The sequence below is a fragment of the Synechococcus sp. WH 8016 genome, assembly GCF_000230675.1.
Lineage (GTDB): Bacteria > Cyanobacteriota > Cyanobacteriia > PCC-6307 > Cyanobiaceae > Synechococcus_C.
In genome coordinates, this window is record NZ_AGIK01000003.1 from 222,348 (window position 1) to 277,287 (window position 54,940).

Annotated in this window: 63 protein-coding genes and 1 tRNA gene (1 of these 64 running past the window's edge); 40 read left to right on the top strand and 24 right to left on the bottom strand. The window is 54.4% G+C overall.

From position 1 onward, the window contains the following. Positions 1-599 precede the first annotated feature (599 nt). From SYN8016DRAFT_RS15380 to SYN8016DRAFT_RS15385, 4 genes are all read left to right on the top strand, one after another. Positions 600-764: a hypothetical protein gene (locus SYN8016DRAFT_RS15380; RefSeq protein WP_006854193.1), complete on the top strand. Its 165-nt coding sequence runs from the start codon at positions 600-602 to the stop codon at positions 762-764. Positions 765-877: 113 nt separating this feature from the next. Beyond that, entirely contained in the window at positions 878-1,048 is a 171-nt protein-coding gene (locus tag SYN8016DRAFT_RS15555) for a hypothetical protein (protein ID WP_006854194.1), read from the top strand. A gap of 483 nt (positions 1,049-1,531) precedes the next feature. Then, the gene (locus SYN8016DRAFT_RS09630; RefSeq protein ID WP_006854196.1) at positions 1,532-1,765 is read left to right on the top strand and encodes a chlorophyll a/b-binding protein; all 234 of its coding nucleotides are present in this window, start codon (positions 1,532-1,534) and stop codon (positions 1,763-1,765) included. Between the two features lie 172 nt (positions 1,766-1,937). After that, complete coding sequence (locus SYN8016DRAFT_RS15385) at positions 1,938-2,114, top strand: hypothetical protein (protein ID WP_006854198.1); 177 nt, start codon at positions 1,938-1,940, stop codon at positions 2,112-2,114. A 71-nt stretch (positions 2,115-2,185) separates the two neighbouring features. Here SYN8016DRAFT_RS15385 and SYN8016DRAFT_RS09635 read toward each other — a convergent pair whose 3' ends face one another. The 3 genes from SYN8016DRAFT_RS09635 to SYN8016DRAFT_RS09640 form a co-directional block, all read right to left on the bottom strand. Further along, a complete protein-coding gene (locus SYN8016DRAFT_RS09635) occupies positions 2,186-2,386 on the bottom strand; it encodes a hypothetical protein (RefSeq protein WP_006854199.1) in 201 nt (66 codons plus the stop codon). An 11-nt stretch (positions 2,387-2,397) separates the two neighbouring features. Beyond that, positions 2,398-2,556 (bottom strand): hypothetical protein, encoded by a 159-nt coding sequence (locus SYN8016DRAFT_RS15560; RefSeq protein ID WP_006854200.1) that lies wholly within the window; start codon positions 2,554-2,556, stop codon positions 2,398-2,400. A gap of 166 nt (positions 2,557-2,722) precedes the next feature. Next, positions 2,723-2,794, bottom strand: a tRNA-Val gene (locus SYN8016DRAFT_RS09640). 56 nt (positions 2,795-2,850) lie between these two features. On the opposite strand from SYN8016DRAFT_RS09640, the gene SYN8016DRAFT_RS09645 reads away from it, so the two are divergent. Further along, the gene (locus SYN8016DRAFT_RS09645) at positions 2,851-3,369 is read left to right on the top strand and encodes a metal-binding protein (protein WP_006854201.1); all 519 of its coding nucleotides are present in this window, start codon (positions 2,851-2,853) and stop codon (positions 3,367-3,369) included. Positions 3,370-3,466: 97 nt separating this feature from the next. Next, positions 3,467-4,309 carry a nucleoside triphosphate pyrophosphohydrolase gene (gene mazG, locus SYN8016DRAFT_RS09650; protein ID WP_006854202.1) on the top strand — a complete coding sequence of 281 codons (843 nt, stop codon included), beginning with the start codon at positions 3,467-3,469 and terminating at the stop codon, positions 4,307-4,309. 22 nt (positions 4,310-4,331) lie between these two features. On the opposite strand, the gene arfB is transcribed toward mazG, so the two are convergent. Further along, a complete protein-coding gene (arfB, locus tag SYN8016DRAFT_RS09655) occupies positions 4,332-4,766 on the bottom strand; it encodes an alternative ribosome rescue aminoacyl-tRNA hydrolase ArfB (protein WP_006854203.1) in 435 nt (144 codons plus the stop codon). Positions 4,767-4,888: 122 nt separating this feature from the next. On the opposite strand from arfB, the gene speE reads away from it, so the two are divergent. Together speE and speB are read left to right on the top strand one after the other, a co-directional pair. Then, entirely contained in the window at positions 4,889-5,752 is an 864-nt protein-coding gene (gene speE / locus SYN8016DRAFT_RS09660; protein ID WP_006854204.1) for a polyamine aminopropyltransferase, read from the top strand. Further along, positions 5,749-6,630: an agmatinase gene (speB, locus tag SYN8016DRAFT_RS09665; protein ID WP_006854205.1), complete on the top strand. Its 882-nt coding sequence runs from the start codon at positions 5,749-5,751 to the stop codon at positions 6,628-6,630. Before speE ends, speB begins: the two co-directional genes overlap by 4 nt. Before the next feature lie 143 nt (positions 6,631-6,773). On the opposite strand, the gene SYN8016DRAFT_RS09670 is transcribed toward speB, so the two are convergent. Further along, on the bottom strand, positions 6,774-7,007 hold the full coding sequence (locus SYN8016DRAFT_RS09670; protein ID WP_050802735.1) for a hypothetical protein: 234 nt from the start codon (positions 7,005-7,007) through the stop codon (positions 6,774-6,776). A gap of 180 nt (positions 7,008-7,187) precedes the next feature. On the opposite strand from SYN8016DRAFT_RS09670, the gene gcvT reads away from it, so the two are divergent. The 4 genes from gcvT to SYN8016DRAFT_RS09690 all read left to right on the top strand — a co-directional run bounded on the left by gcvT (position 7,188) and on the right by SYN8016DRAFT_RS09690 (position 11,944). Then, positions 7,188-8,297, top strand: a complete 1,110-nt coding sequence (gene gcvT, locus SYN8016DRAFT_RS09675) for a glycine cleavage system aminomethyltransferase GcvT (RefSeq protein ID WP_006854206.1) — start codon at positions 7,188-7,190, stop codon at positions 8,295-8,297. A 74-nt stretch (positions 8,298-8,371) separates the two neighbouring features. After that, on the top strand, positions 8,372-10,207 hold the full coding sequence (gene aspS / locus SYN8016DRAFT_RS09680) for an aspartate--tRNA ligase (protein WP_006854207.1): 1,836 nt from the start codon (positions 8,372-8,374) through the stop codon (positions 10,205-10,207). 93 nt (positions 10,208-10,300) lie between these two features. Continuing rightward, positions 10,301-11,431 (top strand): RNA polymerase sigma factor, RpoD/SigA family, encoded by a 1,131-nt coding sequence (locus SYN8016DRAFT_RS09685; RefSeq protein ID WP_038014277.1) that lies wholly within the window; start codon positions 10,301-10,303, stop codon positions 11,429-11,431. Between the two features lie 30 nt (positions 11,432-11,461). Further along, positions 11,462-11,944: a Dps family protein gene (locus tag SYN8016DRAFT_RS09690; protein ID WP_006854209.1), complete on the top strand. Its 483-nt coding sequence runs from the start codon at positions 11,462-11,464 to the stop codon at positions 11,942-11,944. A gap of 3 nt (positions 11,945-11,947) precedes the next feature. Here SYN8016DRAFT_RS09690 and SYN8016DRAFT_RS09695 read toward each other — a convergent pair whose 3' ends face one another. Continuing rightward, on the bottom strand, positions 11,948-12,682 hold the full coding sequence (locus SYN8016DRAFT_RS09695) for an SDR family NAD(P)-dependent oxidoreductase (RefSeq protein WP_006854210.1): 735 nt from the start codon (positions 12,680-12,682) through the stop codon (positions 11,948-11,950). Positions 12,683-12,735: 53 nt separating this feature from the next. Here SYN8016DRAFT_RS09695 and SYN8016DRAFT_RS09700 point away from each other — a divergent pair, with 53 nt between their 5' ends. Both SYN8016DRAFT_RS09700 and SYN8016DRAFT_RS09705 read left to right on the top strand, forming a co-directional pair. Continuing rightward, a complete protein-coding gene (locus SYN8016DRAFT_RS09700) occupies positions 12,736-14,409 on the top strand; it encodes a CTP synthase (RefSeq protein ID WP_006854211.1) in 1,674 nt (557 codons plus the stop codon). Then, complete coding sequence (locus SYN8016DRAFT_RS09705; protein ID WP_038014278.1) at positions 14,406-15,014, top strand: 7-carboxy-7-deazaguanine synthase QueE; 609 nt, start codon at positions 14,406-14,408, stop codon at positions 15,012-15,014. The genes SYN8016DRAFT_RS09700 and SYN8016DRAFT_RS09705 overlap by 4 nt, the downstream gene beginning before the upstream one ends. A 16-nt stretch (positions 15,015-15,030) precedes the next feature. On the opposite strand, the gene SYN8016DRAFT_RS09710 is transcribed toward SYN8016DRAFT_RS09705, so the two are convergent. Further along, positions 15,031-15,552, bottom strand: a complete 522-nt coding sequence (locus SYN8016DRAFT_RS09710; RefSeq protein WP_006854213.1) for an ecotin family protein — start codon at positions 15,550-15,552, stop codon at positions 15,031-15,033. 31 nt (positions 15,553-15,583) lie between these two features. Between SYN8016DRAFT_RS09710 and queC the strand changes: the two genes are divergently transcribed. Genes queC through SYN8016DRAFT_RS09730 form a run of 4 tightly spaced genes read left to right on the top strand, consistent with a single transcriptional unit; the run spans position 15,584 to position 20,087 of the window. Beyond that, positions 15,584-16,264, top strand: coding sequence for a 7-cyano-7-deazaguanine synthase QueC (queC, locus tag SYN8016DRAFT_RS09715; RefSeq protein ID WP_006854214.1), 681 nt, complete (start codon positions 15,584-15,586; stop codon positions 16,262-16,264). Beyond that, the gene (locus tag SYN8016DRAFT_RS09720) at positions 16,261-17,604 is read left to right on the top strand and encodes an anthranilate synthase component I family protein (protein ID WP_006854215.1); all 1,344 of its coding nucleotides are present in this window, start codon (positions 16,261-16,263) and stop codon (positions 17,602-17,604) included. The genes queC and SYN8016DRAFT_RS09720 overlap by 4 nt, the downstream gene beginning before the upstream one ends. Then, complete coding sequence (locus SYN8016DRAFT_RS09725) at positions 17,601-18,467, top strand: aminotransferase class IV (protein WP_006854216.1); 867 nt, start codon at positions 17,601-17,603, stop codon at positions 18,465-18,467. The genes SYN8016DRAFT_RS09720 and SYN8016DRAFT_RS09725 overlap by 4 nt, the downstream gene beginning before the upstream one ends. Positions 18,468-18,491: 24 nt before the next feature. Further along, the gene (locus SYN8016DRAFT_RS09730; protein ID WP_006854217.1) at positions 18,492-20,087 is read left to right on the top strand and encodes an APC family permease; all 1,596 of its coding nucleotides are present in this window, start codon (positions 18,492-18,494) and stop codon (positions 20,085-20,087) included. On the opposite strand, the gene urtE is transcribed toward SYN8016DRAFT_RS09730, so the two are convergent. From urtE to ureE, 8 genes are all read right to left on the bottom strand, one after another. Further along, on the bottom strand, positions 20,050-20,757 hold the full coding sequence (gene urtE / locus SYN8016DRAFT_RS09735) for an urea ABC transporter ATP-binding subunit UrtE (protein ID WP_006854218.1): 708 nt from the start codon (positions 20,755-20,757) through the stop codon (positions 20,050-20,052). The two genes, SYN8016DRAFT_RS09730 and urtE, sit on opposite strands and share 38 nt — an antisense overlap. Further along, positions 20,754-21,527 carry an urea ABC transporter ATP-binding protein UrtD gene (gene urtD, locus SYN8016DRAFT_RS09740; protein ID WP_006854219.1) on the bottom strand — a complete coding sequence of 258 codons (774 nt, stop codon included), beginning with the start codon at positions 21,525-21,527 and terminating at the stop codon, positions 20,754-20,756. The genes urtE and urtD overlap by 4 nt, the downstream gene beginning before the upstream one ends. After that, positions 21,524-22,654, bottom strand: coding sequence for an urea ABC transporter permease subunit UrtC (gene urtC, locus SYN8016DRAFT_RS09745; protein ID WP_006854220.1), 1,131 nt, complete (start codon positions 22,652-22,654; stop codon positions 21,524-21,526). Before urtC ends, urtD begins: the two co-directional genes overlap by 4 nt. A gap of 4 nt (positions 22,655-22,658) precedes the next feature. After that, positions 22,659-23,813 carry a branched-chain amino acid ABC transporter permease gene (locus SYN8016DRAFT_RS09750; RefSeq protein WP_006854221.1) on the bottom strand — a complete coding sequence of 385 codons (1,155 nt, stop codon included), beginning with the start codon at positions 23,811-23,813 and terminating at the stop codon, positions 22,659-22,661. Positions 23,814-23,904: 91 nt separating this feature from the next. Next, positions 23,905-25,200, bottom strand: coding sequence for an urea ABC transporter substrate-binding protein (gene urtA / locus SYN8016DRAFT_RS09755; RefSeq protein WP_006854222.1), 1,296 nt, complete (start codon positions 25,198-25,200; stop codon positions 23,905-23,907). A gap of 116 nt (positions 25,201-25,316) precedes the next feature. Next, entirely contained in the window at positions 25,317-25,919 is a 603-nt protein-coding gene (ureG, locus tag SYN8016DRAFT_RS09760) for an urease accessory protein UreG (protein WP_006854223.1), read from the bottom strand. After that, positions 25,919-26,587, bottom strand: coding sequence for an urease accessory protein UreF (locus tag SYN8016DRAFT_RS09765; protein ID WP_006854224.1), 669 nt, complete (start codon positions 26,585-26,587; stop codon positions 25,919-25,921). Before SYN8016DRAFT_RS09765 ends, ureG begins: the two co-directional genes overlap by 1 nt. After that, the gene (gene ureE, locus SYN8016DRAFT_RS09770; protein ID WP_038014279.1) at positions 26,584-27,051 is read right to left on the bottom strand and encodes an urease accessory protein UreE; all 468 of its coding nucleotides are present in this window, start codon (positions 27,049-27,051) and stop codon (positions 26,584-26,586) included. The genes SYN8016DRAFT_RS09765 and ureE overlap by 4 nt, the downstream gene beginning before the upstream one ends. 109 nt (positions 27,052-27,160) lie before the next feature. On the opposite strand from ureE, the gene SYN8016DRAFT_RS09775 reads away from it, so the two are divergent. The 7 genes from SYN8016DRAFT_RS09775 (at position 27,161) to SYN8016DRAFT_RS09805 (ending at position 34,060) form a co-directional block, all read left to right on the top strand. Further along, the gene (locus SYN8016DRAFT_RS09775) at positions 27,161-28,051 is read left to right on the top strand and encodes an urease accessory protein UreD (protein ID WP_006854226.1); all 891 of its coding nucleotides are present in this window, start codon (positions 27,161-27,163) and stop codon (positions 28,049-28,051) included. A gap of 63 nt (positions 28,052-28,114) precedes the next feature. Then, positions 28,115-28,417 (top strand): urease subunit gamma, encoded by a 303-nt coding sequence (locus SYN8016DRAFT_RS09780; RefSeq protein WP_006854227.1) that lies wholly within the window; start codon positions 28,115-28,117, stop codon positions 28,415-28,417. Positions 28,418-28,428: 11 nt separating this feature from the next. Further along, the gene (locus SYN8016DRAFT_RS09785) at positions 28,429-28,749 is read left to right on the top strand and encodes an urease subunit beta (protein ID WP_006854228.1); all 321 of its coding nucleotides are present in this window, start codon (positions 28,429-28,431) and stop codon (positions 28,747-28,749) included. A gap of 3 nt (positions 28,750-28,752) precedes the next feature. After that, entirely contained in the window at positions 28,753-30,462 is a 1,710-nt protein-coding gene (gene ureC, locus SYN8016DRAFT_RS09790) for an urease subunit alpha (RefSeq protein WP_006854229.1), read from the top strand. A gap of 243 nt (positions 30,463-30,705) precedes the next feature. Further along, complete coding sequence (locus SYN8016DRAFT_RS09795; RefSeq protein WP_006854230.1) at positions 30,706-32,196, top strand: circularly permuted type 2 ATP-grasp protein; 1,491 nt, start codon at positions 30,706-30,708, stop codon at positions 32,194-32,196. After that, positions 32,190-33,173, top strand: coding sequence for an alpha-E domain-containing protein (locus SYN8016DRAFT_RS09800; protein ID WP_006854231.1), 984 nt, complete (start codon positions 32,190-32,192; stop codon positions 33,171-33,173). The genes SYN8016DRAFT_RS09795 and SYN8016DRAFT_RS09800 overlap by 7 nt, the downstream gene beginning before the upstream one ends. After that, positions 33,158-34,060 (top strand): transglutaminase family protein, encoded by a 903-nt coding sequence (locus SYN8016DRAFT_RS09805; protein ID WP_006854232.1) that lies wholly within the window; start codon positions 33,158-33,160, stop codon positions 34,058-34,060. Before SYN8016DRAFT_RS09800 ends, SYN8016DRAFT_RS09805 begins: the two co-directional genes overlap by 16 nt. Here SYN8016DRAFT_RS09805 and SYN8016DRAFT_RS09810 read toward each other — a convergent pair. The 3 genes from SYN8016DRAFT_RS09810 to SYN8016DRAFT_RS09820 form a co-directional block, all read right to left on the bottom strand. Further along, on the bottom strand, positions 34,048-34,539 hold the full coding sequence (locus SYN8016DRAFT_RS09810; protein ID WP_006854233.1) for a hypothetical protein: 492 nt from the start codon (positions 34,537-34,539) through the stop codon (positions 34,048-34,050). The two genes, SYN8016DRAFT_RS09805 and SYN8016DRAFT_RS09810, sit on opposite strands and share 13 nt — an antisense overlap. Before the next feature lie 64 nt (positions 34,540-34,603). After that, entirely contained in the window at positions 34,604-35,656 is a 1,053-nt protein-coding gene (locus SYN8016DRAFT_RS09815) for a GTP 3',8-cyclase MoaA (protein WP_038014281.1), read from the bottom strand. Continuing rightward, positions 35,653-36,249, bottom strand: coding sequence for a molybdenum cofactor guanylyltransferase (locus SYN8016DRAFT_RS09820; protein ID WP_006854235.1), 597 nt, complete (start codon positions 36,247-36,249; stop codon positions 35,653-35,655). Before SYN8016DRAFT_RS09820 ends, SYN8016DRAFT_RS09815 begins: the two co-directional genes overlap by 4 nt. Positions 36,250-36,468: 219 nt before the next feature. Between SYN8016DRAFT_RS09820 and SYN8016DRAFT_RS09825 the strand changes: the two genes are divergently transcribed. Beyond that, positions 36,469-38,031, top strand: a complete 1,563-nt coding sequence (locus tag SYN8016DRAFT_RS09825; RefSeq protein ID WP_006854236.1) for an MFS transporter — start codon at positions 36,469-36,471, stop codon at positions 38,029-38,031. A 75-nt stretch (positions 38,032-38,106) separates the two neighbouring features. Then, positions 38,107-40,335 carry a molybdopterin oxidoreductase family protein gene (locus SYN8016DRAFT_RS09830; protein WP_006854237.1) on the top strand — a complete coding sequence of 743 codons (2,229 nt, stop codon included), beginning with the start codon at positions 38,107-38,109 and terminating at the stop codon, positions 40,333-40,335. Here SYN8016DRAFT_RS09830 and SYN8016DRAFT_RS09835 read toward each other — a convergent pair. Beyond that, complete coding sequence (locus SYN8016DRAFT_RS09835; RefSeq protein WP_006854238.1) at positions 40,316-40,771, bottom strand: nitrate reductase associated protein; 456 nt, start codon at positions 40,769-40,771, stop codon at positions 40,316-40,318. The genes SYN8016DRAFT_RS09830 and SYN8016DRAFT_RS09835 overlap by 20 nt on opposite strands. 112 nt (positions 40,772-40,883) lie before the next feature. On the opposite strand from SYN8016DRAFT_RS09835, the gene SYN8016DRAFT_RS15390 reads away from it, so the two are divergent. From SYN8016DRAFT_RS15390 to SYN8016DRAFT_RS09850, 4 genes are read left to right on the top strand one after another with little or no spacing between them, the layout of a single operon-like run. Next, positions 40,884-41,057, top strand: coding sequence for a hypothetical protein (locus SYN8016DRAFT_RS15390; RefSeq protein ID WP_006854239.1), 174 nt, complete (start codon positions 40,884-40,886; stop codon positions 41,055-41,057). 27 nt (positions 41,058-41,084) lie between these two features. Beyond that, positions 41,085-41,405 (top strand): hypothetical protein, encoded by a 321-nt coding sequence (locus SYN8016DRAFT_RS09840; protein ID WP_006854240.1) that lies wholly within the window; start codon positions 41,085-41,087, stop codon positions 41,403-41,405. Positions 41,406-41,407: 2 nt separating this feature from the next. Beyond that, entirely contained in the window at positions 41,408-41,884 is a 477-nt protein-coding gene (moaC, locus tag SYN8016DRAFT_RS09845) for a cyclic pyranopterin monophosphate synthase MoaC (RefSeq protein ID WP_006854241.1), read from the top strand. Next, complete coding sequence (locus SYN8016DRAFT_RS09850; RefSeq protein WP_006854242.1) at positions 41,868-43,127, top strand: molybdopterin molybdotransferase MoeA; 1,260 nt, start codon at positions 41,868-41,870, stop codon at positions 43,125-43,127. Before moaC ends, SYN8016DRAFT_RS09850 begins: the two co-directional genes overlap by 17 nt. Before the next feature lie 8 nt (positions 43,128-43,135). Here SYN8016DRAFT_RS09850 and SYN8016DRAFT_RS09855 read toward each other — a convergent pair whose 3' ends face one another. Continuing rightward, a complete protein-coding gene (locus tag SYN8016DRAFT_RS09855) occupies positions 43,136-43,573 on the bottom strand; it encodes a molybdenum cofactor biosynthesis protein MoaE (RefSeq protein WP_038014285.1) in 438 nt (145 codons plus the stop codon). Positions 43,574-43,577: 4 nt separating this feature from the next. Then, entirely contained in the window at positions 43,578-43,832 is a 255-nt protein-coding gene (locus tag SYN8016DRAFT_RS09860; protein ID WP_006854244.1) for a MoaD/ThiS family protein, read from the bottom strand. 59 nt (positions 43,833-43,891) lie between these two features. Between SYN8016DRAFT_RS09860 and moaB the strand changes: the two genes are divergently transcribed. Then, entirely contained in the window at positions 43,892-44,419 is a 528-nt protein-coding gene (gene moaB / locus SYN8016DRAFT_RS09865) for a molybdenum cofactor biosynthesis protein B (RefSeq protein ID WP_038014384.1), read from the top strand. A gap of 53 nt (positions 44,420-44,472) precedes the next feature. On the opposite strand, the gene cobA is transcribed toward moaB, so the two are convergent. Both cobA and SYN8016DRAFT_RS09875 read right to left on the bottom strand, forming a co-directional pair. After that, positions 44,473-45,261 carry a uroporphyrinogen-III C-methyltransferase gene (gene cobA, locus SYN8016DRAFT_RS09870; RefSeq protein ID WP_006854246.1) on the bottom strand — a complete coding sequence of 263 codons (789 nt, stop codon included), beginning with the start codon at positions 45,259-45,261 and terminating at the stop codon, positions 44,473-44,475. After that, a complete protein-coding gene (locus SYN8016DRAFT_RS09875; protein WP_038014287.1) occupies positions 45,258-45,917 on the bottom strand; it encodes a DNA mismatch repair protein MutS in 660 nt (219 codons plus the stop codon). The genes cobA and SYN8016DRAFT_RS09875 overlap by 4 nt, the downstream gene beginning before the upstream one ends. A gap of 18 nt (positions 45,918-45,935) precedes the next feature. On the opposite strand from SYN8016DRAFT_RS09875, the gene SYN8016DRAFT_RS14565 reads away from it, so the two are divergent. The 4 genes from SYN8016DRAFT_RS14565 (at position 45,936) to SYN8016DRAFT_RS09890 (ending at position 49,790) form a co-directional block, all read left to right on the top strand. Next, positions 45,936-46,136, top strand: coding sequence for a hypothetical protein (locus tag SYN8016DRAFT_RS14565; RefSeq protein ID WP_159098323.1), 201 nt, complete (start codon positions 45,936-45,938; stop codon positions 46,134-46,136). 221 nt (positions 46,137-46,357) lie between these two features. After that, entirely contained in the window at positions 46,358-47,899 is a 1,542-nt protein-coding gene (locus SYN8016DRAFT_RS09880; RefSeq protein WP_006854249.1) for a ferredoxin--nitrite reductase, read from the top strand. 278 nt (positions 47,900-48,177) lie between these two features. After that, positions 48,178-49,065, top strand: coding sequence for a formate/nitrite transporter family protein (locus SYN8016DRAFT_RS09885; RefSeq protein WP_038014387.1), 888 nt, complete (start codon positions 48,178-48,180; stop codon positions 49,063-49,065). Positions 49,066-49,076: 11 nt separating this feature from the next. Continuing rightward, positions 49,077-49,790 carry a hypothetical protein gene (locus SYN8016DRAFT_RS09890; RefSeq protein ID WP_006854251.1) on the top strand — a complete coding sequence of 238 codons (714 nt, stop codon included), beginning with the start codon at positions 49,077-49,079 and terminating at the stop codon, positions 49,788-49,790. A gap of 52 nt (positions 49,791-49,842) precedes the next feature. On the opposite strand, the gene cynS is transcribed toward SYN8016DRAFT_RS09890, so the two are convergent. Then, on the bottom strand, positions 49,843-50,295 hold the full coding sequence (gene cynS / locus SYN8016DRAFT_RS09895; protein ID WP_071778049.1) for a cyanase: 453 nt from the start codon (positions 50,293-50,295) through the stop codon (positions 49,843-49,845). Between the two features lie 251 nt (positions 50,296-50,546). Here cynS and SYN8016DRAFT_RS09900 point away from each other — a divergent pair, with 251 nt between their 5' ends. The 4 genes from SYN8016DRAFT_RS09900 to ppk1 all read left to right on the top strand — a co-directional run. After that, a complete protein-coding gene (locus SYN8016DRAFT_RS09900) occupies positions 50,547-50,747 on the top strand; it encodes a hypothetical protein (protein ID WP_006854253.1) in 201 nt (66 codons plus the stop codon). A 91-nt stretch (positions 50,748-50,838) separates the two neighbouring features. Continuing rightward, positions 50,839-51,912 carry an anthranilate phosphoribosyltransferase family protein gene (locus SYN8016DRAFT_RS09905; protein ID WP_038014290.1) on the top strand — a complete coding sequence of 358 codons (1,074 nt, stop codon included), beginning with the start codon at positions 50,839-50,841 and terminating at the stop codon, positions 51,910-51,912. 19 nt (positions 51,913-51,931) lie between these two features. Beyond that, entirely contained in the window at positions 51,932-53,155 is a 1,224-nt protein-coding gene (locus tag SYN8016DRAFT_RS09910) for a tetracycline resistance MFS efflux pump (RefSeq protein ID WP_006854255.1), read from the top strand. 48 nt (positions 53,156-53,203) lie between these two features. Continuing rightward, positions 53,204-54,940, top strand: partial view of a polyphosphate kinase 1 gene (ppk1, locus tag SYN8016DRAFT_RS09915; protein WP_006854256.1) — the 5' portion only. The gene runs 387 nt beyond the window's last position; only the first 1,737 of its 2,124 coding nucleotides appear in the window; the start codon lies at positions 53,204-53,206; its stop codon lies off the right edge, out of view.

Here is a 54,940-nt window from a genome sequence, read left to right on the forward strand (position 1 = left end):
GAAGAAACAATCCAACAAGAAATCGTTTCATCGCTTACGGAACAAAAACAAATGGCATCTGAGCGAATCCATGTCCGCGAATTGCATTTCACTAAATCACCTATCGCCACAAAATCACTGCCTAAACAAAAGAAATCAGCGTAAGCAAAACCAAGGCACAAACCATAAAAAACCCCGCATGACACGGGGGAAAGACAAATTACAGCAACCCATTTAAGACCAAAGAGATCTCACCATTTCACTTGAATCTTCCCACCATTAGGACCATTGAATGAGACGCCACCTTCTGGTTTCTGAGGTTCATAGCGAGGCCCCCAGTTAATTGGCCTACGTCCTTGCCACCAGTCTCCATTGCGCTTACAAACACCACGACCTTCGTAGTGATAGCCGATTGCACAAACTTGATGGTCCCTCCTGTTTTTGGGTTTGCAATATCCAGAGCCGTATCCCGCTCCCGTCTGAACCCAGTGCCGATTAGGGCCACAATTTTGCGCCGCACTCACAGGCAGGCCAGCAAAAGAAAAAGATTGCAATGCGGCAAAGCATGCAATTGCCACATGTTCAACTTTTAGCATCAATTTGCACCCTAAAGCTCAATCATGGCTCCTGACTGCCTGGATGTCAGCCAATCTTTGCAATTTTTACCTATCGAGCGAGCGAGCAAAGCGCAAGTCAAAAGAAATCAGAGTGAAGAAGAAATGCTGTACATGCAAGCGATGCACACAGAGCCACGTGGCAGTGGTCAACGACAAACCATTTTTTGAAAAGACTGTATCGACAGCTCAGCGCAAACGCGTGTTCGGGCGATGGGGGGATTTCACTGTCACGCCACACGCGATCAACTAGCGATTATTTGTGGGTTCTGAATTGAATTCAAATGTCCACTGAAATTCGTAATTGGGACGTTGTTGCCAAAGCCATGGAGGCATCAGGTGCAACATCGAGCCAAATGTATCAACGCGCCAAAGCATTAGCCCAAGGCAAACTTGACCCAATGCCAACCAGTTTTCCTGAGGCTCCTTACAGCATTTCAGCGATTGCTGGTTAATCACAACACACCACTGACGTCGTCCTTCAACGTGTCCTGCCGCCTTCACTGCAGGCAGGACACACTTCATTCACATCTGATCAAGCTCAGCGCAACTTTTATGTCCATTCAGCAACCCTATAAACGCTACGCCATTCGATATCGAGATTCATTCGGATCGACTCATGAAGACAATGTCTATGCCTCAGATGCAATGGAGGCACAACATTTAGCAATGGAGTTCAACGAAGAACTCATGCAAAGGCCCCACAGCATTACAGCTGTCCTTCAAACACCTGACTAACGCAACTCAATACATGAGTGAAGGAAGTCCATAAAGGAGGTCTAAGAGCATGGCGCACGCTCAAAGCAAAAACAGACCGTTCAATACTCACGCCAAGACGAAATAGTCAGGTCCTCAAACCGAACCTTCCGATACGGCTGCCCCCCTTCCAGGCGTAGGGGAGCAGATCTAGACCGACCTGGTCCCACTTGGAGACATCGATGACCACAACAATCCTCCGTACCCCAATGGGCCTCGTCACCAAAGATGGCGAAGGTCACGACAATGTGTATGCCAAAGAGCCACCAATGGACTATGCGGCCGCCGATGCTGGTTGGGGCTTCCATGAGCGTGCAGAAAAGCTCAATGGACGCTTGGCAATGCTTGGCTTCGTTGCTGCCGTCGTCACAGAAATGATCACGGGCGAGAACTTATTGCATGCGATCGGCCTTTAACAAGGTTCACAAAGATCAATTCATTGGATGAAAACTATGAAACTATTATCCGCCCTTGCCGCTATTACTCTGATGGCTACTCCAGCACAGGCAACGATGGGAGCAAAACCAAATCTCCTCATGGAAAAACTTTATTACGCCGAGGGGCGACAACACCCTGACCACCCACTGCATGGATCTTTTTCTGGACTATGTTGCGGCACAGACAACTAAAGTATTCAATAACCTAAAAGCCAAAACCAAAGGGGTGCTGAACATTCAGGCTAAGCAAATCAATAAGATAAATCCGAGCAGCTTGACAATCATCCAGGACACGCTGCTCGCCTTGATGGATGGAGCTCTTATCTAGTTTTACTGCACACATTTAGACAAATACTTCACGAGCAAACCCATATCCGAACAAGTCACTAGCGACAAAACTCATCCAGCCTCAAGTTCAAACGACTGTTCAAGCAAACAACGGAAAAGCTGATCTTTGCTTTCTGCTAAAAACTGTTGTTCGAGGGGATCACCGCCAGGCCAATTGCGCAGCGCATCGCAAGTGGTTTTGTACGCCAATCGCAACGCTTCTCGGCTTAAGTGGACAGTCGCGACGATTTCTTCGGAATGATCCTGGGACATGGGATAACTCGTTATTTTTCAGAAATGACGCGTGCTGTAGCAGCCTTTTGCATGAAGTAAAGGTCTAAAAGCTGTCCAGCTACTTCTTTAAGCTCATCCATATCGCTGGCCTGTTGGATAGCCCCCTGAAGCCGAAGCTTCTCGAATTGGAAGTGGAGAGGCAAACCCATGGCGAAGCAGTCGTTCCAATCGAATGTAAAGAACCATCAAGATTCAATTGGTAGTCATTTCTACTCAAAGCAAATCCCATGTCTCGGCCCATGGCCATGCGCCATGGAGTGCAGCGCTAGCCGGGTCGCGCCGCAGCAAACACGGACTTTTGAAGGTGAGCTGAGATGGGCGATCCAGGTTTCGAACCAGGGACATCCTGCTTGTAAGGCAGGCGCTCTACCGCTGAGCTAATCGCCCTTAGACAGGGATTCTGCCTGAAGGTGGCAGGCTACGTCCAACACTGTTTCTAAAACATGGCTTCCGGCCGGAAGCACGATCGCGCCACCTGTGTCCTCGCTCTGATCTACGGGGCCATCTGGTGGCCATGGCTAGGGATCAGTGGTGCCGCCGGCAGTGCCGCGGCCTTTTTATTCGGCGGCCTCTTTCTTTCCCCTGATCTCGATATCAATTCCAGGCCCTATCAACGCTGGGGTGTGCTGCGCTGGCTGTGGTGGCCCTACCAACGCCTGATCCATCACCGCTCGGTGCTATCGCACAGTCCATTTCTAGGAACGGCGATTCGGCTCGCCTATCTCAGCCTCCTCGTAGCGGCGATCAGCTGGCTAGGCAGCCGTTGGGGAACGCCTTCGCCAGAACAATGGCGAAGCTGGCTGCAACAGGCATGGAAGGAATCATCAAACGCCATTTTGATCGGGTTGATTGGTCTTGAGGCAAGCGCTTGGTTGCATCTGATTCAAGACGGGGACCCCATGCCAAAACTGCCGATCAAGCGTCCGCTGTCGCCCAAACGAAGACGCCGACGCCGAGGTTGACCTTGGCCTAGACCTTGACCTTGACCTTGACGCCCTCGTTGAGCACGGCTGGTGGCTGTCCTGCCAACGAGACTTAAAGACTCCTCCACCTACCCCCATGAGCGACGCCATGCACGATCTGGTCGAGGTGGTCGCGCAATTACGCGACCCCGACCACGGTTGCCCTTGGGACCTCAAGCAAACGCATCAGAGCTTGGTGCCCTATGTCCTAGAGGAAGCTCACGAAGTCGTGGACGCGATCCGCCATGGGGATGATCGGCACCTCAAGGAGGAGTTAGGCGATTTGCTTCTGCAAGTGGTGCTCCATGCCCAACTCGCTCAGGAGCAACAACGCTTCGATCTCGACGCGATTGCACGTGGAATCACGGACAAGTTGATTCGCCGCCATCCGCATGTCTTTGGCCATGCAGAAGCCCATGACAGCGAAACCGTCTCCGCGAATTGGGACAGCATCAAAGCCGCAGAACAAACGGAACGGGGAGAGATTTCCTCCGAATCAACCAGCCCATTGAGCGATCAACTCACCAAGAAAGTCCGTGGACAACCCGCTCTGGCTGGAGCGATGACCATCTCGCGCAAAGCCGCCAAGGCGGGGTTTGAGTGGGATGACATGAAGGGGGTTTGGGACAAAGTGCATGAGGAGCTTGATGAACTCAAGGAAGCGGTGTCTTCTGGTGATCAACAACATGCTCAGGAAGAGCTTGGTGACTTGTTGTTCACGCTTGTGAATGTGGCTCGCTGGTGTGAGATCCAGCCGGAAGAAGGTCTCGCCGGCACCAACCAGCGCTTTCTCGATCGCTTCTCTCGCGTGGAAACCGCCCTGGGAGGAGATCTCCAAGGACGCAGCATCAAGGAGCTTGAAATGGTGTGGCAACAAGCAAAGCTGGCAATCCGTGCTGAACAAGCCTCCAAGCCCACAGCACCCAACAACCACCGCTGACAGTGGGCAAGCGCCCCATCGATCAATCGTCCAATGACGGACGCTGTTGGCGATTTCTTTTGATCTGACCGCGACGCCCTTTGGCCTCAAGCCGTCGCTGCACCGCACCTCTGCCAGGCCGCGTAGCCCGGCGCTGGGGAGGCGGTGGCTTCAAGCCCTCACGCAACAGATCAGCAAGCCGAGCCATCGCTCGCTGGCGGTTTTGCCACTGAGATCGCTCCTCTGCTGCCACCACACGCACACAACCATCCACCAGTCGCGATCCCAGGGCCTCCATCAGCCGTTGTCGCCGAAAGGGGCCCAGCGCCGACGAATTCGCCAGATCGAACACCAGCTCAACCCGAGAATCCGTGGTGTTCACGCCCTGCCCTCCAGGACCTGAAGCGCGAGAAAACCGCCATTGAAGCTCCCTTGAAGGGATCACCAGGCGAGCATTCACGGTGAGGTCCTGGGGCATCGTTCCAGCACTCCGTCACGGCATCAATCGCTGAACGACCGACTGACACCCCTGACCTTGGCATTTCGCCTTCAAACCGGTGCTGGTTTTAGCTGGATGGAGCGAACGTCTAGCGACCCGCCATGACCACGGCACCTCAGACCAGTGGCAACTGGATCGATGAGCACCACAACGGCGTGCGCTACGGCCTGGAGGGACGCGTGCTGGTGGACGAGACCAGCCCGTTTCAGCGCATCACTGTGATCGATAGCCAGCGCTACGGGAAAGGACTCCTCTTAGACGGCTGCTGGATGACGGCAGAACACCAGGAACGCCACTATCACGAACCATTAGTCCATCCTGCGCTCTGTTCGGCCAAGGCCATCGAGCGCGTGCTGGTGATCGGCGGTGGTGATGGCGGGACCGCCCGCGAATGCCTGCGCCACCCAGGGGTGAAGCACCTCGACATGGTGGAGATCGACCGCCGGGTTGTGGAGCTCAGCCAAGAACACCTCCCTTCAATCGGAGCCGGGTGCTGGAACGACCCCCGCTTCCAGCTGAGAATTGGTGATGGAATCGCCTGGGCTGCTGAAGCTGAAGACGCGTCTTACGACGTAGTGCTGGTGGATGGATCCGACCCCACGGGGCCCGCGGAAGGCCTGTTCAACCGTGCCTTCTTTGGCCACTGCTGCCGCATCCTCAAGCCGGGGGGTGTCTTTGCCACTCAAAGCGAATCACCCGAAGCCTTCCGCCAAGTGCACATCGACATGGTGAAGCTCATTCGGGAGCTGTTTGGCCACGCTGATCCTCTCTACGGCTGGGTGCCGATGTATCCCAGTGGCTGGTGGAGCTGGACCTTTGCCGCAAAGGATGGGCCCCGTTACCTCACCGTTCAAAACGAACGCGCCACGGCCGTGGCCGAAGGGTGTGCCATCTGGAGTCCCCGCTGGCAGCAAGGAGCCTTCCACACCATTCCAGCCTTCATTGAACGGGAACTGAATCCATGACCAATCCCAAAGCCCAACCGATGGATCAGAGCCTGTTTGACGATGAAGGTGCCATTTTCATGGGAGCGCAGCGCAATCCTGAGGGGTGCCGCGTGGCCCTCTTTGGCGTGCCCTATGACGGCACCACCTCATTCCGCCCTGGCACCCGCTTTGGCCCAGCCGCGATTCGTGAGGTGAGCACAGGTCTTGAGACCTACTGCCCCCAGCTGGATCGGGACCTCGAAGACATCGCTTACGCCGACATAGGAGCTGTTGAGATTCCCTATGGCGATCCGGAGCCCGTTGTGAATGCCGTGCGCCACGCCACCAGCACAGTGCTAGGTGCAGGGCTGAAACCGCTGATGCTGGGCGGTGAGCATTCCATCAGTTCTGGTGCGGTTGCTGCTGTAGCGGAGCAACACCCCGACCTCGTGCTCGTGCAACTCGATGCCCATGCCGACCTCCGGCATGAGTGGCTTGGAGCCCGTCACAGCCATGCCTGCGCCATGCGCCGCTGTTTGGAGGTGCTTCCCAGCCAACAGCTCATGCAGATTGCAATCCGTAGCGGCACCTGTGATGAGTTCAAAGAACTGCGTCGCAGCGGACGCCTGATCTCCATTCAAGACATCCCGGAGCGAATGAACGCGCTCAGGGGACGGCCGATCTACCTCACAGTGGACCTCGACTGGTTCGACCCGGCTGTGATGCCAGGGACAGGGACCCCAGAACCAGGTGGATTTGTGTGGAACGATTTCGCAGCCGTCATCAACGAGCTAAACAATCACCGCCTCATCGGAGCAGACGTGGTGGAACTCGCTCCTCAACTCGATCCGAGTGGGATTAGTAGCGTTTTGGCGGCCAAAGTCACACGCAGCCTGCTGCTCTTGCTGGCCCAATAAGCAACGCAAACCATCGCTCAGGCATTCAATCAACGCCATGAAACATCAAACAACCAAGCATTAAGACTTGGCGTTGATAAGCCCCCTAGCCCTCCAGCCTCAACAAAGAATCCAACACGACCAAAATAAATTTTGAGCCGAATTCATAACCGAACGGTTCGTTCGGAATCCTGATCAGACGTTTGCATCGAATCACATAAATCCAACTGACGATCCATGGGGATCAACAGAGGTTCCTGAAGATTGAGCTCGGGAAGTGATGGTGGACGACACGTCCAGTGGTGACAAAACACCTGGCTCGCCAACTCCGCATGAACGGTCAGTCGTCGCAACCGACACCATCCAGATCCTGTTGCTGCAGGGGGAGTGCAGTGCACGCAGGATTGACAACTTGACTGAGTCACATCACGCCTGCAGAAACGCGAGCTCAGACTAAGGACGCTTGCCAAAGCGGACCACAAAACCGCCGCAATCTGCTGCTTTGCTTCCACTTCCGGGAATCATTCCGATGCAAGAGCAAAGTTGGTTCATAGGATTTGCGTGCTCGCACCTCGGTCATGGACTTGAACTTCACACCGCTCCATGACCTCTGCATCGCGGCCGGAGGTCGCATGGTGTCCTTCGCTGGATGGGAGATGCCCGTTCAGTTTTCAGGGCTCATGGCTGAGCACAAGGCCGTTCGCAACGGCAGTGGCATGTTTGATATTTCCCACATGGGAGTTCTGCGCATTGAAGGTGCCAATCCCAAAGATGCTTTACAAGAACTCTTCCCGAGTGATCTGCACCGAATCGGTCCGGGGCAAGCCTGCTATTCGGTGTTGCTGAATGAGCAGGGCGGAATCATTGATGACTTAATCATTTACGACCTAGGACCATCGTTGGTAAATGCGAACCACGAAACCTTGCTGGTTGTGATCAATGCAGCTTGCGCAGAAACCGACACAGCCTGGATTCGCCACCATCTTGAGAAAGCTGATCTGCAGGTCCTCGACGAAAAGAAGGACGGGGTGTTGGTTGCTCTCCAAGGGCCAACGGCCATCAGCCTGCTGGAGCGATTGAGTGGCAGCGATCTCAGCGAGCTACCGCGCTTTGGCCACTGCAGTCTCAACATTCACGGGCTGAAAGCTCCGGTTTTCACAGCCCGCACGGGCTACACCGGAGAGGATGGCGTGGAGCTGCTGCTCAACGCAGACGACGGACGGCAGCTCTGGCAGCAATTGCTTGAGGAGGGCGTGACACCCTGCGGCCTTGGCGCTCGCGACACCCTGCGACTGGAAGCAGCCATGCATCTTTACGGCCAAGACATGGACGCCGGCACCACCCCCTTTGAGGCGGGCTTGGGGTGGCTGGTGCATCTGGAGATGCCAGCCAGCTTCATCGGACGGGACGCGCTTGAGCAAGCTGCTGAACAGGGACCGTCCAAGCGTCTGGTGGGCTTGAAGCTGAAGGGGCGGTCGATTGCTCGCCACGATTACCCCGTCATCCACAACGGGACGACCGTGGGCGTGGTGACAAGCGGCAGCTGGTCTCCCACCCTCGAAGAGCCCATTGCTCTCGCCTCCGTTCCCCCAGCCCTCGCCAAACTCGGCACAGAGCTGAGCGTGGAGATCCGTGGACAGCTGCAGCCGGCCACTGTCGTGAAACGCCCGTTCTATCGCCGTTCCTAGTTGGGGCACGGGCTCCTGGGCACAGGTCGTGGGCACAGGCTGTGGGACACTCGCCTCTCTCCAGCGAAACTCCCATGCGCAGCAACGGATGCGGCGACCTGCGCGACACGCACATCGACGAAACCGTTCAGCTCTGCGGCTGGGTGGATCGTCGCCGCGACCATGGCGGGGTGATTTTTATCGACCTGCGCGACCGCAGCGGCACGGTTCAAATCACCGTGGATCCCGACCTAGGTGCTGATGCCTTTGCTGTTGCCGAACACTTGCGCAGTGAAACCGTCTTACAAGTCGAGGGCTTGGTTCGGGCCCGTCCTGGTGAGTCGCTGAATGACCGACTGGCCACCGGTGCGGTGGAGGTTTTAGCGAGCAGCATCCACGTGCTCAACAGGGTGAAGGGCACGTTGCCCTTTCCTGTGTCTGTGCATGACGAGGAAAACACGCGCGAAGAACTGCGCCTCCGCCACCGCTTCTTAGATCTGCGCCGCAAGCGCATGAACGACAACCTGCGCTTGCGTGCCCAAACGATCCAAACGGCACGCCGATTCCTTGAAGACGAAGGGTTTATCGAAGTGGAAACTCCGGTGCTGACCCGCTCAACCCCAGAGGGCGCCAGGGATTACATCCTTCCAAGTCGCGTCTGCGGTGGTGAATGGTTCGCACTCCCCCAGTCCCCGCAGTTGTTTAAGCAGTTGCTGATGGTGGGCGGCATTGAGCGGTACTACCAAGTGGCTCGCTGCTTCCGCGATGAGGACCTACGGGCAGATCGGCAACCTGAGTTCACGCAACTGGACATGGAGATGAGCTTCATGGGCCAGGAAGAGATCCTCGCGCTCAACGAGCGTCTGATTGCCGCCATTTGGAAAACGGTCAAAGGGATTGATCTGCCTCTGCCCTTTCCACGCCTGACTTGGCACGAGGCGATGGAGCGCTACGGCACGGATCGCCCCGACACCCGATACGGCATGGAGCTCACCAATGTGAGCGACATCGTGAAAGACATGGGCTTCAAGGTGTTCAGTGGAGCCGTGAAGTCCGGCGGCTCCGTGAAGTGCATTGCGGTTGCCGGAGGCAATGACGCTGTGTCCAATGTGCGGATCAAACCCGGTGGTGATGTGTTCAGCGAAGCCCAAGCGGCAGGAGCCGGTGGCTTGGCCTTCATCCGGGTGCGAGAGGGCGGCGAAATCGACACCATCGGCGCCATCAAAGACAACCTCTCAGACGAGCAAAAACAAACCCTGCTGCAGCGCACCGGGGCTGAGCCCGGAACCCTGCTGCTCTTTGGCGCTGGAGACACCGCGACGGTGAACAAAGCTCTCGACCGCGTGCGCCAGTATCTCGCCAAAGAGATGGGGCTCGTGAAGCCCGATAGGGAGAACGATCAGTGGAATTTTCTCTGGGTCGTCGATTTCCCGATGTTCGAATTCAACAAGGACGAAAATCGGCTTGAAGCCCTGCACCATCCCTTCTGCGCCCCAAACACCACCGACCTGGGCGATAACGCTGAAGATTGGGGAAAAAACCTCCCCACCGCACGAGCTCAGGCCTACGACCTGGTTCTCAACGGCCTGGAACTAGGAGGGGGCTCCCTGCGCATCCACGACTCCGCCCTGCAACGTGAAGTCCTGAACAGCATTGGGCTTGCTCCGGAGGAGGCCCAAGAGCAGTTCGGATTCTTGGTTGATGCCCTCGACATGGGCGCACCTCCCCACGGTGGACTGGCGTTTGGTGTGGACCGCATGGTGATGTTGCTCGCGGGAGAGGACTCCATCCGCGACACGATTGCGTTCCCGAAAACCCAGCAGGCCCGTTGCCTCATGACGGCAGCGCCGGCAGGGGTCTCCGGGCAGCAGCTCGAGGATCTGCATGTCGCGAGCACCTGGGTAGATCCCGTGACAGAGAACACTGACTAGTCGGAGCGCAAAACCCGAACAGAAACCGACGTTTCTGCAGACCAACTGGCTTAAACCGAGACCCTTGAGACATCTCATCGAATTCTCAGTCCTTTGTCCGCCAGCTCCTCATCGACGGGATCCACCCCGATCCGCTGGAGCGGCGGCAACGACCTGTTGCGTCTCTACTTGCAGGACATCGGTCGGGTGGACCTGCTCACCGCTGAAGACGAGGTGGTGTTGTCGCGCCTCGTGCAGCAATACGAGCGCCTAAAGCGCGAAGAACGTCAATTCGCCGAAGATCATCCGGCAATCGAACGGTTGCTATGCCTTGAGGAACTGCAGTTGAGAGAGGCGAACCATCTCTCTCACTGGCCCACAAGACAGGAATGGGCACGGGCTGCCGAGATGCCCTTGCAAGAGCTGAACCTGGCCCTCACCGAGGGCTATCAAACCTGGGCGGATCTGATCACCTCCGACAGCCGTGACCTGCAACGGCGTCTGCGTGAGGGGCGGAAGGCCCGTGACCGGATGATCCAGGCCAATTTGCGCTTGGTGGTGGCCGTAGCGAAGAAGTACCAGCACCGAGGCATGGAGCTGCTGGATCTCGTCCAGGAAGGCACGTTGGGGCTGGAACGGGCGGTCGAAAAGTTCGATTCCACCCGAGGCTTTCGCTTCAGTACCTACTCCTACTGGTGGATTCGCCAAGGCATCACCAGGGCGATCGCCACCCAAAGCCGCACCATCCGCCTCCCCGTCCACATCACCGAAAAGCTCAACCGCATCAAACGGGTGCAGCAAGAAATTGCCAGCACGGAGGGGCGCACCGCTTCGGTGACAGACCTAGCGAGGGAGCTCAGCGTCAGCGAAGACACCGTGCGTCAAACCCTGGCTCGCGTCCCCCGTTCCGTCTCCCTGGAAACCAAGGTGGGCCGGGATCAAGACACCCAGCTTGGAGAGCTCCTCGAAGACGAGCACGCCACACCAGAGCAGACCCTCACCCGTGATGCACTCCACGACGATCTCGAACACCTGCTGGATGAGCTCACCCCGAGGGAAGCCACCGTGATTCGCTGTCGCTTTGGACTTGAAGACGACACTCCCCGAACCCTCGCTCAAATCGGCGAAGACATGAACCTCTCCCGCGAGAGGGTGCGTCAGATCGAAACCCGAGCCCTTTTGAAGCTGCGCCAACCCCAGCGCCGCAGCAAGGTGCGCGATTACATCCAAGCCCTGGATTCCTAAACCAACCAGCCGTTTCCACTCTCACCAACCATGGCTCGTCACTCCGCCATCGACATCGGCATCACCAGCGCACAACGGGAAGAAATCGCGGCTGCACTCAGCCGCCTGCTGGCAGATACCTACGTGCTGTACGGCAAAACCCACGGCTTCCATTGGAACGTGACCGGGCCGATGTTCAACACATTGCACCTGATGTTCATGAACCAATACACCGAGCTGTGGAACGCCCTCGACGTCATCGCTGAACGCATTCGCGCCCTCGGCGTTTTGGCTCCCCATGGCGGATCCACCCTGGCCGGCTTGGCCTCGATCCCAGAAGCAGAGCAACAACCTGCAGCCCTCGACATGGTGCGTGAGCTGGTGGCTGGCCATGAGGCCGTGGCCCGCACAGCACGAAGCATCTTTCCGCTGGCAGAGGCTGCTAACGACGAACCGACTGCTGACCTGCTCACCCAACGGCTTCAGATCCACGAAAAAACAGCCTGGATGCTGCGCAGCCTGCTGGAAAACTAAGCATCACTCCAGGCTGGAGTTGACCGCAAGCTCAAAGGGAACCGCCCGATTGGGAAGTTTCAAGAGTTCAGCACTCATCGAAGCGATGTCCTCGGGCTGCGTCATCGCTTCGGCTTCCATCGCCTGCGTTGGCCAGCGATCGCTCGAACCGCTGCGCACAGCAGCCGCCATATCCGTATTCACCCAGCCAGGACAAATCGCCGTCACCCGAATTCCTGCAGCCCAGCCCTCATTGCGCATGGTTTGGCAGAGACCAAGCAGGGCAAATTTGCTGGCGCTGTAGGCCGCCAGGCGACCCTTGCTGCGCTTCCCACTCATGGAAACCAAAACCTGGATGCGACCTTCTCCATGGGATGCCAACTGCGGCCAGGCAGCGCGCGTCAACCACCACGGTCCCATCAAATTCACATTGATGGTGTGGGCGATTTCATGCTCTTCGCTCGGCTCAAACAGAAGCGGCACACGGCTGAAGATCCCAGCGCTATGGATCACGCTGTCGAAGCCACCAAAATGCTCGACGGTGGAATCAACCCAAGCCTGGGCCGCCGCTGGGTCCTCAGCCGCATAGGGCTGAAGCAAGACCCGTTCACTCCCAACCAAATCAGGGTCAAGGGAGGTCTGTCTCAACGCTTCCAAATCGCGAAGCCCAAGGCTGAGGCGATGGCCGTCAGCAAGAGCGCGTTCAGCGACCGCTCGACCGATCCCACGACTTGCACCACTAATCAGGAGAGTGCGCACGGCTACACGGGTGAAGGTCTACAGCGGTAAATTGACACGTTGCCGAGCAAGCCATGGCCAAGTTCGTGTTTGTCACCGGCGGTGTGGTCTCCAGCATCGGCAAAGGGATTGTGGCCGCGAGCCTCGGGCGCCTGCTGAAGTCTCGGGGCTACAGCGTTTCCATCCTGAAGCTGGATCCCTACCTCAATGTGGATCCAGGAACGATGAGCCCGTTTCAACATGGTGAGGTGTTTGTCACCGAAGACGGTGCCGAAACCGATCTGGATCTAGGCCATTACGAACGCTTCACCGACACCGCGATGTCACGCCTGAACAGCGTGACCACCGGCTCGATCTATCAATCCGTCATTAATAAGGAGCGCCGAGGCAGTTACAACGGCGGGACCGTCCAGGTCATCCCCCATATCACCGGTGAAATCCGCGACCGCATTCACCGTGTGGCCTCGAATAGCAATGCCGATGTGGTGATTACCGAAATCGGTGGCACCGTTGGTGACATCGAATCGTTGCCCTTCCTGGAAGCCATTCGAGAGTTCCGAGGGGATGTGGGGCGACGCGATCTGGCCTACATCCACGTCACCCTGCTCCCCTTCATCGGCACATCGGGAGAACTGAAAACCAAACCCACCCAGCACTCCGTTAAGGAGCTGCGCTCGATCGGGATCCAGCCAGATCTGCTCGTCTGCCGCAGTGATCGCGACATCAACGATGAGCTCAAACGCAAAATCGGAGGCTTCTGTGGTGTACCCCAGCGCGCTGTGATCCCCTCCCTGGATGCCGACAGCATTTACGCCGTGCCGCTCACGCTCGAAGACGAAGGATTGTGCCGTGAAGTCCTCGACGTCCTAGACCTTGAAGATCACGACAGCGACATGGTGGACTGGGCGCAACTGGTCCACAAACTCCGCAATCCCGGTCCCGCGGTCAAAGTTGCCTTGGTGGGCAAATACGTCCAACTCAATGACGCCTACCTATCGGTCGTGGAAGCCCTGCGCCACGCCTGTTTAGCCCAAGACGCCTCCCTCGATCTGCACTGGGTCTGCGCCGAAGAAATTGAAAATCAAGGCGCCGATGCCCTTCTCAAAGGCATGGACGCCGTGGTCGTGCCAGGTGGATTCGGCAACCGTGGTGTCGACGGAAAAGTCGCCGCCATTCGCTGGGCCAGAGAGCAACGCGTGCCGTTCCTTGGCCTTTGCCTAGGGATGCAATGCGCCGTAATCGAGTGGGCACGCAATCTGGCAGGCCTTACAGATGCCACAAGCGCTGAGCTCGAGCCAGGAACCACCCATCCTGTGATTCATCTTCTGCCTGAGCAACAAGACGTTGTGGACCTTGGAGGCACGATGCGGCTTGGGGTGTATCCCTGCAGGGTTGCTGCAGACACCCTCGCTTCAAAACTGTATGGGGAAGAAGTGGTCTATGAGCGCCATCGCCATCGCTTCGAATTCAACAACGCCTACCGCAACCTGTTTCTCGAGTCTGGCTACGAAATCAGCGGAAGCTCCCCCGATGGCCGGTTGGTGGAACTGATCGAACTCCCTGAACATCCCTTCTTCACAGCCTGTCAGTACCACCCTGAATTCCTATCAAGACCCGGCCGGCCCCATCCCCTCTTCCGGGGTCTGATCGAAGCGGCCCAACAACGCTTGCCCTCCAGCCCCAGCGAAGCCATGCGCCAACAAAACAATTCAGCGACTGGATCCAGTCATCCCAGCCTGCAGCCTTGACCCACGCGTTGCCCGTTGTTGAGACCTTCCACTCTCTGCAAGGGGAAGGGATTCATACAGGGCGAAGTGCTTTTTTCATCCGCCTGGCGGGATGCACTGTGGGCTGCAGCTGGTGTGACACCAAGCACTCATGGCCTGCTGACTCGCATCCGAAGCGTCTGGTGATGGACTTAGCGACTGAGGTCACTGATGCTGCTGACAGCGGAGCCGCCTTCGTGGTGATCACCGGTGGAGAACCCTTGCACCACAACCTTGATGAGCTCACCGCTGCGATTCGCTCACAGTGCACTCAGCCCGTGCATCTTGAAACCAGTGGCGTCGATCGATTGAGTGGTGCCCCCGACTGGATCACCCTTTCGCCAAAGCGCCACAAGCCTCCAAGGCCGGATGTGTTGCAAGCGTGTCATGAGCTCAAGGTTGTGGTGCACGAGCCGGCAGATCTGCTGTTTGCGGAGGTGGTGGCAGCACAAGCGCCCCAAGCCAATTGGTTGCTTCAGCCTGGCTGGGACTGCGAGGAAGGCCTGCAACTCGCCATCGGCAAAGTTCGGCAAGATCAGCGCTGGAGGTTGAGCATGCAAAGCCACAAATGGCTTGGCGTGCGCTAGCGATCTCTCATCCCAGTCAAAGCTTCACAGCATCCTGTTGACGCGTCTCCGCTTTCCAAACTCGCCAGCGCAACTCCACGCCCTCAGGCAGATCCACCACTACCGGCCAAGAGGCGTTGTAGGGAATCAAATAGGGCTGCTTGCCGAGGGACAAAAAGGATTTGCCTTGGGCCTGTTCCGACGTGCAAGCCATGCGCGTACTCAGCACAAGCACTGGCCCACTCACTTCAAACAGGGCCTTCCCAGAAGCTTTAGGCAGTCGCTGCATCGATAAAGACGGCCCCGACAAGCGCTTGACATTGCAATCAACCTCCACCTCCTTTCCCACGATCAACTGAATGCGCCAATCGAGTGGATGGGGCGAAATCATGGCGTCGTCACTCTTCGGCAGCAGGCCCGAGGGCTGAATCAGCCAACGCTTGAGGCCTTGCTTGGGTGCTGGATAACCACTCAGGTCAAGACGGGGAATCGCCACAGCAGGAGCTGAAGCAGCCACCATCAGCAGCGGCAGTGCCAGCCTCAAGAATCCCAGACCCATGGTCATACCCACACGGCAACAGAATGCAAGCATGACCGATTCCACCGCGATTGCCCTGCTCTCGGGAGGGCTCGATTCCGCAACGGCCGCGGCACTCGCCATGAAGGCAGGCTTCCGCGTGATTGGCCTCTCCTTTGATTACGGCCAACGCCATCGGCGTGAACTGGATGCTGCCGTAGACATCGCTAACGCCCTCAATCTGGCTGAACACCACACGATCAAGGTGGATTTGGCGATGTGGGGAGGCTCCTCGCTCACCGATCACGCCCAAACCCTTCCTACAAACGGCGTTGAGCCAGGCATCATCCCGAGCACCTATGTGCCAGGGCGCAACACCGTGTTCATTGCAATCGGCCTCAGCCTCGCCGAAGCGCGGGGTGCCGATCAACTGGTGCTGGGCGTCAATGCCGTGGACTACTCGGGCTATCCAGACTGCCGGCCGGATTATTTAAAGGCCTTCCAAGATCTTGCAGACCTCAGCAGCCGCGCTGGACGAGAAGGCCATGGTCCAAAGCTATGGGCACCACTTGTGGAGTGGAGTAAACAGCAAATTGCAGAAGAAGCACTACATCTAGGGGTTCCCATCGAACGCACCTGGAGTTGCTATAGCGGCGAAGACGTGCCCTGTGGTGTCTGCGACAGCTGCCGAATCCGTGATGAAGCACTGCTCGCCGCCGGACGGCCGGACCTGTGCAGCCCAGGCCGTCCATGACCTCCAATCACGCCGGCACCCAGAAGCTGATTCGCAGCAGCCATCCCTGGATCGAACCTGATTCCGTGGCCAAAGCGCTCGCCCAAGAGCACGGAGACGCTGGCTTGATTTGGCTGGACGGGGATGCCAGCGACTTGGGCCGTTGGCTCACCCTGGCCGCTGACCCTCTCGAGCAACTCTGTTGCCGGGGGTTACCAGGAGAGGTTGGTTCCACCAATCCATTTGAGGCTCTGCGCTCGCTCAATCCTGGGCACTGGACGGGCTGGCTGAGTTACGACGCTGCCGCCTGGCTCGAACCCACAAACGCTTGGCGAAGCGATGCCATGGCCAGCCTTTGGATCGGTCGCCACGACCCCGTTCTGCGCTTTGACCTCCAACAACAGGAGGTTTGGATTGAGGGGCTTGATGCCAAGCGCCATGCCGCGATGGAGCGCTGGATTCTGGGACTGCGTGAACGATTCAAACAACACCCTGACGCACACCGCAGCCCCAACCCGCTCCATACAGCGTGGATACGCCACTGCGACAGAAAGGCCTATGCCAAGGGCGTTGAGCGAATCCGTGAACTGATCGCGATGGGCGATCTCTTTCAAGCCAATCTCACCAGCTGCACCAGCACAACCTTGCGAGAGCCGATCAACAATTTGGAGCTCTTTCTGCGCTTGCGTCGAACCTGTCCCGCACCCTTTGCAGGTCTCGTCGTTGCCAGCGGTGAGGCCGATGGCGAAGCACTCCTGTCCACATCACCGGAACGCTTCATGGAAGTGCTGCCCAACGGTGCTGTTCAAACGAGACCCATCAAAGGAACACGCCCTCGGGACTCCGATCCACAACAGGATGCCGACCAAGCCGCTGAATTGGTTTGCAGCGAAAAGGACCGTGCCGAAAACGTGATGATTGTCGATTTGCTGCGCAATGACCTTGGCCGGGTCTGCGTGCCTGGCAGCGTCGATGTCCCTCAACTGGTCAAGCTCGAAAGCTATGCCCGAGTCCACCACCTCACCTCGGTCGTCAAAGGCCAACTCCGAGACGGGCTGACCTGGGTGGATCTCCTAGAGGCGAGCTGGCCAGGTGGTTCGATTAGTGGTGCACCAAAACTGAGGGCATGCCAAAGACTTCAAGAACTAGAACCCAAAGGTCGAGGTCCTTACTGCGGTTCTTTGCTAACGCTGAACTGGGATGGGCGTTTTGACAGCAATATTTTGATTCGCACCGTTCTGCGCAAAGACAACGAGCTTCGGGTGCATGCAGGCTGCGGAATCGTTGCCGACTCGGATCCTCAAGCAGAAGCCGATGAACTGGACTGGAAACTGCTACCACTGTTAGAGGCACTGGAGTGACAGCATCTGAGCCACAACACTCCATCGCCTGGATCAACGGAGCATGGGGTCGGCCTGCAGAGCTGACGCTGCCACTCAGCGATCGGGGGCTGCAGCTCGCCGACGGACTGTTCGAAACGATTCTCGTTCAACACAACCGTCCCTGCCTATTCGATGCACACCTCCGTCGATGGCAGCGAAGTTGTGAGCTGTTAGGGATGGCACCACCACCCCAAAAACCCTGGTTGGTTTCGTTGATTCAAGAAGCGATCCAGCGACTCGGGCTGGAGCATGGGGAGGGTGCCCTGCGCCTGAACTGGAGTCGAGGCGATGGAAGCCAACGAGGAATTGGGCTCGATCACAACGCAGCCGACCCCTCCAGGCATCGCTTTTGGCTCACCTTACAAACCCATACGCCAACGTTCGAGTCCATCAGCACATGGATCAGTCGTCATGAATATCGGCATGCCTCCAGTCTGATGAGTCGATGCAAAACCTTTGCCTACGGACAAGCGATTCAAGTGCGCCGGGAAGCTCAACAGAGGGGAGCTGACGATGGATTGATGCTCAGCACCAATGGCTCACTGTGCTGCGGAAGCAGCGCCAACCTTGTCGTACTCCGCCATGGCCAATGGCTCACACCCCCTTTAAGTGATGGCTGCCTACCTGGAGTGATGCGGGGTCAAGGCCTCAAACAGGGGCTGATTAAAGAGCTGTCGCTTTCATCCAAACCTCAACCAGGTGATCAATGGTTGTTAATCAACAGTCTTGGCTGTAAGACGATCAACCACGTGAATGATGAGCCACTCACGATCAGCGGCCGGGGAGAAGCCCTTTGGAGATCCTTACTGTCATCTCATTCTGAGGAATCATTGCCATCCTGAGCGCAGCAACAAGCGATTGGCGATATGGAATTACGGCGTGAGTTAAGCCTCACAAGCCTCACCCTCACCGTCGTCACCGGAACGATTGGATCGGGATGGTTGTTCGCCTCCTATTACGCCGCCCGAACGGCCGGACCCGCCAGCCTTCCCGCCTGGCTTCTAGGAGGCTTGATCTCCTTTCTTCTCGCTCTGGTCTTTGCAGAGCTGGGCTCTCTCATCAACAGTTCCGGGGCATTGGCCCAGATTCCACTCCTCAGCCACGGTCGCTTATCGGGTTTCGTCGGTGGCTGGAGCATCTGGATCAGCTATCTGTGCGTGCCAACCATCGAGCTCTTAGCGATGCTCGATTATCTCGACAGCAGCCTGCCCTGGCTCACGCAGGAACGCAACGGCACGCAAGTTCTCAGCGGAGCCGGTTTAGCTGTCGCCATCCTGTTGATGGTGTTCTTTACCTGGATCAACCTCAACGGTGTGAAGGGTCTCGCCCGCTGGATCGACAACCTCACCATCTGGAAGTTGATCGTGCCTCTCCTGGTGGCGGCTGTGTTAATGCTGCTCAGTCAGCACTGGGGCAATATGAGCATTCCAGTCACGATCGGCAGCAACACAGCGGCCGTCAAGAGTGGTAGCGGTACGGAACTTGTGAATGCCGTGGGAAGCGGTGGCATTCTTTTCTGCCTCCTTGGTTTTCGCACAGCCGTTGACCTTGCTGGAGAGGCGCGCAACCCCCAACGCAATGTGCCGCTCGCCATGGGACTTGGGCTCGGCATCAGCCTGTTGATTTACCTGGTGCTGCAGTGGTCATTCCTGGTGAGCGTGCCGCCGGAAGCCCTCCAGCAGGGATGGTCCCAACTGAGCCTTGGCCAACATGGCGGCCCACTCGCAGCCCTGGCCCTTGGCCTTGGTCTGGGCTGGATGGTGGTGCTGTTACTCATCGACGCAGCCCTTTCCCCCAGCACCACCGCAATGGCCTATTTGGGAGTATCGGCGCGAGTGAGCTGGATGATGGGTCGCTGCAAACTGCTCCCTGAATCCCTTGGTCGGGTCAACAGAAATGGGGTGCCACATATTGCTGTCATCAGCAGCCTGATCCTTGGCTGTGCCCTGTTCTTCATCGGCCCAGGCTGGCAACAGGTTGTGGCCTTTCTCACCGCAGCCCAGATGATCGCTTTAGCCATGGGACCCGCAAGCTTGTTAGCGCTGCGCCAACAACTTCCTCAAGAGCAGGGCCATTTTCGGATTCCCTATCCCAGAGCACTCAGTGCTTTGGCCTTTGTGATGGCGACGTGGGCAACGAACTGGTGCGGACGTACAGCGCTAGAGGGAGCCGTGCTCGCCATCGGAATCCCGAGCCTGCTCTTTGCTCTCCACAACTGGCGAAAACACCAGCAGATTGAAACCAAAGCAGGACTTTGGTGGGGGCTTTATCTCGGACTACTTGTGTTGGACATGGAGCTGTTCAGCCAAGGACAACCCCTGGAACTCTCGAACCTGGCCCATCTCGGAGTCCTGGCGGGGATGGCCCTACTGGTGCTGCCGATTGCAGTCAACAGCGCTCTACCAGAAGTGTCACCCCACGCGCTCACACACTTAAAAACCGATCCACCACATCTTGGCTGAGCTCGGACGTAGAGCCACTCGCCACAATTCCACCGCGCTGCATGGCGTAATAACGATCCGCTTGTCGAACAAAATGCAAATGCTGCTCCACAAGCAAAACTCCAATCCCTTTCTCAGCGATAATTCGTTGAACGGCAGCTTCAATATCTTGCACAATATTGGGCTGGATCCCTTCCGTTGGCTCATCAAGAAGCAACAATTTAGGCTGGCCCAAGAGAGCACGAGCAATAGCAAGCTGCTGCTGCTGACCTCCGGAGAGATCTCCTCCTTTACGTGAAAGAAACTCCTGGAGAATTGGGAAGAGCTCGTAAATAAAAGGATCAATTCGACGATTTCGAGAAAGACCTCCTGGGAGAGCCTCCATCCCCAACATCAAATTTTCTTCAACAGTTAATTGAGGAATGATTTCCCTCCCCTGAGGTACATAACCAAGTCCAGACCTTGCACGCTGATGAGGAGGCTGACGCTCCATTCCATGACCTTCAAAAATAATCTCACCGGATCGTGGTTTAAGCAAACCGATCAGAGACTTAAGGAGTGTGGTTTTACCAACTCCATTCCGGCCGATGAGACAAACCATTTCCCCAGCGAGGACCCTCAGATCAACATCTCGAAGAATATGGCTTTCGCCGTAATAGGTGTTGAGACCCCGAATCTCGAGCATTGTCATTGATCTTCGTCCTCCGTAGTTCCCAAATAAACCTCGATCACTCGAGGATCCTGTTGCACCTGATCCATCGAGCCCTCACAAAGAACATGACCCTGGTGCAGCACGGTCACCGGACTCTCAAGACGACGGATGAATTCCATATCGTGCTCAATCACCAAAACAGTGTGTTCTCCAGCCAAAGACTTCAGCAAATCAGCCGTTAGGTCAGTTTCCTCATCTGTAAGACCTGCAACTGGCTCATCCACCAGCAAGAGGTCAGGATCCTGACCAACCAACATCGCAATTTCTAACCACTGCTTCTGTCCATGAGACAGAGATCCAGCTCTCCAGTCGGAACGTGATTGAAGATTAACGATGTTCATGAGATGGTGAACTTGGTCTCGCTGTTCAGCACTAATACGACCAAAAAGCAAAGTCCAAGGCTGCTTTGACCGACTTACAGCCAATGCCAAGTTGTCCTGAACCGTTAAATCTTCAAACACACGCGGGCTTTGGAATTTACGACCGATTCCAAGCCGAGCAATGCGATGTTCAGGGATTCCAACCAGAGAGCGACCTTTAAAAAGCACGCCTCCTGAGCTGGGAGCAACCTTGCCCGTGATGACATCGAGAAACGTGGTTTTCCCAGCCCCATTTGGACCGATTACAGCCCGAAGCTCTCCAGGTTGCAAGCTCAGATTTAGGTCTCGAAGGGCAAGAAAACCATCAAAACTAACTGTGATGTCTTTGAGCTCCAGAAGTGCTCTGGAGCCAGAAACGATTCGGCTCATGGCTGCACCTCCTCATTGCCATCAACTTCAAGTTGAGGATAAGTACCAATCGGCCGAGAAAAACCCAGGCGAGACATCACATTTCTTGGTCCTTCTCCTCTGAACCAACCAATCACACCCTCAGGCAGTGCCGTCACCACAAGAATAAACAACCCACCTTGAATGAAAAGCCAAGTTTCCGGTAAGGCTTCACTTACCAAACTTTTGGCATACATGATTACAACGGATCCCAAAATCGCTCCTACCAATGTTCCACGACCACCAACAGCAACCCAAATCACCATTTCGATCGAAAAGGGAACAGTCATGAACTGGGGGGAAACAATTCCAGATTGCACTGTATAGAGCGCTCCACCGATACCCGCCAAGCCCCCAGCGATTGCGAACACGATTGTTTTAAACAATGTTGGGTTATACCCAGCAAAGCGAAGTCTGGGCTCATCATCGCGGATCGCAATCAGAACATTTCCAAAACGACCACGCACAACCCATCGTAAAAACATCCAGACGATGATCACAACAACAGCCGTCACCCAAAAGAAGCCTCGCTGCATCTCTGGCGATCCCAACTCGAGCTGACCAAACAGCACAGTGACATCTGTTTTCAAACCGTTGGTGCCATTAATTAGCTTTTGCTGTCCATTGAAGAAATTGAAAAAAACCAAGAGAGCGGCTTGGGTCAGAATCGAAAAATAAACACCCTTAATTCGATTACGGAACACTAAATTCCCTAACACAGCTGCAAGCAAAGCAGGGATCAGCCAAATTGCGATGAGCGTAAAGAGAGGCGAGCGAAAAGGCTCCCAGAACAATGGCAACCGATCAACCCCATACAGACTGAAAAATTCAGGAATGGAGTTGGGCATATCAATAGAACTCCTGAGTTGGAGATACATCGCAGCGGCATAACCTCCAAGAGCAAAGAAAATTCCCTGCCCGAGGCTGAGAAGACCGGTAAAGCCCCAAATCAAATCAATCCCAAGCGCCACGATCGCTAGAGATAAAAACCGACCCAAAAGGTTAAGGCGGAACACAGGCAGAACCGATGGAGCAGCAACGATTACCGCGATGATCACCACCCAAAGAGTGACCGAGAGCCAGGTGCGCTGTTGAAACGAACGAAACATCTGATCAAGCCTCAACCATTCGGCCTTTTTGCGGAAACAGGCCTGCAGGACGGAACTGAAGGAAAACCACAATCAGGGCAAAAGCCATCACCTGAGCCATGCTCGTAGTCGCAAAAAATTCAACCCCGCCAGCCAGTGGCTCAGGCATGTCTGGCCAAATCGTGAGCAGGCGACCTGCTCCAATTAGATCGGTTAATAAGCCAATCGCAAAGGAAGCCAACACGGTGCCGAGAAGATTGCCAACACCACCGAGCACCACCACCATGAAACAGCCCACGATGTAAGAGGTTCCAACGTTGGGACCCACCGAACCCAACAACGACACAGCAACGCCAGCCACCCCCGCCAAACCAGAACCGATCCCAAAGGTAAGGACGTCAACGGTGTCAGTCGGAATGCCGAGGCAATCGCTCATCGAACGATTCTGCGTGACTGCCCTAATCCGAATACCCCAAACACTGCGGTTGAGGAACCAGATCACCCCAACAACGGCGATCAACGTCATCACAATGATCACAAGGCGTGGGACAGGAAACGTGAGATCCATCCATTCGAGACCACCGCGCATCCACTTCGGAGCGGTGACATCCACATTGCGGGATGTTGCCTTAGCAATACGGCTAATTTGCGAGGCCAATCCACCCGCAAATAACACACCAATGAAAGCAGAAACAGCCCAACCACCTAGTCGCACAAACCGAGATTGACGACCCTCCAATAAGGTCTTCGGAAGAAACAACGGAACACTGAATCCGAGCACTAGAAACACAACCATTCCTGCCGCATAGGCAAGCGGAACGCTGCGCACAAACTGCTGGAGAATCAAACTGACACCCCACGTAGCAAGCAGAGTCTCCAGTGGACTCCCATATAGACGTCGTATTACTGTGCGTTCAAGCAAAATACCAACAACACCACTCACAACGAAGGCGCATGGAATAGCAACCAATACGTAGGCGTTGTAAATAGGCGCAAGAAGGGGAAGTTTGAAAATGAGCTGTACCACATAGGTGGTATAGGCACCAAGCATAATTAATTCGCCGTGAGCGAGATTAATCACACCCATCAAGCCAAACACAATGGCCAGTCCAAGGGCGGCCATCAGCAACACAGAGCCGATGGCCACACCGTTGAACAAACTTTCGAAAAGCAGTTGCACGGGGGGTGTCTAGTAAGCGAAAAAAATGAAAAGAGGAGCCCCCAAGGGACCCCTCCAAAAGCAAGCCATCAGTCGATGGAGCTATTCATGATCAGAGCTTGTACTTCTCTCCCTTACTGGGATCAGACCAATCGCAAGCAAAGCCCTTCGATGTGGGCTCAAACTGGTTCCAAGTCTGAGGATCAATTGGGCTGTCCGACTCTTCTACGATTTCGAACTGACCATCTGCAGTAATCGCTCCGATCCGAACGATTTGAGAGATGTGATGGTTAGGACGAACCTCAATTGGGCCTTGAGGAGCATCGAACTTGATACCAATCAGGGCTTCACGTACTTTGTCGTCATCAAAAGTACCGGCTTTTTCAACAGCCATCTTCCAGAGGTACACCATATTGTATGCAGACTCTTGAGGGTCAGCGACAACACGGTCAGCTCCATACTTGGCCTTGAAGTCAGCAGCAAACTTCTTGGATGCCGGCGTATCAATGGACATCATGTAGTTCCAAGCGCCGTAATGACCTTCAAGGAACTCGGGTCCAATTGTGCTGATTTCTTCTTCAGCAATGGAATAGCTCATCACATAATAACCATTTTCAGGAGTAATTCCGGCATCCTGAATTTGCTTGAAGAAAGCAACATTTTGGTCACCATTGAGGGTGTTGATAATCACACCGCCATCAGGCAAAGCCTTTTTAATCTTGGCAATGATCGGAGCAACTTCTGTATTGCCAAGAGGCAAATAATCTTCACCAACAACTTCTCCACCCAGAGACTTCACCTGCTCCTTCGTGATGGTGTTAGACGTACGAGGGAACACGTAGTCAGATCCCACTAAATAGAAGGGCTTGCCTGCAGCTGGCGACTTCTCGAACATAAAGCTGGTCGCTGGCTCAGACTGCTGGTTAGGAGTCGCGCCGGTATAGAAGATATTTTTCGAACACTCTTGGCCTTCGTACTGAATCGGGTAATAGAGGAAAGCATCTTTCGATTCGTACACCGGAAGCATTGCCTTACGGCTAGCAGAGGTCCAACCGCCGAACACAACAGGAACTTTGTCCTGATCGATGAGTTTTTTGGACTTCTCAGCAAACGTGGGCCAATCGGAGGCACCGTCTTCAACGATGTAATCAATTTTGTACTTCTTACCATCTACCTCAACACCACCGGCAGCATTAATTTCATCAATGGCCATTTTTTCTGTATCCACCAAGGTGGACTCAGAGATGGCCATCGTGCCAGTCAGAGAGTGAAGAATGCCAACGGTAACGCTGTCGTCAAACTCAACGTTGGAGGCTTTCTCATCGCCACCACCACAAGCTGTGACGGCCAGACCCAGCGACGCTGCGGCCATGCCGGCAAAGAGACGCTTGGACAATGATGAACTCATGAGTATCAAAACAAGAGGAACGACGTTTCAACGCCGGAGTTCGAAAGGTACCGATCTGAAGAAAGAAGCTCCTGTATCAACAAAGACTATTTGCCAATCGGCAGACCAAATACGCGTCAATTTGGTATCTGTTGCAACACAAAGGCTTCCACAAGATCGAGTCCTTCCCCATTTCGAAGGTTGGTAAAGCACCAGGGTCGATCCCGCCGCATCCTCAACGTGTCCTGTTCCATCACGGCTAAGTCAGCACCAACAAGGGGAGCCAGATCAATCTTGTTAATCACCAATAAATCGGATCGTGTAATGCCAGGACCGCCTTTGCGAGGAATCTTGTCCCCAGCCGCTACATCAATCACATAAATACAAAGGTCGACTAATTCGGGGCTAAAACTGGCCGCAAGATTGTCACCTCCGCTCTCCACCATCACCAAATCAAGCCCTGGGAACTGACATTCCAGTTCACCCACAGCCGCTCGGTTGATGGAGCAGTCTTCTCGAATCGCCGTATGCGGGCACCCTCCGGTTTCAACCCCACGGATGCGCTCAGGCTCTAAGGCACCTGAACGCGTCAGGAATTGGGCATCCTCTTGGGTGTAAATGTCATTGGTCACAACCGCCAATTGCAGGCGGTTGCGCAATCTCCTGCACAGCGCTTCCACGAGCGCTGTCTTGCCTGAGCCCACCGGCCCGGCGATGCCAAGCCTGAGTTTGCTGCTCATCAGCTCCGGAACAAACGTGAATACAACTCAGCATGCGCCAACTGGGCCAACCCCGCACCAGCACCACCACACCAAAGGGTGTACGGGTCTTGATCTTTCAAAACAGATGCCTGTTCACGAATCATCGGCAACAGCTGCTGCTGGATCCGTTGAGCCGTAGTGGGACCCAGCGGCACCAAGCGAACCGCTGCACTGAGCTGATTCGCAACCCAACCGTAGAGATAACCCTCCACCATCTCCAACTCAGAAATCTTCAACGACAAAGCAGCCCAAGCCCAGGCCGCCGGCCAAGCCAGCACCACCGGCTGAGGCAATGGATGTCCAAGATCAACCATCAATTGCAGCAAAGAACCGCCCATCTGTCCTTGCTGGGCACGCACCTCAGCCGACTCCCTCAAAGCCAACAACCACCCATCCAAAGACATCAACTCGCTGGGCATCTCTGACCTTTCTTGCTCCCAGTGTTGAAGCTGGACGCGCAATGGATTTAACGCCGCAGCCTCCAACCTCAGGGCACCCCTTTGAAGCTCCGCTTCAATCCAATGTTGGAGATCTAATTCATCAATCAATGAACCATTCTGGATCAAAACTTCAAGACCCTCGGAATAGCTAAAAGCGCCAACGGGCAAGGCAGGACTCACCAACTGCAGCAATGCAAGCGATGTCATGCGTGCTGATGGCCGATGTAAGCACCGCCTTCTGGCATGAAGGGACGGCAACACCGTGTCACCTTCAATCCGCGACCGTTAAGCATGGTGGCGAGGACGGAGTCGTTGAGCAACAACAGCTCATGCTCATGCAACTCAAGAGCCACATGACGATTTCCTAGGTGATAAGCAGCTTCAAGCAATGCAAGCGGCGTTGCTGCCTCCACTCGCAACAACTCCTCAGGAGCCGCAGTCACCAGCACATGCACCTGATGATGCGCATCGGTGAGGCGATCACCTGGTGTTAACGGGCGCTCACGCGGCAGCTGCAACAACACGTCTCGACCACACACTGTGCGACGACGTCCGCGCAGCACCGTGCGCTGATCCGCACTCAGCGGCAACTCCATGGCCGCCGGGGTGGCGTCCGGCAATGGCTCCTCAGACAAGAGGCGATGGTCCAACACGATCAAGCCAACATCCAAGGGTTCAGACAGCCAAAGAGATCACACAACAAAGACTGCCCAAACAGCACACTTTTATTTGGTAGTGCTTGCTACAGAGCTAAGCAGAGTTGGCGTCGAGCGTGCGTAGATGCATCGACTTGACCCATGGCACGGCACCTGCAACCTGCTGTTTGCTGAAGGCCGCAGCGGCAGTCAATTTCAGGGGGGCTGCACCGCGCCCCTTAAGTTAATGCGCGCCGGGCGGGGGAAGAACGGGCGCTGCGAGCTGCCACTGCTTCACACCGCTGGCGGTCTCGTGGGGGGAGATCAATTGAGCATCAACCTCAGCTTGAAATCGAACAGTCGCTGCCTGATCACCAGCGTGGCCGCGCAAAAGGTGTATGGATCCGTCGGTCGCAGCCAACGCCATCCCCGAGGTGCATGGGCCCGCCAACAGGTGGTGGCAGAGCTGGATGCAGAGAGCGATTTGGAGTGGCTACCCCAAGAGCTTGTGCTCTACGCCGACGCTCTGTTTGAGCAAAACCTCAGCGTCACCTTGCCGATGGATGGATCCTTTCTCAGCGCAGAAATTGTGCGTCTCGGGCGCACTGCCGCAAACGAAACCTTGGGGCGGGGGTGCTGGAGATCAGGCGTTCAGATCCAACGCCAAACGCCTGAAGGTCAGCGCTGGGAACTTGTTGACAGACTCGAAATCAGCGACGCAGCGCTGAAGGGAATCCATGGACTCAATCAACAACCCGTCTTCGGCACCCTGGTTTGGGCGGCACCCTTCCCTCTTCCTACAGAAACGATCAACACCCTCATCGATGACGTTCGGCAAGATCGAGAGGATCTCGAAGGCCAGATGCATTGCGGCGTTCTCCCCCAGGGGCTGATCGCCCGCTACAGCGGCTTCTCAAGCCGTGATGCCCGTTTTTGGTTCAGCAGAATTTGGGCTCGCACCCGTCGAGCTCGAGACCTGGCTCCTCCGCAGATTCCCAGGGTCTGGCCCTTACAAGAACATCCATTGAAGGCCTAAGCGTTCAATTTGAACATTCCGCTGGCCCAGGGAGATAGAAACTAGAAAGAGTGCAAGGTCACCATGCACCTCAGCCCCCAGGAAAAAGACAAACTTCTCATTGTCACGGCTGCGCTCTTGGCAGAACGTCGACTCCAGCGTGGCCTCAAACTCAACCACCCTGAAGCCGTGGCATGGCTCAGCTTCTTGGTTTTAGAAGGCGCACGCGATGGGAAAACTGTGGCCGACCTGATGCAGGAAGGCAGCACTTGGCTGAGCCGCGACCAGGTGATGGAGGGCATTCCAGAGTTGGTGGATGAAGTCCAAATCGAGGCGGTATTTCCCGATGGAACCAAACTCGTGACCCTGCATGACCCCATTCGCTAAGGCTTTTTTTGATGGCACCCCTCATCCCCGGTGAATTGATACCGGAACCCGGCGAACTGGAACTCAACGCCAACAGAGAGGTCACAACCCTCAGCGTTGCCAACAGCGGTGACCGCCCCGTCCAGGTGGGGTCCCACTTCCATTTCCAAGAAGCCAATGCTGCTCTGATCTTTGACCGTGACGCTGCACGCGGCCAAAGGCTTGATATTCCAGCCGGTACGGCCATTCGCTTCGAACCAGGTGATCACCGCGACGTGAATTTGATCCCGTTTGCTGGAGCACGCCGCGTGGTCGGCTTCAACGGACACATCAACGGACCCCTCGACGCCTGATTCATGCCCTATCGCATTTCCCGCCAGGCCTACGCCGAAACCTATGGGCCAACCACCGGAGACCGCATTCGCTTAGCGGACACCGACCTCATCCTCGAAGTGGAAAAAGATTTCACCACCTACGGCGATGAGGTGAAATTCGGTGGCGGAAAAGTGATTCGCGATGGGATGGGCCAATCCCAAACCTCCCGGGCTGGAGGAGCCGTTGACACCGTAATTACCAATGCCCTCATTCTTGATTGGTGGGGCATCGTCAAGGCCGATATCGGCCTAAAGGATGGCCGCATTGTCGGGATCGGCAAAGCCGGCAACCCCGACATCCAGGAAGGCGTCACCATCGTGATCGGCCCCGGCACCGAAGCGATTGCTGGTGAAGGACACATCCTCACCGCTGGTGGGATTGACACCCATATCCATTTCATCTGCCCCCAACAGATCGAAACGGCCCTGGCCAGCGGTGTGACCACCTTGATGGGGGGCGGCACTGGACCAGCCACAGGAACCAATGCCACCACGTGCACGCCTGGTGCGTTTCATATAGGCCGCATGCTGCAGGCCGCTGAGGGCCTACCCGTAAACCTGGGGTTCTTCGGGAAAGGAAACGCCAGCACCTCAGAAGCTTTAGAGGAGCAAGTACGCGCGGGAGCATGCGGTCTCAAACTGCATGAAGATTGGGGCACCACGCCTGCCGCCATTGATGCCTGCCTGTCGGTAGCCGATCAAATGGATGTGCAGGTCTGCATCCACACCGACACCCTGAATGAAGCCGGCTTCGTTGAAGACACCATCGCCGCCATCAAGGGCCGAACCATTCACACCTTTCATACCGAAGGTGCTGGCGGCGGGCATGCGCCCGACATCATCAAAATCTGCGGAGAGGCGAATGTGATTCCCAGCAGTACCAACCCCACACGTCCTTACACCCGCAACACCCTCGAAGAACACCTCGACATGTTGATGGTGTGCCATCACCTGGATCCCAAAATCCCTGAAGACGTGGCCTTTGCAGAATCACGCATCCGCCGCGAAACGATCGCAGCTGAGGACATCCTTCACGATCTCGGCGCCTTCTCGATCATCGCCAGCGATTCCCAGGCCATGGGACGGGTGGGAGAAGTGATCACACGCACCTTCCAGACGGCCCACAAAATGAAGGTTCAACGCGGAGCCCTGCCAGAAGATTCAAGCCGCAACGACAACCACCGTCTGAAGCGCTATATCGCCAAAGTCACCATCAATCCAGCGATCGCCCATGGCATCAGCAGCCAAGTTGGGTCTGTAGAGACAGGCAAACTCGCCGATCTGGTGCTCTGGAAACCAGGATTCTTTGGGATACGACCGCAACTCGTCGTGAAAGGCGGATCGATCGTCTGGGCCCAAATGGGTGATGCCAACGCCTCAATCCCCACACCTGGGCCTGTACATGGAAGACCTATGTTTGCCGCCTTTGGCAAAGCCCTTGCCCCCAGTTGCCTCACCTTTTTGAGCGATGCAGCCCTCAACGACAACATCCAAAGCAAACTCGGACTGGAACGCACCTGTATTGCCGTAGAACACACCCGTGACGTTGGCAAAAGTGCACTGAAACTCAACTCAGCACTTCCCAACATGAGCGTGGATCCACAAACCTATGAGGTGTTCGCCGATGGCGAGCTGCTCACCTGTGAACCAGCGGAGGTGCTTCCCCTGGCGCAGCGTTATCTGCTTCTTTGACCACGACCGGCCAAAGAACATCGTCCAGAATGACATCAGTAAATGGTCAGCAAAATATTCCTAGACCAAAAAATGGTTCTCTTCACTGCTTGATCACCGACACATTAATCCAGAAAAAGTATTAACCGAAACCAAAAAACTATCCTTCGAACCAGTTCGTGTTCCGATCAAGCGATCGGTAACAAACAACACGTGGCCCAACAGACATGCAGATCTTTGATATCTGAGTTCAATGGTGAGCCAATGTTCAATGAGTATCGGCCAACCCTCGGTTACGACGAATATTTTTGTCGAAAGCAATCTGCTCCCAGAGCAGATTTGGAGCCACTGCTGTCGTCGCTTGGGCAGATTGGGCTCACGGAACTGAATCGAAATCATGCTTCGGCCGGAAACCTCCTCCGACGACTAGGCGCCACCTTCCGGCTGAATGGCGCAGGATTAGATGGGGGAGAAAGGATCCTGCCCTTCGATCCCCTGCCAAGGCTCATTCACCTCAACGATTGGGCCAAGCTCGAACGTGGTCTTCTTCAGCGCTTGGAAGCCATCGATCGGTTTTTAGCCGACGTTTATGGACCACAGAGAATCCTGAAGGATCGTGTCATTCCCAGGGAAGACGTGGAAAGCTCTCAGGGCTGGAGGCCCCAGATGCAAGACATCCAGCTCCCGTTGAATCGCTGGTGTCACATCTCAGGACCGGATCTCATCCGCGACGAAGAAGGCACATGGCGCGTGCTGGAAGACAACCTGCGCTGTCCATCCGGTGTGGCCTATTTCCTCGAGAACCGACGGGTGATGAAGCGGTTATTTCCCAGCCTGTTTGCTGGTCGAACCGTTCAACCCATCGACGACTATCCCTCGAGATTGTTGCAAACACTGCAGGACTTAGCTCCTTGGGCAGATTCACCACGCGTTGTGCTGCTCACACCAGGAGTGTTCAACAGCGCTTACTTCGAACACAGCTACCTCGCTCAACAGATGGGCGTTGCCCTGGTGGAAGGGCGTGACTTGATCTGCGAAGACGGCCGCGTTTGGATGCGCAGCACCACTGGACGAGAAGCGGTGGATGTGATTTACAGACGAATCGATGACGATTTCCTCGATCCAAAAGTGTTCCGTCGCGATTCGGCACTTGGCGTGCCTGGATTGATGGATGTTTTGCAAAATGGCCGCATCGGCATCGCCAATGCTCCAGGAACTGGGGTCGCCGACGACAAATTGATCTACGCCTATGTACCAAAAATGATCCGTTATTACCTTGACGAAGAACCGATTATCGACAACGTCCCCACTTATCTCTGCTCCCAGCCAGATGATCGCCAATACGTTTTAGAAAACCTGGAAAAACTTGTAGTGAAGTCTGTGGCTGAAGCAGGGGGTTATGGAATGTTAATCGGACCACAGTCAAGCCGAAGTGAAATCGCAGAATTCGACTCAAAAATTAGAGCAAATCCTCGAAATTACATTGCCCAACCAACATTACAACTCTCGACCGTTCCCTCACTAAGCAATGGAGAATTGTTTCCTTGTCATGTGGATTTAAGACCGTATGTTTTACGCGGAGCATCGAACTGGGTCAGCCCGGGTGGACTCACTCGCGTCGCCCTGAAACGTGGCTCCCTTGTGGTGAACTCATCGCAAGGAGGAGGTTGTAAAGACACATGGGTTGTTGGTGACAGCCAGATTGTCAAAGACAGGCAGGTTGAACCAAGCATCCAGGAGGCAATGCCGTGCTGAGCCGGGTTGCCGACTCCTTGTATTGGATTAATCGATATGTGGAACGCGCAGAGAACATTTCTCGTTTCCTGGAAGTGAGTGAAGCCATGGCGTTGGATTGCCCACCCGGCAGCGCCGGACCATGGCTTCCACTCATTGATGCCAGTGGAGACAGGCAGAGCTTTGATCAAGTCTACCCACTGCGATCTCCGCAAGATGTCGTGGGGTTTTTGCTCCTTGATCGCGACAATCCCAACAGCATTCTGAGCTGCATTGCCAATGCAAGAGAAAATGCTCGCCAGATCCGTGATGTGATCACCACAGAAATGTGGGAGCAACTGAACGACCTCTACTGGAATGTTCAAGATGGTGAATCAATCTGGCAAGAACCAGATCAAGAACAGCTCCGCAGCATCCGAAGAGGTTGCCAGCTTTTCTATGGCATTACGGATGTCACCCTAAGCCGTGATCAGGCCTGGCTCTTCAGTCAACTAGGCCGCTGGATCGAACGCGCCGACAAAACATCCAGGATCCTGGATGTGAAGTATTTTCTTCTACTACCAAACACAAAAGAAGTTGGTGGGGTTCTTGATGAACTTCAATGGATATCTCTTCTTCGTACAGCTGGGGCTTATCAGATGTACCGGCAAAGTGTTCAACAAGCAATCACTCCGTCTTCCGTGGCCAGGTTCCTTTTACTGGATCCGATCTTTCCACGATCAGTGCGCTTCTGTTTGCAACAAATCAACGACACGTTGCAGCTAATCCAACGACAACCACAGCTGGGCCCTCCTGATGATCTCGAGTGCCTGCGCGGGCAATTGCTTGCCAAGTGGAGCTATGTACGGATTGATGCCTTGATTGAGCGGGGGCTGCACGAAGCCATCGACGAATTACAGGGAGATCTCAATCAACTGCATCAGCTGATTCACGCCCGATATTTCATCACCACCGACCTTGGCTCCATTCCCACTGATCCGTCATGCGCGCTGAGCTAACCCACTGCATCACCTATCACTACGACGCTCAAATCAGTCTGAGCGAACACAGGCTCTGCATGCAACCTCGGGGCCATGGTCATCAGCGCTTAATCGATTACCAACTCAACATTTCACCCCAGCCCTGCCATAGCCATGAACTCGTAGCAGCCAGCGGCGATGCCATTCAACGCGTGCGCTTTCAAAACACCACTGATGAGCTCCGCTTCGAAGCATGCAGTCGCGTTGAAACCACGACTCCAGCACCGTTACTGAATTGTCTCAATGGGCGCGAACCCCTACTGCCCTACCCACGTGGTCGATTGAATCCAGATCTTCAAGGAGCGCTAGAGGGCTGGCTGCCGAATGGCCAACACGATCCCTCAGCAGTTGCCTTAGCTCAGGACGCCTTGATGGGCACCAACCAACAAGCGCTGCCTTTCCTCAAACAGCTCATCGAAATGATTCAAGACAGGGTGAAGTACACCCAACGCCATCAAGGAGCCGCCTGGCCAGCAGGCCGAACACTGCGAGAGCGGGTTGGGTCCTGCCGCGACCTCGCCATGCTGATGGTGGAATGCTGCCGAAGCATTGGTTTACCGGCTCGATTTGTCAGCGGGTACCACTTAGCGAATCCGGCACCCGAGTCCTACGACCTGCATGCCTGGGCAGAGATTTATCTGCCAGGTGCAGGATGGCGTGGGTTTGATCCCAGCGCCGGTGGAGAAACAACCGATCGCTACATCGTGCTGGCGAGTTCCTCCCGCCCAGATCTCACGGCAGCGATCACGGGCAGCTTCAGCGGGCCTGCATCCACGCAAAGCCACCTGAGTTGGACCATTCAAGCCACCGTTAACGACAACACCAATCAACCGAAGAACAAGACGGCTCTTATTCAGGCAGCTTGAAGAAGCGGCTCAACACCATGCAACACAGGACGAATGGCGCCTTTGGTCGTCACCAACCTCAAGGCAGGGATACGACAACTGTTATAAACACGAAACTCACGGGTCAACGATGCTCCCTGCTCACGAACCGCTTGATTGAGGACAACTGATCCATCCAAATCAGAGATGGATCGATGAAACGTTCCAGGAGGGATGCGAAGGATGTCGCCGCCAGACGCCAGACGAACAATATGAAAGGGCTGATCCCAAGCAAAATTGACCAAATAAAACGTTCGCCCTCCACTAGCGGCTAACAGGTTGTCTTCTTGATGGGGATGCAAATAAAATTGCCAAGCTCCGCTCTCCTCTGCATCCGGCGGACTCACCGCTGGCCCGCGGTGAACAACTAAGTCGCGAGCATTCGAATCAGGAATCGTGACATCAAAAAAACGAACAGATGGAGTATCGCGAAAACGCGTATAAGGAATAAGCTCGAACATCTCAACAAAAAATTAGAAATTAGCTTTAACGCCTATACCTCGTTTAATCCGTAGCGGATGCCACTCATCCACCCAAATAAGCCATCTCAGCGTGATGGTTTGCTGGCTGCTCTAACCCACGCTGTTCACTAAAACGATCTAAACGGCGCGTCCACAGACCAGTCATCACCTCTGTAAGCACAGAATCGGAGACATCCTCTCGAAGCCATCGGCGCAAATCAAGGCCTTCACTGGCAAAGAGACAGGTAAATGCTTGACCATCTGCAGTAATCCGAAGACGGTTGCAATCAGAACAGAAGGGTTCTGTAATTGAGGCAATGGTGGCAACAGAACCTTCACCATCTTCGTAGATCCATTGACCACTTGTTCCACCAGGTTGACGACCAAGGGATTGAAGCGGCCAATGGCTGTGAAGAAGCTGAATCATCTCACTGGCCGGCATAACTTGATCCCGACACCAACCATTTCGATTGCCTACATCCATATATTCGATCAAACGCAATGGCAATCCTTGTGTCCTTGCAAAACGCGCCAATGGAATCAGCTGATCATCATTTTGACCGCGTTGGATCACGGCATTTAGCTTGAGACGACCTCGCGCAGGATTGAATCCCGCAGCACGAGCTGCATCAATTCCCGCCAAGACGCGCTGAATGAGAGCCTTCCCCGCCTCAGGACCAGAACGCAAGCCAGCCATACGGGCAATACTTGCTCCATCAACGGCATCCAAGCTAATTGTGATGCGATCCACTCCCATATCGCGCAACCGTCTCGCCTTCTCATCATTGAGGAGAGAACCATTGGTGGTGATAGCCACGTCTTTCAAACGACTAAAAGGATGAACAACCTTCTGCCTTGCAAGCGAGAGTTGATCAAGAAGCGGCCAAAGGCGATCGGTGAGCAAAGGTTCACCACCTGTTAGTCGAAGCGTATGGGCTCCTAACTGACAGGCCGCATGGATCAAGCGAAGTTGATCGCGAGTGGACAACAAACCTGGAGGCTCAATGCTTTCTGGACAGCAATATCGGCACGCTAAGTTACATCTTGCAGTTAGAGACAACCTTAAAACTCCCAGCGGCCTAGCAAGGAGATCAATGACAGCTGATGGCTTCATCATTCCTCAAGGGTTCCTAGATCAGCAGGACAGTTGAGATTTCGCAAAGCCCCATAAGGCAAGGCAAGCACCCGATGCGGCACCCTCCCAAGCCAATCATGCATGCTCAGTCGATCAGCAGCCAACTGACTCCACAAGGCATCGCGATAGACACTGTGGTTGGGATAAACAGCAAACAAAGGCTGAAGCTGGTTTCCGTCATGTGAAACCACAGCCACAGAAGGCTGCTCCTGCCAAGCATGAATCAGCCGGACCAGGGTCGAAGAGTCCAAGCAAGGCATATCAACTGGAAGGACCAGTAGAGCGAGCACCTTCGCCTGACCAAAAACCGCCGACAACGCAGCCAAAGGGCCCTGACCGGGAAAAGGGTCAGACTTGCAGTCAACACCTTTAAGCGTCGACACCAACTGACGATGACTCGAGATTGAACTCACCACATCAACTGGCAGATCTAGATGACGGCACAAACCAATACTGTGCGTCAACCAACAGCCACCTTGTGGATGAGCAAGAAGAGATTTGTCTCTTCCCATGCGACAACTCATCCCTCCACTAAGCACACAAGCGCGAAGTCCTTGCAGCATTGGCAGGTCCATCGCAGACAAATCGCCGTACAAAGCAGACTCTTTCAATGTAGCGAATAAAACAAAAGTGAACAGATCAGCATTGGCATAGTCCTTAGTTGGTATCAAACACAACCATGAGGGTCAGAGCCTAATGATCAAATAGAAAGGCGGTTTGCATGTGCGCCGCTCCTTGATTCCTCAGCGCATTTTTCAGAAGCCGGGGTTGATTTACACACATTTAGACCCCCCATGCTTGGAGAACTCTGGTCGTTCCAGGGGAGATATCGAACTCTTCATCTCACCTGGTTCGCATTTTTTCTGACCTTTGTCGTCTGGTTCAACCTGGCGCCTTTGGCAACCACCGTTAAAGCCGATTTGGGTTTAACTCTCGGTCAAATCCGCACCGTTGCGATCTGCAACGTGGCTCTCACGATCCCAGCCCGCGTTCTGATTGGAATGCTCCTCGACAAATACGGGCCTCGACTGACCTATTCCAGCCTGCTGGTTTTTTCGGTCATTCCTTGCCTGATGTTCGCCTCAGCCCAAGACTTCAATCAACTCGTGGTGGCACGCCTGCTGTTATCCATCGTGGGTGCAGGCTTTGTGATCGGGATCCGCATGGTTGCCGAATGGTTCCCTCCGAAAGAGATTGGCCTAGCTGAGGGGATTTATGGCGGTTGGGGCAATTTCGGATCAGCGTTCTCGGCCTTAACACTCGTAGGACTAGCCGGATGGCTCTCGTTCTCAGGCGGGTTTGAACTTCCCTCAGGCGCTGTCCTTAATTGGCGTGGTGCAATTGCTCTGACGGGAATTATTTCTGCTGTATACGGCTTTATTTATTACTTCAACGTTAGCGATACACCCCCTGGAAAAACTTATCAAAAGCCTGAGCGCACAGCTGGATTGGAAGTCACATCAATGCGTGATTTCTGGGGATTGTTAGGAATGAATGTTCCGTTTGCAGCCATTCTTTGTGTCCTCTGCTGGCGCTTACAAAAGGTTGGTTTCCTGAATGCAGGAACGTATCCACTGGCGTTAGCTGCGGTTCTTATCTGGTTTATCTTTCAAACCTGGGGAATCATTCGCACCAATCGAGAACTGATCATGGGTACAAAAACATACCCGAAAGAAGATCGCTACGAATTCAAGCAGGTTGCCATCCTTGAACTCACATACATTGTGAATTTTGGATCAGAGTTGGCCGTTGTTTCAATGTTGCCAACATTTTTCGAAACCACTTTTGATCTCCCCAAAGCAACCGCTGGAATCCTTGCCTCCTGCTTTGCTTTTGTGAATCTTGTCGCTCGCCCCGCTGGTGGTCTGATCTCCGACAAACTTGGCAGTCGTAAAAACACAATGGCGTTCTTAACTGGCGGTCTGGGTATTGGTTACCTCGTCATGAGCATGATCAAACCTGGCACATTCAGCGGAACCACAGGGATCATCATCGCTGTGTTGATCACCATGCTGGCCTCTTTCTTCGTTCAATCAGGAGAAGGAGCTACCTTTGCACTCGTTCCTTTGGTGAAGCGACGCGTCACAGGCCAAGTTGCTGGTTTGGTTGGCGCCTATGGCAACGTCGGAGCTGTAACTTACCTCACAATTTTTAGTTTGCTTCCGATGTGGATGGGTGGGGGTAAAGATCCTTCTCCAGAAATCATCGCAGCCTCCAATAGTGCTTTCTTCCAAGTCTTGGGGGTCGCTGGCCTGATTGTTGCTTTCTTCTGCTTCTTCTTCCTCAAAGAACCCAAAGGTTCCTTCGATGACTTGCATGAAGGAGAAACATCGACTCCTGAATTCGCCAACAGCTGATTCCTTATATCTGTTCGTATCTGCAAAGCACCCGGCGCCATTGGCTCCGGGTGTTTCTAATACCCACTTGAAATCATGGCAGAACCAACCACAACCATTCGCAGTCAATGTCCTTATTGCGGAGTGGGGTGTGGTCTGGACTTACGACCACCAGCCCAAAAAGGGGAGGCCGTGCGTCGAGATGCAGAGGGGACCCCAATGTGGACGGCACGAGGGAATCGACTGCATCCATCAAGCCTCGGCCAAGTTTGCATCAAAGGGGCAACAGTCGGAGAAGCCCTGTCGAGGGGAAGACTGGATCAACCCTTTGGACGCAACAGTCTTGATGACGACTTCCAACCGATCAGCTGGGATGAAGCGCTTGAGCGCATCTCAAGCCAGATCAAAACTAGCCTCAAATCCAAAGGACCAGAGGCCATCGCCATGTATGGATCTGGGCAATTTCACACCGAAGACTATTACTTGGCGCAAAAACTCCTCAAAGGAGCACTTGGAACGAACAACTTTGACGCTAATTCAAGACTCTGCATGAGTTCTGCTGTTGCGGGTTACACCCGTAGCTTGGGCTCAGATGGTCCCCCCTGCAGCTACGAAGACCTAGACCATTGCACGGTGGCGTTTCTGATCGGAACCAACACCGCTGAATGCCATCCAGTGCTCTTTCAACGATTACTAAAACGAAAAAAAAGACACCCTGGCTCCGTCACCATTGTGGTGGTGGACCCACGCCAAACCGATACCGCAAAGGCTGCTGACATTCATTTAGCAGTCGCTCCTGGGAGTGACCTTGCCCTCCTTCACGGCATTGCCCACCTGGTGATCCGTGAAAACGGACAAGACCCAACGTTTATCGATAACTGCACGGACAACTACGACGCCTTTTTTGATGTCGTAGCCCGCTGGACCCCTAGACGTGTGGCCTTATTTTGTGGCATTCCGGAAAAACGTCTACGGGAAGTCGCCCAACTGTTTCATCGGCGCGAAAAAGTCTTGAGCCTCTGGTCGATGGGTGTGAATCAACGGCGCGAAGGAACAGCCGTCGTGGGTGGAATCATCAATCTGCACTTATTGACAGGTCAAATTGGCAAAGAAGGAGCTGGACCCTTCTCCTTAACAGGGCAACCCAACGCCATGGGAGGCAGAGAAGCAGGCGGTCTCTCCCACCTTCTTCCCGGATATCGTCAAGTTACGAACCCGGAGCATCGTGCTGAAGTCGAGCACTCCTGGGGGTTTTCTGAGGGGAAAATTGACTCCAAGCCTGGACTAACGGCCTGGCAACAGGTAGAGGCAATGGAACGGGGAGAGCTGGATTTGTGGTGGGTCGTTGCGACGAACCCTCTCGTGAGCATGCCAGATTTAGATCGCGTCAAAACAGCGATGCAGCGCTGCCCATTGGTCATCGTTAGCGAAGCCTATGCAGACTCTGAAACATCGCATTACGCCCATCTTCTTCTGCCAGCTGCTCAATGGAGCGAAAAAGCTGGAACCATGACCAACTCTGAGCGCAGGGTGACTTACTGCCCAGCATTCAGGAATCCCCATCGAGAAAGCCGCCCCGATTGGGAAGTGTTTGCCGAGATCGGAAGGCGCTTAGGGTTTGAAGAACAATTCACATACGCATCTGCGGCTGAAGTTTATGCAGAATTTACAGCACTAACGAAAAAACGATTATGTGATGTCTCAGGGCTAAGTCATAACGTTCTGGACAAAGAAGGACCCCAACAATGGCCATTTCCTCAAAACAGTTCACCATCTCAAGAGTCAAAACGGCTGTACACCAATCACAAGTTTTTAACCACAAATGGACGAGCAAGGTTCTGTAGCGACCAACCACTTGGTCTTGCAGAACCACCTTGTGACACCTACCCACTGGTCCTCACTATTGGCCGTTATCTCGGACAGTGGCACACGATGACTCGGACAGGAAAGGTGGAGCGCTTAAAAACGATGCACCCAGAACCCCTCTTAGAAATTAACCCTAAAGATGCAGATCAGTTTGCGGTGAAGCATGGAGAGCTCGCCGCGGTGAGCTCCCGAAGGGGCCAACTCACCGCTCGTGTGAAAGTCACAGACAAAATCCGACGGAGCACAGTCTTTCTTCCGATGCATTGGGGATTCACGCAAACTCAAGCCTGTGAAGTGAATGCTCTGATGCATGAACAGGCTTGCCCCATATCAAAGCAACCGGAATTAAAAGCAAGTGCAGTCATTGTCGCTCCAGCAGTTTCTGTCATCAAACCAATCGAACAGGAAGCGGGGCGCTTAGAAGCGCTTCGAAAATTGATCAACCCAGTATTTCGCTAAAAGCAGCATCCAAGTTGTGATGATCATGGCCAGGACGGGCCAATTTACATAAGGCAAAACGCTCTAATTCAAACAAAGAAGCCCATTGGTTCACATTAATAACAATCGATTTTTTCAAGGCAGATTCCTGCACAATGCTGGGCAGTTCTCCCAACACTTGCCAAGGTTCATCCACAGCTAAGGGCAGGTCTTTGGCCATCCCCTCCGCCAACAGCCGAGTAAGAAGTCGCAAGTGCTCACGCAACTCATTCAAAACTGGCAACTCATCAGGCCAATCCACAAGCATTTGGCGCTGTTCCTGAGTGAGCTCAAGCCAATGACTCAATTTTAATTTGACGCCAATGAGATCTAGCTTCCGACGCACACAAAGAGGGATGCACCGCCAGTTCCCCACAAAATCCTTCTCAAACCCAAAGCAATGGCTGGCTTGATTCATGCATTTAACGACATAAATTGTTCACTTTGAACCATTTGCAGATATCGCCCACCGAAATGGTTTCAATCGCAACTTCGAACTCCTTCATCCAAAGAGAAGATTTCGCGAGTTTATGACCTGTTCTGTGCGTTTAGCCATTTCCCTTGGACTTCTTCTTGGCTCTCTTCACGGCTGGTACACCAGCGAAGCCAATGCACATGCAGGCACGCCCTACGGCCTCAAGAATGTGAATTATCCTGGAGCTTTTGCCTCATTTGGTAGCGATTCACTCAACACGTTTCCATAGTGAGAGTCTGAATTCTTCAACTTAGGCATGAACTCTGGGGTCGTCTCTACAGGGAATCGCAGTCAAATCGCCATAGCAACGGGCTTTTTAGGAGCCTTCATTGTTGGGTCGCTTGCAGTACAAATGGTGCGCAGTCAAGCTGGCGTTGCCATCGGCGACAATCAAGCCAGCGCAAAAGTGGAGCCTGTGATTGGCTCACCAGCCACCCTCTGGGCCGAGTTGGGATCCCGCAGCGAAGTTGTTGAGCAAGTTGCGTCTTCAGCAGCCACCAGCTCATCTCCAAAAGCCGAGGTGGCTCCAGTTGTGGGCTCTGAAGCCACACTTTGGTCTGCCTTTGGCAGCCGCTAAGCATGGAAAAAGGCCTCACTCACCTCAACGCATCCGGTGATGTTCACATGGTTGATGTGGGTGATCGCCTCCCCACGCGACGCGAAGCAAGCGCTAGGGGTTGCCTTCAAATGCAGCCAACCACGCTGGAACTGATCCGTTCCGGCAATACGCCGAAAGGTGATCTCCTTGCTGTTGCGCGAGTCGCTGCCATCCAAGCAGCGAAACGTACCTGGGAACTGATTCCCCTTTGCCACCAGTTACCACTCAGTGGCGTGGAAGTCACGATCGAACCGGATTCCTCATTACCGGGACTAATTCTGTGCTGCCGGTGCCGCACAACACACAACACGGGTGTGGAGATGGAATCCATGACAGCGGTATCCATTGGATTGCTGACGCTTTACGACATGCTGAAATCGATTGATCCCGGGATGACCTTGGGACAGGTCGCTCTCACCCACAAGGACGGAGGCCGCAACGGTGCCTGGTCCCGCTGAGCCCTATGGCCGCGAAGGATTACCTCTTAACGAAGCTAGAGAGCGGCTGCTCAAACACATCAAGCCAATCAAAGGCCTAACAACGGTGCCCCTTGACGAGGCTCTAGGGCGCGTCAATGCCAAACCAATCAACGCTCCTGTCTCGATCCCAGGGTTCCGAGCCTCAATTATGGATGGCTATGCCTTAGGACAACACCATCAACCGAGTGTCGGCCAACAATGGACCCTTCACGGCCGCTCAGCCCCGGGATCTCCATTTAATCGAGTCTTAAACGCGGGTGAAGCTATCCGTATCTTGACCGGCGCACCCCTCCCAGAGGGAGCAGGCTGGGTTTTGCCTCAGGAATGCGTGGAGACGAGCCAAACGCAACTGAGCTTGGCTGCTGAAGTTTCGGATCAACCCTGGATCCGAGCCGAAGACGAAGAATGCAAAGCCGGGGATCGATTGATCAATCCAGGCCTGCGCTTAACGCCTTCCCAGCTTGGACGCCTGGCAGGTTGCGGCGTAGCCACACTGGAGGTCCATCTCAAACCTCGCATTGGCCTCCTAATCAGCGGCGATGAGCTTGTGCCAGCCGGGCTAGAGCGACGCGCAGGAGCCATATGGGAAAGCAACAGCACCCTGCTTGAGGCGATCCTGAACAGCCTCCATCAGGTGGTCCATACAAAATGTGTGATTCCCGATCAGCCAGAAGCCTTGCGGCGGGCCTTAGCTGAGCTCAGCAACACCTGCGATGTTGTAGTGAGCACAGGCGGAATTTCAGCAGGAGACAGTGACTGGATCCGAGCGCTTGTAAGTGAATTGGGGCAAGTGAATTTCTGGAAACTATTTCTAAAGCCCGGACGCCCCTTTGCCTTCGGGCACATCAACAATCAAAGAGGGGGTGTGCCTTTCTTTGGCCTCCCTGGAAACCCTGTTGCTGCAGCGATCACAGCCCTGCAACTGCTTTGGCCAGCCTTACAGCTCTTGGAGGGTCAACAAGAGCCTGAGTTCTTTCCACGCGTCAAAGTCAAGCTGGCCAACGCTTTGGCTCGCCGGCCAGGACGCCCCGAATTAGCCCGCGCACACTTGGAGGTCAATGCCAGCGGAGAGCTGATGGCGCGGGTGAGCGATTCTCAAGCCTCATCCCGCATTGGCTCTCTGGTTCAGAGCGATCTGTTGCTGGAGATTCCAGCACAAACCGGACGGTTAGAAGCCGGCGAGAGTCTTTGGGCGCAACTCATGCGAGCACGCCTCCTCTAAAGAGGGAATCAAAGCGGCGTATTTCCACTAACCCAGGTGCCTTGTCCATCCCTCCACTCTTTTTTCCAAAGAGGGGCCTGATGCTTGATCGCTTCAAGCAAAGCCATGCAACAACGTTGCGCAGGACCACGCCGATCAGCCTCAATCGCCACAAGCACGATGACCTCATGAGGCGATAAGCGCCCAACCCGATGGATCACAAGCGCTGCAGTCGCGCCATGCGCCATCAACAACCGTTCCGCATCCTCACGGATCAAGCTTTCGCACAGTCCTGGATAGTGCGTGAGCTCAAGCGCTTCAAGCGAACTCCCATGTTCAGCAACATCCCGAACCCGTCCACTGAATGAGGCTAAAGCAGCCGCAGTCGATGACCATTCAGACAACTGAATCCAAGGATCAAAGGGTTGGCTGTGAATCTCAACTGTTATTTCCAGTTTTTGTGTCATCCCCTCAACCTCCGGTAAAGGGTGGAAGAAACGCAACTTCATCCCCTATTTGCACAGGGGTCAGCGAACTCACCAACCGCTGATTAATCGAGATCTGCACAGACGCAGGGCGAGGTCCAAGCTTCAACTGATCCCAAATGTCTTCAGCCGTCACAACATCTTTGTCAGGAAGAAACACAGACTGTTCATCCCAGCCAGCCTGATCTCGAAGCGAAGCAAACAACAACACCTGGAGTGTTCTCTCCGGAGATTTCGTCATAGGAAACAACTTCAAGCCCTGCTTCGTTCTAGCGTTATCTTTCGTTCGCGATGCTGGAGCTGGCCCTCTCAATTGCTCTCCTCACCATTTCCGACCGACGCACCAGGGCGGAAGACACCAGCGGTGATGCACTCGAACAACGTTTAACGGCAGCAGGGCATCAACTCAGCGATCGGCGTATCTGCCCTGATGATCGTTACCAGATCCGCTCAGAACTCAGTCAGTGGATTGCCGATCCAAGCGTTGATGTGGTGATCACAAGCGGGGGAACAGGCCTGACAGGCCGAGACGGTACCCCAGAAGCGATCGCCCCATTGCTGGACAAAACCATCGACGGTTTTGGTGAACTCTTCCGGGTTCTTTCCTACGAGAGCATCGGGACCAGCACCTTGCAAAGTCGATGCCTGGCAGGCGTCGCCAACGGAACCATCGTCTTCGTGCTTCCCGGTTCTTTAGATGCCGTTCAAACAGCTTGGGACCGACTCATCTCCAGCCAATTGAATGCAAACACCCTTCCTTGCAACCTCGTACAACTTCTGCCGCGATTACGAGAAGCATCCTGGAAAGAAAAGGTGGATCCCGATTAGGGCGTTGAGGGGCCTCAGGCGTCTACGTCATTTAGCTGCCAAAGGATCAAAATTCAGAATGGAATCGGCATGGTCACCGCCGCGGGCTCAGGCGCACAGGCAGCCACTTGTTGGCTCACCACATCACCCACCACCACGATGGAAGGCGAAGCAAAGTTCTCTGTTCGAGTGGCCTCTGCCACCTCGCGCAGAGGTGCCTTGAGGCATCGCTGACCAACCACGGTGCCCTGCTGAACAACAGCAACAGGGGTCTCTCCGTCCAAACCGCCAGCGATCAATTCCTCAGCAATTCGCGGGAGATTATGCAAACCCATGTAAATCACTAAACCATCACTCGCGGTGGCCAGAGCGCGCCAATTCACGGAGGGGCGACGTTTATCGATCTCCTCATGACCGGTCACAAAGGTGACCGAGGAGCCGGCACGCCGATGGGTCACTGGTATTCCTGCATAAGCCGGAGCAGCAATACCCGAGGTCACACCCGGCACCACCTCAACAGCAATGCCATGGGAGACCAAATGGGCGGCCTCTTCACCTCCGCGTCCGAAAAGAAAAGGGTCGCCTCCTTTTAAGCGCACCACAGTTTGATGGCGCTGACCCAAAGCCACGAGCACCGAGTTGGTGCTGGGCTGCGGAACGGAATGATGCCCCCGGCGTTTACCGACGAAGTGGCGCTCACAGGTCTCGGGGACAAGCTCGAGAACCTCACTAGGAACCAATGAGTCGTAAACAAGGGCATCGCAACATCGCAGTAGACGATGCGCTTTGACGGTAAGAAGGTCTGGATCTCCTGGTCCCGCGCCAACGAGATACACAGTTCCTGTGTTGGTCGAGTCAGTCACGGCAATGCAGCAAGACAATGGATCAGACCCTGACGGAGCACAGGATCTTCAAGGAGAGAAGGCAAACCGCCAGCCTGACGCAGCGCCTCCGACATCCGGTTAGGGGCTAACGAAAGCGGTAATGGAACCATGGTTGGATGATCAACAACAAACCTATCCCAACGATCAAAGGGCACAACGGGCAGATCAAAGCGGCGTTGCAGTGAAGTGAGGAAACGATCCGACAGCCCTGGCCTTAATGGGTGGTGAATCAGCGCTAGCGAGGGGTGCTGGACAGAAACGTCAGCGATCCAACGAGACATCAGGAACCACCAAAACTCCCAAGAGCCAAGAAACGGAAGCGGCTTCACTGCGACACCCTCACCCCTCAACCGGTCCCGAATCTGAGGAACATCACAGCGCGCATGGCTGCCAGGAAGCAACAGCAGGGGCACCAACCATTGGGATGCACAATCGCGCCGTGCTGGCTTCGGGCTCTCCGCCGTTAATACCTCTAGTTCTACTGAGGCTTTTCGGAGCTCACCGACAGCAATCAACAGCTCCTGAAAGCAGGGGGGAACAACTCCACCAGAACGGCCGTGAATCACCAAGCGCAGGCCGTACTCACGACCAGGTTCCGCACGTTTACGTAGCAACGGCCACGGATCGAAACCCACCGGAACTGATGAAGTCGAGTGGTCACGATTCATGCATGCATGACTTACTACGGCAGAAAGCATTCTCGCGCTCCCATACACCCAACAGCTCGCAGCAGCCGGGCACCAAAACGATTTCGCAATGACTTTGACCGCGACTTAGCAGCCATGGCAAGGGTTTGGTCGATGATCCGCCAAGGAGCCGTTCGCTGGATCGGTGAAATCGGTCGCCAATACTGAATCAAATTCTTGGATCCAATGACGGATCTATCGAGCCAGAAACCAGGAGACTTTCCTGTATCACATCAAACATAATTTCGAGCTCGTGATGGCCAATTTGGTTCCAACCGATACCGAAAGGGCACACCACTCATCGCTATAAACGTTTCCTCCAGCACGCCCCAATCTGATGTGCTGGGAATCTCGCCAACCGACGAATTCCTCTATCAATCAGTCGTGCTATGAGCATTCAAATCCCGACAAGAACATTCCTAGAAAACAAGAAACTCAACAAGATTGAACAGAACAAAGCTTCAAAAGATGGGCTTCTTGTGGGCGATGAAATTGAGGAGTTTGCTCGGATTGGCTGGGAAGAAGTAGACGAAACCGATCTACAGCTTCGCCTGAAATGGTATGGAATGTTCTGGCGTCCCAAAACTCCCGGCAAGTTCATGCTTCGCCTACGAGTCCCCAACGGTGTGCTCAGCAATCAGCAGCTACGCGTTGTTGCTTCCATTGTTGAACGCTACGGAGAGAATGGAAGTTGCGACATCACAACTCGCCAAAATCTCCAACTTCGAGGAGTCTTACTTGACGACCTGCCAGATATTCTCAAACGCCTTAAATCAGTCGGACTGAGTTCAATTCAATCGGGTTTTGACAACCCTAGAAATGTAACAGGCAACCCATTAGCAGGAATTGACCCGAACGAAATTGTTGATACACGCCCTTTTACAACTGAATTGCAAGATTTCCTAACCAACCATTGTGAAGGGAATCCAGAATATTCCAATCTCCCTCGCAAGTGGAATACTGCCGTTGCGGGTGCCAAGGATAATTTTTTACTGCATAACGACATCGTCTTTCATCCCGTCAAACGTGATGGTGTGATGGGTTTCGGGGTCTGGATCGGAGGGATCCTCTCCTCTCAGATGAATGCCTACGCGCTGCCTATGAATGCATGGGTCAAGCAAGATGAGATTTGCAAAATGACGGATTGCGTCATCCGCTTGTGGCGTGACAATGGTGAACGTGATAAGCGTCCTAAAGGGCGCTTTCGCATGTATCTCGACCAACTTGGCGTCGAAACCTTCAGGAACAAAGTTGAAGAACTTTTTGGCCCTCTAGCCGAAGATCCAGGTTCAGTCTTCAATGACACACCACGGTCTCACTACGGAATTCATCCTCAAAATAATCCAGGCGAATTTTTCGCGGGGCTTCATGTGAACGTTGGGCGACTCACTGCCAATGATCTTCACGATTTAGCCACTGCAAGCCTTGAATATGGATCTGGCGAAGTGCGTCTAACGGAGGACCAGAACGTCATCATTGTGGGGCTCTCCACAGACAATCTCGACGCATTTCAAGCTGACTCCTTGCTGCAACGCTTCCCCCTGCAACCGGGAGCCATCGCGGCGGGAACGGTCTCCTGCACAGGAAACACTTACTGCAGTTTTGGTCTCACCAACACCAAAGACCAAGCCATTGCTGCAGCGAACCAACTCGATGCAGAGCTCGAGCTTCCCGAAGAGCTGAAGATCCATTGGACCGGATGTCCCAACACCTGCGGGCAAGCCTTCATGGGTGCCATTGGTTTGACAGGCACGAAGGCAAAAAACAGCAAAGGCGAAATGGGTGAGGGCTACACCTTGAGCATCGGAGGATCGCAAGGCGAAAATCCACAGATCGGGGAAGTGCAGCAAAAAGCCATTCCCGCTGAAGACATTCAAAACGTTCTTCGACAGGTGCTTATCGAACAATTCGGAGCAAAGCCTCGAGCTTAAGCAAACCGAATTAGCTCGACGACGTCAAACCGTGGCGCTTTATTTTGAAGCCATGGTTAAACGCAATCACGAACCAAACTTTTATTCATTTCCCAATGTCTTTCAAAGGTGATTTTCTATCGCGTTTTGTCAATTGGCTCAGCGCAAGTGGTAAAGACAAAGATCCAATCTCTGTATCACCACAGCAACAAGATGTCTTCTCACGCTTAATGAATCGCGTTAGCGGTTGATTCTTTTTTCATTTACTAAACCCAATCATGAGCGCAACAGCGTCCCAGATGGACTACGTCCTACCTAATGAACTCGTCGACGGCATGATTTTGGCCGGCGGCAAGAAAGCAACCGTCAGCATTAAAAACCTGCTGATCCGTGGCTTTTACTCTGGCGCCATTCTTGGTCTTGCCGTCATCCTGGCCCTCACGGTAGGAATCCTCACAAAACTGCCATTTGTGGGATCTCTTCTATTCCCATTTGGTTTTGCCAGCATCGTCCTGTTCGGAATGGAGCTGGTCACTGGAAACTTCGCGTTGCTACCGATGGCAACATGGGCCGGCAAATGTAGCTGGAGTGCAACCTTTAGAAATTGGACATGGGTCTGGATTGGCAATTTCATCGGCACGCTCGTTGTGGCGATCATCATGGCCATCAGCCTCACCAGCGGAAGCATGGATGCTTCTGCTGAGAATGTTGGTCCACCCATTTGGGATCTTGTGGCTCAAAAAATCGTTGCTCTTAACCAGATCAACGTTGTGAAAAAGTACGAGGCCCTTGGAAGCATGGGTTTCTTTTTGGCATTCTTGCGCGGAGTTGTGGCCAACTGGTTGGTTTGCCTCGGCGTCACGATGGCTCTTGTGAGCAAAAGTGTTCCCGGCAAATTGCTTGCCTGCTGGTTGCCGATTACAGCTTTCCAAACAATGGGCATGGAGCACATTGTTGTGAACCAGTTCCTGCATACAGCTGGACCAATCCTCGGTTCAGGTGTTCCTTTCTATAAGGTGATTTTCTGGAATTTCCTCCCAGTCACCTTGGGAAATATTGTTGGAGGAATGGTGTTCATCGGCATGCTCTTCTACAGCACCCATCGCACCAAAATTTCCGATGTGCTTCCCACAGAGCATGATGAAAAGCTAGAACGTGAACTCGCCGCTGAACTCGGCGCCCGCTGACTTCAAACCATATGAGTGCCATTGATGAAGCCTCCCTTTGGGATCGGCTGGCCAATGCACGGAAGATTCCTTTGAATCCAACCTGGCTGGGAGAGGTTTTCTCTCCCAGCCTTTCTGCTGAACTCCGTTTTGCAGTGGCTGAGCGTTTGGGGATGTTCGCAGAAACAGGTTGGCCAATCATCCATGCCCTGATCGAACAGCACGGAATACATCCTGAATTGATCCATGCAGCCGGCCTATGCCATCAACCTGAAGCAAAAGATTGGTTACTCACGCAGCTGAAGCAATCCGATGATCCAGATGTCCTTTTGCTCAAGGCACTGAGTTGCTGGGGTGCAGAACTCACACTGTCTCAATATGAGCACATTCTGCAGTTGCCCAGCCAAGCACAACGCCTCGCCGGTTTAGATCTTCTCAGCTTCAAATCTCATCAACTTCAGGCCGTTGAATTACTGCAGTTGTGTGAATGCACTCTGCAAGATTGGCGTGATCCCGTTGTCATCGCCTGCATACGCTTGCTGCAGCGACGAGACGACATTGAGATCAGCACCAGGCTTGCGGTTCTGGTCCATAAAGGCTCCGATGCAGCTGCTGAAGCTGCCTTAAGAGCCTTGGGTTGCATGGCCACAACTCATAGCAAAATAGCGCTGAAGTCACTGAGTGCAGAGCTCACCAATCCAGAACGAAGTGCGCATGCCCTCCGTCAGCTTCAACAGCAATATTAAAGACATTAAAAAAAACCCGGCTAGGCCGGGCATTTTGAATGAGATCAAAAACTCACCATTTTTTATAAGGTAAGAATTTTCCACACATTGTAATCTTTACCCTGTCTCCTTTGGGATCTTCAACCTTATCCACATCCAAAGTAAAGTCGATGGCACTCATAATTCCATCGCCAAATTTTTCCTGAATAACATCTTTAAGAGGCATACCGTAGACCTGCATGATCTCATAAAAACGATAGATCAGCGGATCTGTAGGAATCACAGGATCTAGGCTTCCTTTCGTCGGAAACTCCTGCAGCGCAGCGGTAATAGCTGGATCGAGAGCCAACAATGTTGCTAATTTCTCCGCTTCTTCAGGGGATGCGGTTGCCTGTCCGTAAAAGAGAGAAGCAATCCAAACCTCATCGAGCCCAAGGGCCGCTTCTAAGTCGGCGAAGGAAAGACCCTTCGCCTTCTTTGCCGCCATGAGTGAAGCAGTAAGCGTCGATGGCGAGGGACCAGCCAAGGACGGTGCCAAAGCAGATGTTGTCATGCAATAAAAGACCAATAAAGAACTACTAGAGATCAGCAACCCTTGCGGGACCACTCAGCAGTCAACAAATCATCTACAAGATCAAGACCCAAAAAAGATGCATTGACTACCATTTCAAAAGCTCGGAGCAACCAATAGCAGCATCGGCGACAGAACGACAACGAGGGAAACAGCATCATGATTGAGCTGATGGTTAGTTCGTTTTCATGTTTCTTACCTCACCCATGAATCAGTTCGCTCAAACCCTGAATCAGGCCCTAAAAAGTATCAATAACTTCTTTACCAGTGACTCTTTGTCGTTGACCCCAGCCGTTGTGCGTGAAGCCTTTCCAAACCTGCTCATTGAACGGCTTTATTACGCCGAAGGACGTCAGCACCCATCCCACCCCCTACACGGGAGCTATGCGGGCCTTTGCAGAAGCTAGCCAACGGCTTACATAAAAGATTCTGGTATCAATGACTACCACCGAAGGAGATGATTCTGCGGAACGATCTCTTTCGGTTCCGGTCATATCAATGCAAAGCTCTCCAGAAGCCAATAAGCGTGCATGTTTCAAGCAATTGCTACGCAAAATTGGCAGTGGAGAGCACACCAGCAAAGGTTTAACGCGAAGCGAAGCCGATGAGGCCATGGAGTTGATGCTCACGGGAGGAGCTTCAGACGTTCAAATCGGCGCCTTTCTCATTGCCCATCGCATCCGCAGGCCCGAGCCTCAAGAGCTCACCGGCATGCTCGATACCTATAGACGTCTCGGGCCCTGTCTTCAGAGTGAAGCCGATCAACGCCGGCCGATCTGCTTTGGCATGCCCTTTGACGGCCGATCTCGCACGGCACCGATCTACCCCTTAACAACGTTGCTGTTGGTGGGGTGTGGACAGCCTGTGGTCTTGCAGGGAGGGAAGCGAATGCCGGTGAAATTTGGAATCACTGCCGCAGAGCTGTTCGCTTCGATCGGACTCAACTTGCAGGGACTGTCGATCAATGATGTTCAAGCAGGATTCAACCTCCATGGTCTTGCCCTCATCTATCAACCGGAACATTTCCCTCTTGGCGAGGCACTGCTTCCCGCGCGGGATGATCTCGGGAAACGACCTCCACTGGCCAGCGCCGAGCTGCTCTGGACTGCTCACCAAGGGCACCACCTGCTTGTGAGTGGATTTGTGCATCCACCAACGGAAAGCCGAGCCTGGCAAGCCCTAGAGCTGGCCGGAGAAACGGAGGTCATCACCGTGAAGGGCTTAGAGGGCGGAACAGACCTGCCGGTGAGTCGGGCCGGGATCACAGCTCGCATTCACAACTCAGGAGAACCCGAACGACACATCGTTCACCCCCGTGATCATGGCTGCTTTGGAGACGACCCCCGCTGGGAATCAGAGGAGGCCTGGGCGACACACGCCAAAGAGGCCCTTCTAGGCCAAGGGCCCATGGCCCAATCATTGCGTTGGAACGCAGGCTGCTACCTCTGGTTGAGCGGACTGAGCAAAAGCTTGGAGGACGGTGTAGAGGAGGCCCGCACCATGCAAGCCAATGGAGTTGGCACCGCCGCCTTAGAAAAACTGATCGCCTGGCGGGCGTCTGTGGGAGGGTGATTAACCGTCTCGATCGAACGTGCGCCGTCCTCACGTTCCAACGTTATTAAGTGCGTTTCTAACGCTTCTCAATGACCGACTAAGCGAAAGCATTGTTTTTCCATTGCTGCCCTTTCTGTTGGCATCGTTCAATGCCGACGGTCGCACCCTTGGTCTCTTAGCTGGCAGCTACGCCCTTGCTCAGTTCGCAGCGACTCCCTTAATCGGAGCCCTGAGTGATCGCTTCGGCCGCAGGCCTGTGATCGCCATCTGCGTCAGTGGTTCCGTCCTCGGCCTCGGACTGTTTGCGATCACCGTGAGCCAAGACTGGCCCCCAGGTGCTGTCTTACCCCTGTTTCTTCTGTTTGGGGCCCGACTCATCGATGGGGTGAGTGGTGGAACAGCCGCCACAGCAGGAGCCGTACTCGCAGACATCACCCCTCCGGAGCAACGCGCACGCGCCTTCGGATTGATCGGAGTGGCCTTCGGGCTTGGTTTCATTATCGGCCCCTTTCTTGGTGGCCAATTAGCCCGCATTGCCGTCACGGTGCCGATCTGGGTGGCAACCGGCTTCGCCGTGCTCAACCTTGTTGTTGTCCTGACGTTGCTCCCTGAAACCCATCCGGTGTCAGAACGCCGCGTTCTTCCCCGCAAACGGGAGCTCAACCCCTTCGCTCAAATCGCGCGGGTGATTGGCAATCCAGCCGTCGGGCGTCTGGCCTTGGGCTTTTTTCTGTTCTTTCTTGCCTTCAATGGCTTCACCGCAATCCTGGTTCTCTATTTCAAGCAACGCTTCAATTGGGGTCCAGAGCTTGCCACTACAGCCTTTTTGATTGTGGGGGTCGTCGCCACCGTGGTCCAGGGTGGCCTGATCGGTCCATTGGTGAAACGGTTTGGGGAGTGGAAACTCACGCTGATCGGCCTCGGTTTAGTCATCGCCGGTTGTTTGCTCATCCCCACAACCGATCCGGAGCAAGCCAGGATCGGAGTGTTTACAGCCGTGGCGATTTTGGCCAGCGGCACGGGTCTCGTGACCCCAAGCCTTCGCAGCCTCGTCTCGAGGCGCCTCAGCGATGAAGGACAAGGAGCAGCTCTTGGCAGCCTGCAAGCACTGCAGAGTCTTGGCAGTTTTTTAGGCCCACCTCTCGCTGGACTGGGCTACGACCTCCTGGGTCAAACCAGTCCGTTCTTTGGAGGCGCCGGATTACTTCTAGTCGTCGTGCTCTTGGTGACGCGCAGTCCCCTTGAGGAGTCCACAGGGTGACCGACGATTGCTACCTTTCGCTTGCGAGCACAGTGCTCTCGTCCATTTATGAGCGGCGTCATGCTTCCCGGGAACCTCTACATCAATCGGGAACTCAGCTGGATCGCCTTCAACCGGCGCGTTTTAGCTCAGGCGCTTGACCAAAGAACACAGTTATTAGAGCAGGCCAAATTCAGCGCCATTTTCAGCAACAACCTGGATGAATTTTTCATGGTGCGCGTGGCGTCCTTGAAATCTCAGGTTGAGGCCGGTATCGACAAGCAGAGCGAAGACGGCCTCAACCCTCGGGAGCAGCTCCATGAGATTCGCAACCAGCTCTCAGCTCTGCTGGAGGCCCAGCAAAAGCATTTCCTCGACCATCTGCGCGTAGGGCTGGAGGATCACGGCGTTTTCCTGTTCAACTACCAACAGCTGAATGAAGCCCAGAGGCACTGGGTGGACAATTTCTTTCAAACGGCGATTTTTCCGGTCTTAACGCCCTTAGCGGTGGATCCTGCCCATCCCTTTCCCTTCGTTAGCAATCTCAGCCTCAACGTCGCCGCCCTGATCCATGACCCAGAGTCGGGGCAACGCCAGCTGGCCCGGGTGAAGGTTCCTCAGAAGATCCTTCCGCGCTTTGTCTCAATTCCCATTGAGCTTGGCGGCGCTGATGCCAAGCCATTGCACACAGCAGTGCCTCTTGAGCAGGTCATTGCTTTCAATCTCAGCCTGCTCTTTCCAGGAATGAGCATTGAAGGTCATTACTTTTTCCGGGTCACCAGGGATGCAGACCTGGAACTACGCGACCTTGAAGCCGACGATCTCATGATCGCCATCGAACAGGGCTTGCGAAAGCGAAGGATGGGGGGTGAAGTCGTCCGCCTGGAAGTTGCTAGCGACACCCCTCAAGACGTCATTGAGATGTTGATGGACGGTATGTCCGTGGTTGAAGAAGACCTTTACAGGGTGAATGGCCCCCTCGGGCTCGATGATCTTTTCGGCTTGATGAGCCTGCCGTTGCCACACCTCAAAGATGCAACACATTCAGGTCAAACTCCTGCCATCCTCAGCCGAGCGCAGAGGGGAAGGTTGGAAGATGGCTCTATCAAAGAAGAGGAGTTCGAGAGCATTTTCTCAGTCGTGCGTCGTCGCGATGTTCTCCTCCATCACCCTTACGACTTGTTTTCCACCTCAGTCGAGGAATTTATCAATCAAGCGGCAGATGATCCCCTTGTGATGGGGATCAAGATGACCCTCTACCGCACCTCCAAAGATTCCCCGATCATCGCAGCACTGATCCGTGCAGCAGAAAATGGGAAGCAGGTGATGGCCCTGGTAGAGCTCAAGGCACGTTTTGATGAAGACAACAATATTCAATGGGCCAAACATCTTGAGCGCTCAGGGGTGCATGTGGTCTACGGCGTCATTGGCCTCAAAACGCATACCAAGATTGTTCTGGTCGTACGCAAAGAAAAAGAGCGGCTGCGCAGCTACGTGCATATCGGCACTGGCAACTACAACTCCAAAACCTCTCGTCTTTACACCGATCTAGGTCTGCTTTCAGCACGACCAGAGCTCGGCCAAGACCTCGTGGAGTTGTTTAACTATCTAACAGGCTTCTCCAAACAACAAAGCTTCCGCAAGCTACTCGTTGCTCCTGTCTCCCTAAGAAAGGGAATGGAACAATTGATTCGCCGCGAAATCGAACATGCCAAACAAGGCCGTGGTGGATCAATCAAAGCGAAGATGAATTCTCTGGTGGATCCGGGAATCATTGCTCTTTTGTACGAAGCCTCTCAAGCCGGA

Coding starts and splice junctions, on each gene's coding strand:
- SYN8016DRAFT_RS15380 (WP_006854193.1), top strand. CDS start 600: ATGGCTCCTGACTGCCTGGATGTCAGCCAATCTTTGCAATTTTTACCT.
- SYN8016DRAFT_RS15555 (WP_006854194.1), top strand. CDS start 878: ATGTCCACTGAAATTCGTAATTGGGACGTTGTTGCCAAAGCCATGGAG.
- SYN8016DRAFT_RS09630 (WP_006854196.1), top strand. CDS start 1,532: ATGACCACAACAATCCTCCGTACCCCAATGGGCCTCGTCACCAAAGAT.
- SYN8016DRAFT_RS15385 (WP_006854198.1), top strand. CDS start 1,938: ATGGATCTTTTTCTGGACTATGTTGCGGCACAGACAACTAAAGTATTC.
- SYN8016DRAFT_RS09635 (WP_006854199.1), bottom strand. CDS start 2,386: ATGTCCCAGGATCATTCCGAAGAAATCGTCGCGACTGTCCACTTAAGC.
- SYN8016DRAFT_RS15560 (WP_006854200.1), bottom strand. CDS start 2,556: ATGGGTTTGCCTCTCCACTTCCAATTCGAGAAGCTTCGGCTTCAGGGG.
- SYN8016DRAFT_RS09645 (WP_006854201.1), top strand. CDS start 2,851: ATGGCTTCCGGCCGGAAGCACGATCGCGCCACCTGTGTCCTCGCTCTG.
- mazG (WP_006854202.1), top strand. CDS start 3,467: ATGAGCGACGCCATGCACGATCTGGTCGAGGTGGTCGCGCAATTACGC.
- arfB (WP_006854203.1), bottom strand. CDS start 4,766: ATGCCCCAGGACCTCACCGTGAATGCTCGCCTGGTGATCCCTTCAAGG.
- speE (WP_006854204.1), top strand. CDS start 4,889: ATGACCACGGCACCTCAGACCAGTGGCAACTGGATCGATGAGCACCAC.
- speB (WP_006854205.1), top strand. CDS start 5,749: ATGACCAATCCCAAAGCCCAACCGATGGATCAGAGCCTGTTTGACGAT.
- gcvT (WP_006854206.1), top strand. CDS start 7,188: ATGGACTTGAACTTCACACCGCTCCATGACCTCTGCATCGCGGCCGGA.
- aspS (WP_006854207.1), top strand. CDS start 8,372: ATGCGCAGCAACGGATGCGGCGACCTGCGCGACACGCACATCGACGAA.
- SYN8016DRAFT_RS09690 (WP_006854209.1), top strand. CDS start 11,462: ATGGCTCGTCACTCCGCCATCGACATCGGCATCACCAGCGCACAACGG.
- SYN8016DRAFT_RS09700 (WP_006854211.1), top strand. CDS start 12,736: ATGGCCAAGTTCGTGTTTGTCACCGGCGGTGTGGTCTCCAGCATCGGC.
- SYN8016DRAFT_RS09710 (WP_006854213.1), bottom strand. CDS start 15,552: ATGGGTCTGGGATTCTTGAGGCTGGCACTGCCGCTGCTGATGGTGGCT.
- queC (WP_006854214.1), top strand. CDS start 15,584: ATGACCGATTCCACCGCGATTGCCCTGCTCTCGGGAGGGCTCGATTCC.
- SYN8016DRAFT_RS09720 (WP_006854215.1), top strand. CDS start 16,261: ATGACCTCCAATCACGCCGGCACCCAGAAGCTGATTCGCAGCAGCCAT.
- SYN8016DRAFT_RS09730 (WP_006854217.1), top strand. CDS start 18,492: ATGGAATTACGGCGTGAGTTAAGCCTCACAAGCCTCACCCTCACCGTC.
- urtE (WP_006854218.1), bottom strand. CDS start 20,757: ATGACAATGCTCGAGATTCGGGGTCTCAACACCTATTACGGCGAAAGC.
- urtD (WP_006854219.1), bottom strand. CDS start 21,527: ATGAGCCGAATCGTTTCTGGCTCCAGAGCACTTCTGGAGCTCAAAGAC.
- urtC (WP_006854220.1), bottom strand. CDS start 22,654: ATGTTTCGTTCGTTTCAACAGCGCACCTGGCTCTCGGTCACTCTTTGG.
- urtA (WP_006854222.1), bottom strand. CDS start 25,200: ATGAGTTCATCATTGTCCAAGCGTCTCTTTGCCGGCATGGCCGCAGCG.
- ureG (WP_006854223.1), bottom strand. CDS start 25,919: ATGAGCAGCAAACTCAGGCTTGGCATCGCCGGGCCGGTGGGCTCAGGC.
- SYN8016DRAFT_RS09765 (WP_006854224.1), bottom strand. CDS start 26,587: ATGACATCGCTTGCATTGCTGCAGTTGGTGAGTCCTGCCTTGCCCGTT.
- SYN8016DRAFT_RS09775 (WP_006854226.1), top strand. CDS start 27,161: ATGCATCGACTTGACCCATGGCACGGCACCTGCAACCTGCTGTTTGCT.
- SYN8016DRAFT_RS09780 (WP_006854227.1), top strand. CDS start 28,115: ATGCACCTCAGCCCCCAGGAAAAAGACAAACTTCTCATTGTCACGGCT.
- SYN8016DRAFT_RS09785 (WP_006854228.1), top strand. CDS start 28,429: ATGGCACCCCTCATCCCCGGTGAATTGATACCGGAACCCGGCGAACTG.
- ureC (WP_006854229.1), top strand. CDS start 28,753: ATGCCCTATCGCATTTCCCGCCAGGCCTACGCCGAAACCTATGGGCCA.
- SYN8016DRAFT_RS09795 (WP_006854230.1), top strand. CDS start 30,706: ATGTTCAATGAGTATCGGCCAACCCTCGGTTACGACGAATATTTTTGT.
- SYN8016DRAFT_RS09805 (WP_006854232.1), top strand. CDS start 33,158: ATGCGCGCTGAGCTAACCCACTGCATCACCTATCACTACGACGCTCAA.
- SYN8016DRAFT_RS09810 (WP_006854233.1), bottom strand. CDS start 34,539: ATGTTCGAGCTTATTCCTTATACGCGTTTTCGCGATACTCCATCTGTT.
- SYN8016DRAFT_RS09815 (WP_038014281.1), bottom strand. CDS start 35,656: ATGATGAAGCCATCAGCTGTCATTGATCTCCTTGCTAGGCCGCTGGGA.
- SYN8016DRAFT_RS09820 (WP_006854235.1), bottom strand. CDS start 36,249: ATGGACCTGCCAATGCTGCAAGGACTTCGCGCTTGTGTGCTTAGTGGA.
- SYN8016DRAFT_RS09825 (WP_006854236.1), top strand. CDS start 36,469: ATGCTTGGAGAACTCTGGTCGTTCCAGGGGAGATATCGAACTCTTCAT.
- SYN8016DRAFT_RS09830 (WP_006854237.1), top strand. CDS start 38,107: ATGGCAGAACCAACCACAACCATTCGCAGTCAATGTCCTTATTGCGGA.
- SYN8016DRAFT_RS09835 (WP_006854238.1), bottom strand. CDS start 40,771: ATGAATCAAGCCAGCCATTGCTTTGGGTTTGAGAAGGATTTTGTGGGG.
- SYN8016DRAFT_RS15390 (WP_006854239.1), top strand. CDS start 40,884: ATGACCTGTTCTGTGCGTTTAGCCATTTCCCTTGGACTTCTTCTTGGC.
- SYN8016DRAFT_RS09840 (WP_006854240.1), top strand. CDS start 41,085: ATGAACTCTGGGGTCGTCTCTACAGGGAATCGCAGTCAAATCGCCATA.
- moaC (WP_006854241.1), top strand. CDS start 41,408: ATGGAAAAAGGCCTCACTCACCTCAACGCATCCGGTGATGTTCACATG.
- SYN8016DRAFT_RS09855 (WP_038014285.1), bottom strand. CDS start 43,573: ATGACACAAAAACTGGAAATAACAGTTGAGATTCACAGCCAACCCTTT.
- SYN8016DRAFT_RS09860 (WP_006854244.1), bottom strand. CDS start 43,832: ATGACGAAATCTCCGGAGAGAACACTCCAGGTGTTGTTGTTTGCTTCG.
- SYN8016DRAFT_RS09880 (WP_006854249.1), top strand. CDS start 46,358: ATGAGCATTCAAATCCCGACAAGAACATTCCTAGAAAACAAGAAACTC.
- SYN8016DRAFT_RS09885 (WP_038014387.1), top strand. CDS start 48,178: ATGGACTACGTCCTACCTAATGAACTCGTCGACGGCATGATTTTGGCC.
- SYN8016DRAFT_RS09890 (WP_006854251.1), top strand. CDS start 49,077: ATGAGTGCCATTGATGAAGCCTCCCTTTGGGATCGGCTGGCCAATGCA.
- SYN8016DRAFT_RS09900 (WP_006854253.1), top strand. CDS start 50,547: ATGAATCAGTTCGCTCAAACCCTGAATCAGGCCCTAAAAAGTATCAAT.
- SYN8016DRAFT_RS09905 (WP_038014290.1), top strand. CDS start 50,839: ATGCAAAGCTCTCCAGAAGCCAATAAGCGTGCATGTTTCAAGCAATTG.